General features: G+C 59.7%; 33 protein-coding genes. 20 read left to right on the top strand and 13 right to left on the bottom strand.

From position 1 onward, the window contains the following. Positions 1–134 precede the first annotated feature (134 nt). The 6 genes from ACW9IR_RS15485 (at position 135) to prpD (ending at position 9,018) form a co-directional block, all read left to right on the top strand. Positions 135–857 carry a GntR family transcriptional regulator gene (locus ACW9IR_RS15485; RefSeq protein WP_181429361.1) on the top strand — a complete coding sequence of 241 codons (723 nt, stop codon included), beginning with the start codon at positions 135–137 and terminating at the stop codon, positions 855–857. Further along, on the top strand, positions 854–1,744 hold the full coding sequence (gene prpB, locus ACW9IR_RS15480; protein WP_034152882.1) for a methylisocitrate lyase: 891 nt from the start codon (positions 854–856) through the stop codon (positions 1,742–1,744). The genes ACW9IR_RS15485 and prpB overlap by 4 nt, the downstream gene beginning before the upstream one ends. Positions 1,745–1,870: 126 nt before the next feature. Continuing rightward, the gene (gene prpC, locus ACW9IR_RS15475) at positions 1,871–2,998 is read left to right on the top strand and encodes a bifunctional 2-methylcitrate synthase/citrate synthase (RefSeq protein ID WP_457464018.1); all 1,128 of its coding nucleotides are present in this window, start codon (positions 1,871–1,873) and stop codon (positions 2,996–2,998) included. A 203-nt stretch (positions 2,999–3,201) separates the two neighbouring features. Beyond that, positions 3,202–5,796, top strand: a complete 2,595-nt coding sequence (acnD, locus tag ACW9IR_RS15470; RefSeq protein ID WP_457464016.1) for a Fe/S-dependent 2-methylisocitrate dehydratase AcnD — start codon at positions 3,202–3,204, stop codon at positions 5,794–5,796. 54 nt (positions 5,797–5,850) lie between these two features. After that, on the top strand, positions 5,851–7,041 hold the full coding sequence (gene prpF / locus ACW9IR_RS15465) for a 2-methylaconitate cis-trans isomerase PrpF (protein WP_110719769.1): 1,191 nt from the start codon (positions 5,851–5,853) through the stop codon (positions 7,039–7,041). A 492-nt stretch (positions 7,042–7,533) separates the two neighbouring features. Next, positions 7,534–9,018 (top strand): 2-methylcitrate dehydratase, encoded by a 1,485-nt coding sequence (gene prpD, locus ACW9IR_RS15460; RefSeq protein WP_457464014.1) that lies wholly within the window; start codon positions 7,534–7,536, stop codon positions 9,016–9,018. Positions 9,019–9,107: 89 nt separating this feature from the next. On the opposite strand, the gene ACW9IR_RS15455 is transcribed toward prpD, so the two are convergent. Next, the gene (locus ACW9IR_RS15455) at positions 9,108–10,022 is read right to left on the bottom strand and encodes a DMT family transporter (protein ID WP_457464020.1); all 915 of its coding nucleotides are present in this window, start codon (positions 10,020–10,022) and stop codon (positions 9,108–9,110) included. A gap of 114 nt (positions 10,023–10,136) precedes the next feature. On the opposite strand from ACW9IR_RS15455, the gene ACW9IR_RS15450 reads away from it, so the two are divergent. Continuing rightward, positions 10,137–11,546, top strand: coding sequence for an aminotransferase-like domain-containing protein (locus ACW9IR_RS15450; RefSeq protein WP_457464012.1), 1,410 nt, complete (start codon positions 10,137–10,139; stop codon positions 11,544–11,546). Between the two features lie 28 nt (positions 11,547–11,574). Here the strand turns inward: ACW9IR_RS15450 and ppsR are convergent, their stop codons facing one another. Then, positions 11,575–12,393 carry a posphoenolpyruvate synthetase regulatory kinase/phosphorylase PpsR gene (gene ppsR, locus ACW9IR_RS15445; RefSeq protein ID WP_007916411.1) on the bottom strand — a complete coding sequence of 273 codons (819 nt, stop codon included), beginning with the start codon at positions 12,391–12,393 and terminating at the stop codon, positions 11,575–11,577. A gap of 174 nt (positions 12,394–12,567) precedes the next feature. Between ppsR and ppsA the strand changes: the two genes are divergently transcribed. The 8 genes from ppsA (at position 12,568) to ACW9IR_RS15405 (ending at position 20,815) form a co-directional block, all read left to right on the top strand. Beyond that, entirely contained in the window at positions 12,568–14,943 is a 2,376-nt protein-coding gene (gene ppsA, locus ACW9IR_RS15440) for a phosphoenolpyruvate synthase (RefSeq protein WP_016985585.1), read from the top strand. A 185-nt stretch (positions 14,944–15,128) separates the two neighbouring features. After that, positions 15,129–16,118 carry an alpha/beta fold hydrolase gene (locus ACW9IR_RS15435; protein ID WP_102900781.1) on the top strand — a complete coding sequence of 330 codons (990 nt, stop codon included), beginning with the start codon at positions 15,129–15,131 and terminating at the stop codon, positions 16,116–16,118. 226 nt (positions 16,119–16,344) lie between these two features. Then, on the top strand, positions 16,345–16,836 hold the full coding sequence (gene rraA, locus ACW9IR_RS15430) for a ribonuclease E activity regulator RraA (RefSeq protein ID WP_034152872.1): 492 nt from the start codon (positions 16,345–16,347) through the stop codon (positions 16,834–16,836). Positions 16,837–16,857: 21 nt separating this feature from the next. Next, on the top strand, positions 16,858–17,853 hold the full coding sequence (locus tag ACW9IR_RS15425) for a zinc transporter ZntB (RefSeq protein WP_457464008.1): 996 nt from the start codon (positions 16,858–16,860) through the stop codon (positions 17,851–17,853). Between the two features lie 63 nt (positions 17,854–17,916). Continuing rightward, positions 17,917–18,165, top strand: a complete 249-nt coding sequence (locus tag ACW9IR_RS15420; RefSeq protein WP_102900778.1) for a CrfX protein — start codon at positions 17,917–17,919, stop codon at positions 18,163–18,165. 2 nt (positions 18,166–18,167) lie between these two features. Continuing rightward, entirely contained in the window at positions 18,168–18,992 is an 825-nt protein-coding gene (locus tag ACW9IR_RS15415; protein ID WP_007916401.1) for a mechanosensitive ion channel family protein, read from the top strand. Between the two features lie 90 nt (positions 18,993–19,082). Further along, entirely contained in the window at positions 19,083–19,673 is a 591-nt protein-coding gene (gene sigX / locus ACW9IR_RS15410; protein ID WP_011333251.1) for an RNA polymerase sigma factor SigX, read from the top strand. Between the two features lie 107 nt (positions 19,674–19,780). After that, positions 19,781–20,815, top strand: coding sequence for an OmpA family protein (locus tag ACW9IR_RS15405; RefSeq protein ID WP_016985589.1), 1,035 nt, complete (start codon positions 19,781–19,783; stop codon positions 20,813–20,815). Between the two features lie 90 nt (positions 20,816–20,905). Here the strand turns inward: ACW9IR_RS15405 and cobA are convergent, their stop codons facing one another. The 8 genes from cobA to ACW9IR_RS15365 all read right to left on the bottom strand — a co-directional run bounded on the left by cobA (position 20,906) and on the right by ACW9IR_RS15365 (position 32,818). Then, positions 20,906–21,649, bottom strand: coding sequence for a uroporphyrinogen-III C-methyltransferase (gene cobA, locus ACW9IR_RS15400; RefSeq protein WP_186613703.1), 744 nt, complete (start codon positions 21,647–21,649; stop codon positions 20,906–20,908). A 13-nt stretch (positions 21,650–21,662) separates the two neighbouring features. Next, positions 21,663–24,377: a nitrate reductase gene (locus tag ACW9IR_RS15395; RefSeq protein ID WP_457464005.1), complete on the bottom strand. Its 2,715-nt coding sequence runs from the start codon at positions 24,375–24,377 to the stop codon at positions 21,663–21,665. Next, the gene (nirD, locus tag ACW9IR_RS15390) at positions 24,377–24,694 is read right to left on the bottom strand and encodes a nitrite reductase small subunit NirD (RefSeq protein WP_102900776.1); all 318 of its coding nucleotides are present in this window, start codon (positions 24,692–24,694) and stop codon (positions 24,377–24,379) included. Before nirD ends, ACW9IR_RS15395 begins: the two co-directional genes overlap by 1 nt. After that, positions 24,691–27,144 (bottom strand): nitrite reductase large subunit NirB, encoded by a 2,454-nt coding sequence (gene nirB / locus ACW9IR_RS15385; protein WP_457464003.1) that lies wholly within the window; start codon positions 27,142–27,144, stop codon positions 24,691–24,693. Before nirB ends, nirD begins: the two co-directional genes overlap by 4 nt. A 414-nt stretch (positions 27,145–27,558) precedes the next feature. Then, the gene (locus ACW9IR_RS15380) at positions 27,559–29,229 is read right to left on the bottom strand and encodes a protein kinase domain-containing protein (protein WP_457464001.1); all 1,671 of its coding nucleotides are present in this window, start codon (positions 29,227–29,229) and stop codon (positions 27,559–27,561) included. Positions 29,230–29,236: 7 nt separating this feature from the next. Next, positions 29,237–30,448 carry a nitrate/nitrite transporter gene (locus ACW9IR_RS15375; RefSeq protein ID WP_102900773.1) on the bottom strand — a complete coding sequence of 404 codons (1,212 nt, stop codon included), beginning with the start codon at positions 30,446–30,448 and terminating at the stop codon, positions 29,237–29,239. 567 nt (positions 30,449–31,015) lie between these two features. Beyond that, positions 31,016–31,591 carry an ANTAR domain-containing response regulator gene (locus ACW9IR_RS15370; RefSeq protein ID WP_007916390.1) on the bottom strand — a complete coding sequence of 192 codons (576 nt, stop codon included), beginning with the start codon at positions 31,589–31,591 and terminating at the stop codon, positions 31,016–31,018. Positions 31,592–31,606: 15 nt separating this feature from the next. Continuing rightward, entirely contained in the window at positions 31,607–32,818 is a 1,212-nt protein-coding gene (locus ACW9IR_RS15365) for a CmpA/NrtA family ABC transporter substrate-binding protein (RefSeq protein WP_457463998.1), read from the bottom strand. Between the two features lie 223 nt (positions 32,819–33,041). Between ACW9IR_RS15365 and ACW9IR_RS15360 the strand changes: the two genes are divergently transcribed. Continuing rightward, positions 33,042–34,061: a quinone-dependent dihydroorotate dehydrogenase gene (locus tag ACW9IR_RS15360; RefSeq protein WP_457463996.1), complete on the top strand. Its 1,020-nt coding sequence runs from the start codon at positions 33,042–33,044 to the stop codon at positions 34,059–34,061. Between the two features lie 242 nt (positions 34,062–34,303). On the opposite strand, the gene rmf is transcribed toward ACW9IR_RS15360, so the two are convergent. Beyond that, positions 34,304–34,519: a ribosome modulation factor gene (rmf, locus tag ACW9IR_RS15355; RefSeq protein WP_003223300.1), complete on the bottom strand. Its 216-nt coding sequence runs from the start codon at positions 34,517–34,519 to the stop codon at positions 34,304–34,306. A 532-nt stretch (positions 34,520–35,051) separates the two neighbouring features. Between rmf and rlmKL the strand changes: the two genes are divergently transcribed. Next, positions 35,052–37,322: a bifunctional 23S rRNA (guanine(2069)-N(7))-methyltransferase RlmK/23S rRNA (guanine(2445)-N(2))-methyltransferase RlmL gene (gene rlmKL / locus ACW9IR_RS15350; RefSeq protein ID WP_457463994.1), complete on the top strand. Its 2,271-nt coding sequence runs from the start codon at positions 35,052–35,054 to the stop codon at positions 37,320–37,322. Positions 37,323–37,467: 145 nt separating this feature from the next. After that, positions 37,468–39,849 carry a sensor domain-containing diguanylate cyclase gene (locus ACW9IR_RS15345; protein WP_457463992.1) on the top strand — a complete coding sequence of 794 codons (2,382 nt, stop codon included), beginning with the start codon at positions 37,468–37,470 and terminating at the stop codon, positions 39,847–39,849. A gap of 118 nt (positions 39,850–39,967) precedes the next feature. Here the strand turns inward: ACW9IR_RS15345 and dacB are convergent, their stop codons facing one another. Then, on the bottom strand, positions 39,968–41,428 hold the full coding sequence (gene dacB, locus ACW9IR_RS15340) for a D-alanyl-D-alanine carboxypeptidase/D-alanyl-D-alanine endopeptidase (RefSeq protein WP_457463990.1): 1,461 nt from the start codon (positions 41,426–41,428) through the stop codon (positions 39,968–39,970). A 233-nt stretch (positions 41,429–41,661) separates the two neighbouring features. Here dacB and ACW9IR_RS15335 point away from each other — a divergent pair, with 233 nt between their 5' ends. Further along, a complete protein-coding gene (locus ACW9IR_RS15335) occupies positions 41,662–42,006 on the top strand; it encodes a YggL family protein (protein ID WP_007916365.1) in 345 nt (114 codons plus the stop codon). A gap of 255 nt (positions 42,007–42,261) precedes the next feature. On the opposite strand, the gene ACW9IR_RS15330 is transcribed toward ACW9IR_RS15335, so the two are convergent. Continuing rightward, entirely contained in the window at positions 42,262–43,452 is a 1,191-nt protein-coding gene (locus tag ACW9IR_RS15330) for a benzoate/H(+) symporter BenE family transporter (RefSeq protein WP_457463987.1), read from the bottom strand. A gap of 354 nt (positions 43,453–43,806) precedes the next feature. On the opposite strand from ACW9IR_RS15330, the gene ACW9IR_RS15325 reads away from it, so the two are divergent. Next, complete coding sequence (locus ACW9IR_RS15325) at positions 43,807–44,571, top strand: GntR family transcriptional regulator (RefSeq protein ID WP_007918375.1); 765 nt, start codon at positions 43,807–43,809, stop codon at positions 44,569–44,571. Positions 44,572–44,636 lie beyond the last annotated feature (65 nt).

The raw sequence follows: 44,636 nt of genomic DNA, 5'->3' as shown, positions 1-44,636 counted from the left end.
CTGTAGGAGCTGCCGAAGGCTGCGATCTTTTAAGGTTATTAGACGATTGTCGACAATACCTATTTATCCTTTGACTGATGCGGGCGAATTGGCTAGTTTTTGCCGCATTGGATTTAAAGGTGTCGACAATCATGCTGGATCAACTCGATCCCCCGGTCATCAACGGCGACGATTCCGAGACGCTTTCGGAAAACGTCTTCCGGCGCATTCAGGCGGCCATCGTCAAAGGCGAGATCGCCCCGGGCAGCAAGATCTCCGAGCCGGAGCTGGCGCGCACCTACGGCATCAGCCGCGGGCCATTGCGTGAGGCCATCCATCGGCTCGAAGGCCAGCGTCTGCTGGTGCGTGTACCGCACGTCGGTGCGCGGGTGGTCTCGCTCAGCCATGCCGAATTGCTCGAACTCTACGAAATCCGCGAATCCCTCGAAGGCATGGCCTGCCGTCTGGCGGCCGAACGCATGAGCGTCGAAGAAATCGACGAACTGCGCCGGGTGCTGGAAACCCACGAGCGCGATGCCGCGTTTCAGGCCGGCGTTGGCTACTACCAGCAGGAAGGCGATTTCGACTTTCACTACCGGATCATCCAGGGCAGCGGCAACCGTACGCTGACACAGATGCTCTGCGGCGAGCTGTATCAACTGGTGCGCATGTACCGCATCCAGTTTTCCACCACGCCGAACCGCCCGCGCCAGGCCTTTGCCGAACACCACCGTATTCTCGATGCCATCGCCGACCGTGACGGCGAACTCGCGGAATTGTTGATGCGCCGTCACATCGGCGCCTCGAAACGCAACATCGCCCGTCACTACCAGGACGGCGCCCACAATAAGACAGCCACTGAACGAGGTGAGTCATGAGTTCCAAGCACAGCACTCCAGGCCAGCGTTTCCGCGATGCGGTCGCCAGCGAGCATCCATTGCAGGTGGTCGGCGCGATCAACGCCAACCACGCGCTGCTGGCCAAGCGCGCCGGTTTCAAGGCGATCTACCTGTCCGGTGGCGGGGTGGCCGCAGGCTCGCTCGGCGTGCCGGATCTGGGCATCACCGGTCTGGATGACGTGTTGACCGACGTACGCCGCATCACTGACGTTTGCGATCTGCCGTTGCTGGTCGATGTCGACACCGGTTTCGGCTCGTCGGCGTTCAACGTCGCGCGCACGGTCAAGTCGATGATCAAGTTCGGCGCGGCGGCGATTCACATCGAGGATCAGGTTGGCGCCAAGCGCTGCGGCCACCGTCCGAATAAAGAGATCGTCAGCCAGCAGGAAATGGTCGACCGCATCAAAGCCGCCGTCGATGCCCGTACCGACGACAGCTTCGTGATCATGGCGCGTACCGATGCGCTGGCGGTGGAAGGTCTGGAATCGGCACTCGATCGCGCAGCGGCGTGCATCGAGGCTGGCGCCGACATGATCTTCCCGGAAGCCATCACTGAGCTGGAAATGTACAAGCTGTTCGCCAACCGCGTGAAGGCGCCGATCCTGGCCAACATCACCGAGTTCGGCGCGACGCCGCTGTACACCACCGAGCAACTGGCCGGCGCCGACGTGTCGCTGGTGCTCTATCCACTGTCGGCGTTCCGCGCGATGAACAAGGCTGCGGAAAACGTTTACACGGCGATCCGTCGCGACGGCACGCAGCAGAATGTCATCGACACCATGCAGACTCGCATGGAGCTTTACGATCGCATCGATTACCACACCTTCGAGCAGAAGCTCGATGCGTTGTTTGCCGCCAAGAAATAAAGATCAAAAGATCGCAGCCTGCGGCAGCTCCTACATGAACCGCATTCCCCTGTAGGAGCTGTCGAGTGCAACGAGGCTGCGATCTTTTCGCCACACTCCCTAACAAATTCAAGATTGGAGATAGAAATGGCCGAAGCAAAAGTACTCAGTGGCGCCGGGCTCCGTGGCCAGGTTGCCGGGCAGACCGCACTGTCCACCGTGGGCCAGGCCGGTGCCGGGCTGACCTATCGCGGCTACGACGTGCGCGAACTGGCAGCCGATGCACAATTTGAAGAAGTCGCGTACCTGCTGCTCTACGGCGAGCTGCCGACCCAGGCGCAACTCGACGAATACCAAGGCAAACTGAGCAAGCTGCGCGACCTGCCGCAAGCGCTCAAGGAAGTACTCGAACGCATCCCCGCCGACGCCCACCCGATGGACGTGATGCGCACCGGTTGCTCGTTCCTTGGCAATATCGAACCGGAGAAAGACTTCTCCGAGCAGCGTGACAAGACTGACCGCTTGTTGGCCGCGTTCCCGGCGATCATGTGCTACTGGTATCGCTTCAGCCACGACGGCAAGCGCATCAACTGCGTCAGCGACGAGCCGACCATCGGCGGCCACTTTCTGCACTTGCTGCACGACAAGAAGCCGAGCGAATTGCACGTCAAAGTGATGAACGTTTCGCTGATCCTCTACGCCGAGCACGAATTCAACGCCTCGACCTTCACCGCACGGGTTTGCGCCTCGACCCTGTCCGATCTGTATTCCTGCGTAACAGCCGCTATTGGTTCGCTGCGCGGCCCGTTGCACGGCGGCGCCAACGAAGCGGCGATGGAAATGATTGAGCGCTTCTCCTCGCCGGAAGAGGCGATCAAAGGCACCCTCGGCATGCTCGAGCGCAAGGACAAGATCATGGGTTTCGGCCACGCGATCTATAAGGACAGCGATCCGCGCAATGAGGTGATCAAGGGCTGGTCGAAAAAACTCGCGGATGAAGTCGGTGACAAGGTGTTGTTTCCGGTTTCCGAAGCCATCGACAAGACCATGTGGGAGCAGAAAAAACTGTTCCCTAACGCCGATTTCTACCATGCCTCGGCGTACCACTTCATGGGCATCCCGACCAAACTGTTCACGCCGATCTTCGTCTGCTCGCGCCTGACTGGCTGGGCTGCGCATGTGTTCGAGCAGCGCGCCAACAACCGCATCATCCGTCCAAGCGCCGAATATATCGGCGTTGAACAGCGCAAGTTCGTGCCAATCGAACGTCGCTGAATGGTGGGCTGACCCGATCCCGAAAGCCACCGCAAAACCCTGTAGGAGTGAGCCTGCTCGCGATGACGGACTGACATTCAACATTGATGTCGACTGATCTACCGCTATCGCGAGCAGGCTCACTCCTACAAGGGGCGTTGTGAATTTTTAGGTCGGTGTCTGGCCCCACCCTTTGAAACTACCGTGACCCGAGTCCTGACCCGATGAACACAGAATTCCGCAAAACCCTGCCCGGCAGCCCTCTGGATTATTTCGACGCCCGCGCGGCTGTCGAGGCGATTCAGCCCGGCAGTTACGACACTCTGCCGTACACCTCCCGCGTGCTGGCGGAAAACCTCGTGCGTCGCTGCGACCCGGCCACGCTCACCGATTCCCTCAAGCAACTGATCGAACGCAAACGCGACCTCGACTTCCCGTGGTTCCCGGCGCGTGTGGTCTGCCACGATATTCTCGGCCAGACCGCGCTGGTCGACCTCGCCGGCCTGCGCGATGCGATCGCCTTGCAGGGCGGTGACCCGGCGCAGGTCAACCCGGTGGTACCGACGCAGTTGATTGTCGACCACTCGCTGGCGGTGGAAGCGGGCGGTTTCGACAAGCAGGCGTTCGAGAAAAACCGCGCCATCGAAGACCGTCGCAACGAAGACCGTTTCCACTTCATCAACTGGACCAAAAAGGCCTTCAAGAACGTCGATGTGATCCCGCCGGGCAACGGCATCATGCACCAGATCAACCTGGAGAAAATGTCCCCGGTGATCCAGGTGCGTGAGGGCGTCGCGTTCCCCGACACCTGCGTCGGCACCGACAGCCACACCCCGCACGTCGATGCCTTGGGCGTGATCGCCATCGGCGTTGGCGGCCTCGAAGCCGAGAGCGTGATGCTCGGTCGCGCGTCGTGGATGCGTCTGCCGGAAAGCGTCGGCGTCGAACTGACCGGCAAGTTGCAACCGGGCATCACCGCCACCGACATGGTGCTGGCGCTGACCGAATACCTGCGCAAACAGAAAGTCGTCGGCGCCTGGCTGGAGTTCTTCGGCGAAGGCGCGGCGGCGCTGACCCTCGGCGACCGCGCGACCATCTCCAACATGGCCCCGGAATACGGCGCCACGGCGGCAATGTTCTACATCGACCAGCAGACCATCGATTACCTGAAACTCACCGGTCGCGAAGACCAGCAAGTGCAGTTGGTCGAGCAATACGCCAAGCTCACCGGCCTGTGGGCCGACAATCTGAAAGGCGCGCAATACGAGCGCGGTCTGACTTTCGATCTGTCCTCGGTGGTGCGCAACATGGCCGGCCCGAGCAACCCGCACGCCCGCGTCGCGGTGTCGGATCTGGCCGCTAAAGGCATTTCCGGCCAGTGGGATGACGTGCCGGGGCAAATGCCCGACGGCGCGGTGATCATCGCTGCCATCACCAGCTGCACCAACACCAGCAACCCGCGCAACGTCATTGCTGCCGGCCTGCTCGCACGCAATGCCAACAAGCTCGGCCTGACCCGCAAGCCGTGGGTGAAATCTTCGCTGGCGCCAGGTTCGAAAACCGTGGCGCTGTACCTCGACGAAGCAGGGTTGACCACGGAGCTGGAGCAGCTCGGTTTCGGTGTCGTCGCCTTCGCCTGCACCACGTGCAATGGCATGTCCGGCGCGCTCGATCCGCTGATCCAGCAAGAAATCATCGACCGCGATCTGTATGCCACCGCTGTGCTCTCGGGCAACCGCAACTTCGACGGCCGCATCCACCCGTACGCCAAGCAAGCGTTCCTCGCTTCGCCGCCACTGGTGGTCGCGTACGCCATCGCCGGTACCATCCGTTTCGATATCGAGAAGGACGTGTTGGGCGTGGTCGACGGCAAGGAAATTCGCCTGAAAGACATCTGGCCGAGCGACGAAGAGATCGACGCCGTGGTGAAGTCTTCGGTCAAGCCTGAGCAGTTCCGTCAGGTCTACATTCCGATGTTCGCCGTCCACGAAGACACCGGCCCGAAAGTCACGCCGCTGTACGACTGGCGTGAGATGAGCACTTACATCCGCCGTCCGCCGTACTGGGAAGGCGCGCTGGCCGGCGCCCGTCCGCTGAAGGGCATGCGCCCGCTGGCGGTGCTGCCGGACAACATCACCACCGATCACCTGTCGCCGTCCAACGCGATCATGCTCGACAGCGCCGCCGGCGAATACCTGGCGAAAATGGGCCTGCCGGAAGAGGACTTCAACTCTTACGCCACCCACCGTGGCGACCACTTGACCGCGCAGCGTGCAACATTTGCCAACCCGAAACTGTTCAATGAGATGGTCGTGGAAAACGGCAAGGTCAAACAGGGTTCGCTGGCGCGTGTCGAGCCGGAAGGCAAGGTCATGCGCATGTGGGAAGCCATCGAAACCTACATGGAACGCAAGCAGCCGCTGATCATCATTGCCGGCGCCGATTACGGTCAGGGTTCGTCCCGCGACTGGGCGGCGAAAGGCGTGCGTCTGGCCGGTGTCGAGGCGATTGCCGCAGAAGGTTTCGAACGCATTCACCGCACCAACCTGGTGGGCATGGGCGTGTTGCCGCTGGAGTTCAAGCCCGGCACGGACCGTCACACGTTGGCCATAGACGGCAGCGAAACCTACGACGTGATCGGCGAACGCAAGCCGCGTGCGGATCTGACGCTGGTGATTCACCGCAAGAACGGCGAGCGCGTTGAAGTGCCGGTGACTTGCCGTCTCGATACCGCTGAAGAAGTGTCGATCTACGAGGCTGGCGGCGTGTTGCAACGCTTTGCTCAGGACTTCCTTGAAGAGTCGGCGGTTGCCGTTTAAATCAACTGATGTGGGCAGGGGATTTCAAGTCCCGTGCCCTCGGTAAGGAGCATCATGGCTCACGCACCACAAATAAAAATTCCCGCCACCTACATGCGCGGCGGCACCAGCAAAGGCGTGTTCTTCAGCCTCAAGGATCTGCCCGAAGCGGCGCAGATTCCAGGCCCGGTTCGCGACGCTTTATTGCTGCGCGTGATTGGCAGTCCCGACCCGTACGACAAGCAGATCGACGGCATGGGCGGCGCGACTTCAAGCACCAGCAAAACCGTGATCCTGTCGAAAAGCATCAAGGCTGATCACGACGTCGATTACCTGTTCGGTCAGGTCTCGATAGACAAGCCCTTTGTGGACTGGAGCGGCAACTGTGGCAACCTTTCGGCAGCGGTCGGTTCGTTCGCCATCAGCAATGGCCTGGTCGAGGCCAGCCGTATCCCGCACAACGGTGTCGCGGTGGTGCGCGTGTGGCAGGCCAACATCGGCAAAACGATTATTGCCCACGTGCCAATCACCAACGGCGAAGTGCAGGAAACCGGTGATTTCGAACTCGACGGCGTGACCTTTCCGGCCGCTGAAGTGCAGGTTGAGTTCATGGATCCGGCGGCGGAAGAAGAGGGTGGCGGTGGTTCGATGTTTCCTACCGGCAACCTGATTGATGAGCTCGAAGTGCCGGGTGTTGGCACCTTCAAGGCGACCATGATCAACGCCGGTATCCCGACGATTTTCGTCAACGCCGAAGACATTGGTTACACCGGCACCGAGTTGCAGAGCGCGATCAACAGCGACCCGAAAGCGTTGCAGATGTTCGAGACGATTCGGGCTTATGGCGCGTTGCGCATGGGGCTGATATCGAATCTGGATGAAGCGGCCAAGCGGCAGCACACGCCGAAAGTTGCATTCGTTGCCAAGCCTGCGGATTACGTGGCCTCCAGTGGCAAAGCGGTTGACGCTGGTGACGTCGATTTGCTGGTGCGGGCGTTGTCGATGGGCAAGTTGCACCACGCGATGATGGGCACGGCGGCGGTGGCGATTGGTACCGCGGCAGCGATTTCCGGCACGTTGGTAAACCTTGCGGCCGGTGGTGTTGAGCGTAATGCCGTGCGTTTCGGGCATCCGTCCGGAACGTTGCGCGTTGGCGCTGAAGCCAGTCTGGAGAACGGTGAGTGGGTGGTGAAGAAAGCCATCATGAGCCGTAGCGCGCGTGTCCTGATGGAGGGTTACGTGCGCATTCCCGGAGATTCGTTCTGACCCAAGAGCTTTTACCCTCACCCCAGCCCTCTCCCGGAGGGAGAGGGGGCCGACCGAGGTGTCTGGAGATGTACATCGACCTGAAAGATCAAGGCGATTATGGATTCAGCTGGCTGATCGAGGTGTCTGGGGTTGTACATCGACCTGAAAGATCGAGTCGATTATGGATTCAAGGGGCCGACCGAGGTGTCTGGGGTTGTACATCGACCTGAAAGATCGAGTCGATTATGGATTCAGGGGCCGACCGAAGTGTTTGAGATTGTGAGTTGACCAGATCGATTATGGATTCAATGTAGATCGCTCACGTCGGTGCACCTCTACAGCATCCCCCAATCAGTCCCCTCTCCCTCGGGAGAGGGCTAGGGTGAGGGGCCCACCCACTGAAGAAACCCAAAACAAGCAGGCACCCCAGACCTGCAATCAACCCGACCAAACCCGCCAAGCCCTGAGGAAGACCGCACCCACTCATCATTCCCGCACAGGAGAACCGCAATGAGCGCCAACGTCGACCTGAACAACCGCCCCGACTACGATCATGTCCTGCAGGACATCGCCGATTACGTCCTCACCTTCAAAGTCACCTCCGCCGAAGCCCTCGACACCGCCCGCAACTGCCTGATGGACACGCTAGGCTGCGGTCTGCTGGCGTTGCGCTTTCCCGAATGCACCAAGCATCTGGGCCCGTTCGTCGAAGGGACCGTGGTTCCTTACGGTGCGCGGGTCCCCGGCACCAGCTATCGCCTCGACCCGGTCAAAGCCGCGTGGGACATCGGCTGCATCGTCCGCTGGCTCGACTACAACGACACTTGGCTCGCCGCCGAATGGGGCCATCCCTCGGACAACCTCGGCGGAATTCTTGCGGTGGCTGATCACCTCTCGCAAAAACGTCTGGCCAACGGTGAGTCACCGCTGACCATTCGCGATGTGCTCGAAGCGATGATCATGGCCCACGAGATTCAAGGCGTGATTGCCCTGGAAAACTCCTTCAATCGCGTAGGGCTTGATCACGTCATCCTGGTGAAAGTCGCCTCGACCGCCGTTACCGCCAAACTGATGGGCGCCAATCGCGAGCAATTGTTGTCGGCGCTTTCCCATGCGTTCGCCGATGGTCAGGCGCTGCGCACCTATCGTCATGCGCCGAATGCCGGCTCTAGAAAGTCCTGGGCGGCGGGGGATGCGTCGAGTCGGGGCGTGCGTCTGGCCGACATCGCCATGCGCGGCGAGATGGGCATTCCCGGCGTGCTGACTGCCAAACAGTGGGGCTTTTATGACGTCCTGTTCAGCCACATCAACAGCGATCTGGCATTGAAACCCGAGGACAAACGCGCCTTCAGTTTTTCGAGGCCGTTCGGCAGTTACGTGATGGAAAACGTGCTGTTCAAGATCAGCTTCCCCGCCGAATTCCATGCGCAAACCGCCTGTGAAGCGGCGGTAACCTTGCACCCGCAGGTGCGCAATCGTCTGCATGAAATCGACCGGATTGTCATCACCACTCACGAATCGGCGATCCGCATCATTTCCAAAATTGGGCCGCTGGCCAATGCCGCCGACCGCGACCACTGTATCCAGTACATGACCGCCGTGCCGCTGGCGTTCGGCAATCTGGTCGCCGAGCAGTACGAGGACGATTTCCATCGGGCGCATCCGGTCATCGATGTACTGCGCGAGAAAATGCTTATCGTCGAAGATCCGCGTTTCACTCGCGAATATCTGGAGGCCGACAAACGCTCGATCGCCAATGCCGTGCAGGTGTTTTTCAAGGACGGCAGCAGCACCGAAAACGTCGTTGTGGAATACCCGATCGGTCATCGTCGCCGCCGTGTCGAGGGCATTCCGTTGCTGGAGGACAAGTTCAAAGCCAACCTGGCCACGCGTTTTACCGGCCAGCGCAGCAGCGAGATCTGCGCGTTGTGCAAGGATCAGGCGCTGCTTGAAGCCACCCCGGTGAACCGTTTCGTCGACCTATTTGTGATCTGACGAAAAACCTGTAGGAGCTGCCGCAGACTGCGATCTTTTGACTTTGATTATAAAAAACAAGATCAAAAGATCGCAGCCTGCGGCAGCTCCTACACGGACCGCGTACGCCATTTTTCGATGGGCAACTTGGTGATCGCAAAACCGCTCAACAAAATCGCCGAATAGATCATCAGCTCCCGGGACAGGGTTTGCCCCTCGTACCAGGCGCCGATGATCACGGCGAACACCGGGAAAATGATAAACACGAACGACAGAATGATCGGGCTCAAGCGTTTAAGCAGTAAAAAGTAAACGATGAATCCGCCGACCGAGGCCACCAGTCCCAGATACAGCAGGGCGCCCCACGAGCGGGCGCTGACGTCACTGAACACCGGTGTCTCAACGCGCAGTCCGACAATAAATAACATCAGCCCGGCGATACCGATCGGCAGCGTGTTGTAGGTGATCACACTGATCGCGCTGCCGTGTTTTTTCGTCACCACGTAGCACAGCGCGTGCATCACCGCTGCACAGAGAATCGCCAGCACCCCCAGCCATTCCGCCTGATCGAGATGCAGACCCTGACTGCGAATAATCATGAACAGACTGCCAAAGCCGATGGCGATACCGAGCATCTGCGACGGGTAGATTCTCTCGCGCAGAAACAGCGCGGAAAACAGCAGGATAAACACCGGCATGCAACTGAACAGCAGCGCTGTCAGGCCTGACGAGACGTGCATTTCGCCGTAGTTGAGCAGGTAGTAGGGCAGGCTGAAATACGACAGCGTGACGAACACAAAGAACCCGCGACTTTGCCGGGGAAATAACAGTGGTTCCTTGCGCAAGAGTGCGAAGCTGAGGAACAGCGGAAAGGCAATCAGAAAGCGCAACCCGGCGGCCGTCAGCGGCGGCACGCTTTCCACGGCAATCTTGATTCCCAGCCACGTCGTGCCCCAGCTCAGACAGACGATCAGAAATAGCGTGCTGGTGAGCAATCCGGCGAGCCAGGGTTTGCTGATATTCATCGGTGTGCTGATAGCGGTCGACATGTGGCGTGCTCCGAACGGTGGAATTGACCTGATCGCGGAAACGGTCTATTTCTGATTGAACCTGTTTTCAGCACGCTATTCGGGGCGAGAATGACTGTCAAAGTAAGTATTGCCATGGTGTCAATCATCCGCGACGGCCTCGCCAATGGCGTCGGCGTGAAGTACAAACGCTTGGCCGATGCGGTCGCACAGGCCATCGACGAAGGTGTGATCGATGCGGGATGCAAGTTGCCGCCGCACCGATTGCTGGCCGACAGCCTGGGCGTGACCATTGGCACCATCAGCCGGGCCTACGGTGAACTGGAGCGTGTCGGATTGGTGGTTGCTCGCGTAGGAGATGGCACCTACGTTTGTCAGCGCGGGATGGAGCGGCCGCAGGACAAAGGCTTTCGCAATGTCAGCGATGAGCCGTCAGGCTGTTTCGATATGAGTCGCAACCAGCCGATTCCGGCGCAGGAAGCAGCGTTCATGAGCCAGAGCCTGCAGGAGCTGGCCAGCGATCCGCGGGTGCTGCAGCAGTTGACCGGGTACACCGCCGAAGCGGGGCTGGCACGGCACCGATTGGCCGGGGCGGTCTGGCTGCAGCACGAAGCGTTCGTGCCGCACGCCGATCAGGTGTTGTGCGTCAACGGCGGTCAGCATGGTTTGTTGTGCGCGCTGATGGGCTTGCTCAAGGCCGGCGACACGGTGGTGACTGAGCATTTGTCCTACCCCGGATTGATCGGCGTCGCACGCCAGCTCGGGATAAAACTCATTGGCGCGGCGATGGATGACGAAGGACTTGTGCCGTTGGCACTGGAGGAAATCTGCCGTCAGCATCGTGTTTCAGCGCTGTATTGCACCCCGACGATCCAGAATCCTACGGCCGCCGTGATGTTGATCCCACGGCGCGAGGCGATTGCCGATATCTGCCGCCAGCACAATTTGCTGATTATCGAAGACGAAGCCCACGCCGTGCTGGACCGTCAGCGTCCGTTGCCGCTGAGTTACTTTGCGCCTGAGCGCTCGGTGTTGATCGGCAGTTTGAGCAAGGCTGTTTCCGCCGGATTGCGCGTCGGTTATCTGCACGCGCCGCAAGCGTTGATCGGGCGTTTGAGTGCCGCCATTCGCGCAACGTGCTGGATGGCCAATCCGTTATCGATGGAAGTGGCCAGTCTGTGGATTGAAAGCGGCATGGCCGAGCGCTTGCTGGACGAACAGATCAGCGAGATCGCTCGGCGCAAAGCGCTGGTGGCGCCTGTTCTGCAGGGTTTGAATTACAAGACTCACCCTTACAGCCCGCATTTCTGGGTCGAGGTGCCTGAGTTGTGGCGGGCGTCGCAGATTGCGGCGGAGTTGAAGGAGAACAACTATCTGGTGGCCACCGCCGAGGCGTTTGCGGTCGGGCATGCAGCGGTGCCGCAGTTTATTCGGGTGAGTGTGTGTAATGCGGTGGGGGATGATCAGTTGTTGCTGGCAGGCTTTGAAGCTCTGGCCAAGGCATTAACAGATACCGTGTAATCGTTCTTCTCGAGCAGGCAATACAGACCTATTTGAACCGCCGCTCCACACCTTTCTCCACCAGAATCTTCGCCGAAATCTCTTCCACCGAAAAGTGCGTGGAGTTGATGTTCGGGATGTTCTCGCGGCGAAACAGATTCTCCACCTCACGCACTTCGAATTCGCACTGGGCGTAGCTCGAATAGCGGCTGTTGGGCTTGCGTTCGTTGCGGATCGCGGTGAGGCGGTCCGGGTCGATGGTCAGGCCGAACAGCTTGTGCTGATGGGCGCGCAGGGCCGTCGGCAGGGTCAGGCGCTCCATGTCGTCTTCGGTCAGCGGATAGTTGGCCGCGCGGATGCCGAACTGCATGGCCATGTACAGACACGTCGGCGTTTTGCCGCATCGCGACACGCCCACTAGTATCAAATCGGCTTTGTCGTAATAGTGCGTGCGCGCGCCGTCGTCGTTGTCGAGGGCGAAGTTCACCGCCTCGATGCGCTCCATGTAATTGGAGTTGTGCCCGATCGAATGGGACTTGCCGACGGTGTAGGAAGAATGCTCGGTCAGTTCCTGCTCCAGCGGGGCGAGGAAGGTCGAGAAAATGTCGATCATGAAACCATTGGACGTTGCGAGAATCTCACGGATGTCCTGATTGACGATGGTGTCGAAGATAATCGGGCGAAAGCCGTCGGTTTCAGCGGCTTTGTTGATTTGTTGTACCATGGCTCGCGCTTTATCCACGCTGTCGATGTACGGTCGCGTGAATTTGCTGAAGGTAATGTTTTCGAACTGCGCCAGGAGGCTTTGACCCAGGGTTTCGGCAGTGATGCCGGTGCCATCGGAGATGAAGAAAGCAGATCGTTTCATTTGCACCTTGGGCCTTAAGCTAGTCATCAATCTTGGATATGATAGGCGCGATTTGCCGGCCGCCAATGGCCAGCATTCTCACTTATTTTCCAGGTCCAGGCCATACAACCGGCCAAGGCTCCCCCGGGCCGCCGGTTTCTGAGCTTTTCCAACACAGTTAGTGGAGAGATCACCTTGGTAGAGTACGTAGTTTCCCTCGATAAGCTCGGCAAACACGATGTTGAGCATGTGGGGGGCAAGAACGCATCCCTGGGCGAGATGATCAGTAACCTGGCAGGCGCCGGTGTTTCGGTCCCCGGCGGCTTCGCCACGACGGCTCAGGCTTATCGTGATTTCCTCGAACTGAGCGGCCTCAACGACCAGATCCACGCGGCCCTCGATGCGCTCGACGTCGACGACGTCAACGCCCTGGCCAAAACCGGCGCACAGATCCGTCAATGGATCATGGAAGCCGAATTCCCTGAAAAACTGAATGCCGAAATCCGCACCGCGTTCGCCGCGCTGTCGGCCGGCAACCCTGACGTGGCCGTGGCTGTGCGTTCTTCCGCCACCGCCGAAGACTTGCCGGACGCCTCGTTCGCCGGTCAGCAGGAAACCTTCCTGAACATCCGTGGTGTGGAAAACGTTATCCGCGCCGCCAAAGAGGTATTCGCTTCGCTGTTCAACGACCGTGCGATTTCCTACCGCGTGCACCAGGGCTTTGACCACAAACTGGTCGCCCTGTCGGCTGGCGTGCAGCGCATGGTGCGTTCGGAAACCGGCACCGCCGGCGTGATGTTCACCCTCGATACCGAATCGGGTTTCCGTGACGTGGTGTTCATCACCGGCGCCTACGGTCTGGGCGAAACCGTCGTACAAGGCGCGGTCAACCCGGATGAGTTCTACGTGCACAAGGGCACGCTGGAGGCCGGTCGTCCGGCGATCCTGCGTCGCAACCTGGGCAGCAAAGCGATCAAGATGATCTACGGCGACGAGGCCAAGGCCGGTCGTTCGGTCAAGACCATCGATGTCGACAAGGCTGATCGTGCGCGTTTCTGCCTGTCCGACGCTGAAGTCAGCGAGCTGGCCAAGCAAGCGATGATCATCGAGAAACACTACGGCTGCCCGATGGACATCGAGTGGGCCAAGGACGGTGACGACGGTAAGCTGTACATCGTGCAGGCGCGTCCGGAAACCGTGAAAAGCCGCACCCAGGCCAACGTCATGGAACGTTACCTGCTGAAAGAAACCGGCACTGTGCTGGTGGAAGGTCGTGCGATTGGCCAGCGCATCGGCGCCGGCAAAGTGCGCATCATCAAGGACGTCTCCGAGATGGACAAAGTCCAGCCGGGCGACGTACTCGTTTCCGACATGACCGACCCGGACTGGGAACCGGTGATGAAGCGCGCCAGCGCCATCGTTACCAACCGTGGCGGGCGTACCTGCCACGCGGCGATCATCGCTCGCGAGCTGGGCATCCCGGCAGTGGTCGGTTGCGGTAACGCCACCCAACTGCTGAAGGATGGTCAGGGCGTGACCGTGTCCTGCGCTGAAGGCGACACCGGTTACATCTTCGAAGGCGAACTGGGCTTCGACATCAAGAAGAACTCCGTCGACGCCATGCCGGAGCTGCCGTTCAAGATCATGATGAACGTCGGCAACCCGGATCGTGCCTTCGACTTCGCGCAACTGCCGAACGCCGGTGTCGGCCTGGCCCGTCTGGAATTCATCATCAACCGCATGATCGGTGTCCACCCGAAAGCGCTGTTGAACTACGACGGTCTGCCACAGGAAATCAAGGACAGTGTCGACAAGCGTATTGCCGGTTACAACGACCCGGTCGACTTCTACGTCGACAAACTGGTCGAAGGCATCAGCACCCTGGCTGCCGCGTTCACGCCGAAAAAAGTCATCGTGCGCCTGTCGGACTTCAAGTCCAACGAATACGCCAACCTGATTGGCGGCAAGCTCTACGAGCCGGAAGAAGAAAACCCGATGCTGGGCTTCCGTGGCGCTTCGCGTTACATCAGCGAATCGTTCCGTGACTGCTTCGAACTCGAATGCCGCGCGCTGAAACGTGTGCGCAACGAGATGGGCCTGACCAACGTTGAAATCATGGTGCCGTTCGTCCGTACCCTCGGCGAAGCCAGCCAGGTTGTCGATCTGCTCGCCGAAAATGGCTTGAAGCGCGGCGAAAACGGTCTGCGCGTGATCATGATGTGCGAGCTGCCATCCAACGCGATCCTTGCTGAAGAATTCCTCGAATTCTTCGACGGCTTCTCGATCGGCTCCAACGACCTGACGCAGCTGACCCTGGGTCTGGACCGCGATTCCGGTATCATCGCGCACCTGTTCGACGAGCGTAATCCGGCGGTCAAGAAGCTTCTGGCCAACGCGATTGCCGCGTGCAACAAGGCCGGCAAGTACATCGGCATCTGCGGTCAGGGTCCATCCGACCACCCGGATCTGGCCAAGTGGCTGATGGAGCAGGGCATCGAAAGCGTGTCGCTGAACCCGGATACCGTGCTGGAAACCTGGTTCTTCCTCGCCGAAGGCCAAGCCCCGGCTTAATGAGTATGTGAACGGCCCGCTTCCCCTGTGGGAGCGAGCCTGCTCGCGATGACGGAGCAATATCCGCCATGGATATTGGCTGACACACCGCTTTCGCGAGCAGGCTCACTCCCACAAGGGCAGGGCTTTGAGATTCAAGTAGGGCGGGCTCTTGTAGATGCCGCCCTTTTTTGTGCAAGAGCATTATGCAAAGCAGCAGTGACCTATTTCCTGTCGCCCTGATCAGCGCCGAACGGCGTGGTGATCTGAGCGAAGACGTGTATCGCCTGAAACCCGGCAACAGCCCCGACTGGTCCGTGGAAATCGCTGTGACCCGGTTGGGCATGGCCGATGACTCGGCGCCTCGCGGTGTGCCGGTCATTTTGCTGCACGGCAGTTTTTCCAATCGGCGCTTCTGGTTCTCACCCAAAGGCCTGGGCTTGGGCGCGTATCTGACGCGACTGGGTTTCGACGTGTGGATTCCGGAGATGCGCGGCCACGGCCTGTCACAGCGCAATGAGGAATACCGACGCAACCGTGTCGCCGACTATGCGCGATACGATCTGCCGGCGATTGCCGCGTTCGTGCGTGAGCAGAGCGGGCAGATTCCGCACTGGATCGGCCATTCGTTGGGCGGCATCACCTTGGCGGCGGCGCTCGGTGGCGAATACCTTGGCGAACCGGCAGTGGCTTCGGCGGCGTTTTTCGGCACCCAGGTCAGCCGTACTTACTGGCCGCTGAAAATTCCGCCGGTGGAGTGGAGCGGGCGCTTCATTCTCAAGCGCTTCGCACAGCTGTCGGGTTCGCGCCTCAAGCGTGGCCCGGAAGATGAGCCGATCGGTCTGGCGCTGGAAAGCATGCGCTGGTACGGCTTGTTCGGCCGTTTTGGCGACAAGGACAAGGATTGGTGGGCGGGTCTGGCCGATGTTCAGGTGCCGGTGCTGGCAGTGAGCGCAGCGGGCGATCATCAGGATCCGGCCTGGGCCTGTCGCAAACTGTTCGAGCAGATCGGCTCGGCGCACAAGCAATTCATCAATCTGGGCCGCGAGCAGGGCTTCAACGATAATTTCGGTCATGTCGAGATGTTGGTGAGCAAAGCGGCGCAGACTGAGGTATGGCCATTGGTGGCGCGCTGGTTGAACGATCAGCAGACGCCGTTGCTGGGCGAGAAGCCGGATCTGGCCGCTGCGGTCTGAGAGGGCGGCCCTGAAAAGGGCATTTCGTTCAGGTTGGCTTGCGGCTAAGATATGACGAATTGTGCGGTTCTGGTCATATTCGGTGGCAGTTTAGCGATTACGTTTCAGCGTTTGTTCAGGTTCATTCAGCCAACATTCAATGAGCTAAGGTAAACAGCGACCACCGGAGATCGTCTCAAAAGAATGCGTCATCCTTGATCGTCTTCCTTGTTACAGGAGTTTTTCGATGAACCATTACCTTACGCCTGACCTGTGCGACGCCTATCCGGAGCTGGTGCAGGTGCTGGAACCGATGTTCAGCAATTTCGGCGGCCGTGATTCGTTCGGTGGCGAAATCGTGACCATCAAATGCTTCGAAGACAACTCGCTGGTCAAGGAACAGGCTGAACTCAAGGGCAACGGCAAGGTGCTGGTGGTCGATGGCGGCGGTTCTCTGCGTCGCGCGCTGCTGGGCGACATGATTGCCGAGAAAGCCGCCAAGAACGGTTGGGAAGGGCTGGTGATCTACGGCTGCATCCGTGACGTCGATGTAATCGCCCAGACCGATCTGGGCGTGCAGGCGCTGGCCAGCCATCCGATGAAAACCGAAAAACGTGGTATCGGCGACCTCAACGTCCCGGTGACGTTCGCCGGTGTGACGTTCCACCCGGGCCAGTACATTTATGCGGACAACAACGGCGTGATCGTTTCGCCGAGTCCGCTGAAGATGCCTGAATAAGTTTTCGACAAAGGGATGCGGATGTTCGAGGAAGAAAACGCGCAATGGGGGCTGGTGCATGCCCTGGTGCTGGACGGAAAAGGTGGTGCGCGTTCGATAGCCCGGACTGAACTCGACGATTTGCAGTTGCAGGCCCATGAAAGCCTGTGGCTGCATTGGGATCGCAGCCATCCGCAGACCCAGACCTGGCTGCGCAAATCCAGCGGTCTCAACGAATTCACCTGCGACTTGTTGCTGGAAGAGAACACGCGGCCGCGCCTGTTGCCGCTGCCGGATGCCGAGCTGTTGCTGTTTTTACGCGGGGTCAATCTCAATCCAGGCGCCGAGCCGGAAGACATGGTCTCGGTGCGGATTTTCGCTTCGGCCCAACGGGTGATTTCCCTGCGTTTGCGCCCATTGCGCGCCACCGATGAACTGTTGGTGCAATTGGCGGACGGCAAGGGCCCGAAAACCTCTTCTGAGCTCATCCTTTATCTGGCGCAATTCCTCACCAACAAGGTGCAGGATCTGGTCACTTGCCTCTCGGAAATCGCCGATGAGGAAGAAGAAAAGATGGATGCCGACGAACGGTATACCCCTGAGCATGGCGCCATTTTGCACATCCGTCGCAGAGCTGCCGGGCTGAAGCGTTTTCTTGCGCCGCAGCGGGATATTTTCGGACAACTCACGCGGATAAAACTGCCTTGGTTTGTCGATGACGATGCCGATTACTGGAACGAATTGAACAACAGCCTGACCCGCTATCTCGAAGAGCTCGAATTGACCCGGGAGCGCGTGGCGCTTGTGCTGGAGGCCGAAGACCGGCGGTTGAGCGAGCGCATGAATCGCACGATGTACCGCTTCGGCATCATCACCTGCATCTTTTTGCCGATGAGTTTTATCACCGGTCTGCTGGGCATCAACGTCGGTGGAATTCCATTTGCCAGCAGCCCTTATGGTTTCCTGATCGCCTGCTTGACGGTGCTCGCCCTGGCCTTCGGTCAGTGGTGGTTATTCCGTCGTTTGCGCTGGGTCTGAAGATGGCGCATGTGACCCGACCAAATCTGCCCGCGTCTTTCACAGACATCACGAGAGGTGCGTATGCACGATCCGTTTGAACAGTCTTTGCGCGACATGCTCAACGCTTCGCCGTCCAGCCGCGACGACGATGCCTGTCTGGACCGCGTACTCAAAACCGCCAACCGCCAGGTCGGCGCCGGTGATCTGTTCAGCCTGCTGGGCCGCTGGCTGCCCGCGCTGATGATCGCCCTGAATAACGGATCGGCCCATGTCTCGCCGGTTTCCCGTCTTCGTAAACCTACCGCTCGCACTGCTGATAAGGCTGATTGAATATGGAACTCGACCTCTGGACTCAGAGCCTCGTCACTGCAATGACTGCGTTGTGGACCAAAGTAGCCAACTTCATCCCGAACCTGTTCGGCGCACTGGTCGTGCTGCTGTTGGGTTTCGTTGTGGCCAAGCTGCTCGATACCTTGCTCTCCAAGCTGCTCGCCAAACTGGGTCTCGATCGCTTGATGGGTGGCACCGGCCTGACTAAATTAATGTCGCGTGCTGGACTGCAAGTTCCGATCTCGACCTTGATCGGCAAAATCGTCTACTGGTTCGTTCTGCTGATTTTTCTGGTTTCGGCAGCAGAATCCCTTGGCCTTGAGCGAGTTTCAGCTACGCTGGATATGTTGGCGCTCTATTTGCCGAAAGTATTCGGCGCGGCGCTGGTGTTGCTGGTAGGTGTTTTGCTCGCGCAATTGGCCAACGGGCTGGTGCGCGGGGCGGCAGAAGGCGTTGGCCTGGACTACGCTTCGGGGCTTGGGCGAATTGCTCAGGGGCTGGTTATCATCATCAGCATCTCGGTCGCGATCAGTCAGCTTGAAGTCAAGACTGACCTGCTGAACCATGTGATCGTCATCGTTTTGATTACCGTTGGTCTGGCCGTTGCGCTGGCCATGGGTTTGGGAAGCCGGGAAATTGCCGGTCAGATTCTTGCGGGAATCTATGTGCGTGAGTTGTATCAGGTTGGGCAACAAGTGCGTGTTGGCGAGGTCGAAGGGCAGATCGAGGAGATCGGCACGGTGAAAACCACATTGCTGACCGATGAGGGTGAGCTAGTCTCTCTTTCCAATCGGATCCTGCTGGAACAGCATGTGAGTAGCCGCTAATCCGGCAAACCCTGCTAATGTATGCCGCCGCGAAATGCCAGCTGATGCTGGTTGCGGTGGACATTGACCTGACTGTCGGCACGACTTGTTTTGAATAAAGCCCAAACGCTATCCACGCGCTACGACCCCCGCGAGCTCTCTGATGAGGAGTTGGTCGCGCGCTCGCACACCGAGCTTTTTCACGTAACGCGCGCTTATGAAGAACTGATGCGGCGTTACCAGCGAACATTATTTAACGTTTGTGCGAGATATCTTGGGAACGATCGCGACGCAGACGATGTCTGTCAGGAAGTCATGTTGAAGGTGCTGTATGGCCTGAAGAACTTCGAGGGGAAATCGAAGTTCAAAACGTGGCTCTACAGCATCACGTACAACGAATGTATTACGCAGTATCGGAAGGAACGGCGAAAGCGTCGCTTGATGGACGCATTGAGTCTTGACCCCCTCGAGGAAGCGTCCGAAGAAAAGGCGCCGAAACCCGAGGAGAAGGGCGGACTTGATCGCTGGCTGGTGTATGTGAACCCGATCGACCGCGAAATTCTGGTGCTACGATTTGTCGCAGAGCTGGAGTTTCAGGAGATCGCAGACATCATGCACATGGGTTTGAGTGCGACAAAAATGCGTTACAAACGTGCTCTAGATAAATTGCGTGAGAAATTTGCAGGCATTGCTGAAACTTAGTTCAGCGCAAATATCTCTTACGTGTAGGCAAGTTCTGATAGACTTGCCGCCGAGTTGTCCCCCGGTTTGCGGGACTGCTTCACAATCACCAGATGGGGATTTAACGGATGAAACTGAAAAACACCTTGGGCTTGGCCATTGGTTCTCTGATTGCCGCCACTTCGTTCGGCGCTCTGGCACAAGGCCAAGGCGCAGTTGAAATCGAAGGCTTCGCAAAGAAAGAACAATTCGACAGCGCTCGTAACTTCAAGAACAACGGCAACCTGTTCGGCGGTTCGATCGGTTACTTCCTGACCGACGACGTTGAACTGCGTCTGGGCTACGACGAAGTGCACAACGTGCGTTCCGACGACGGTCGTAACATCAAGGGCGCGAACACCGCTCTGGACGCTCTGTACCACTTCAACAACCCAGGCGACATGCTGCGTCCGTACGTATCGGCTGGTTTCTCCGATCAGAGCATCGGTCAGAACGGTTCCGGCGGTCGTGACCGCTCCACCTTCGCCAACCTGGGCGCTGGTGCCAAGCTGTACTTCACCGAGAACTTCTACGCCCGTGCCGGCGTTGAAGCTCAGTACAACATCGACCAGGGCGACACCGAGTGGGCTCCTAGCGTCGGTATCGGTGTGAACTTCGGTGGCGGTTCCAAGCCTGCTGCTGCTCCAGTTCCAGCACCAGCTGAAGTCTGCTCCGACAGCGACAACGATGGCGTTTGCGACAACGTTGATAAGTGCCCGGACACCCCAGCCAACGTAACTGTTGACGCTGACGGCTGCCCAGCAGTTGCTGAAGTTGTTCGTGTTGAGCTGGACGTTAAGTTCGACTTCGACAAGTCGGTTGTGAAGCCAAACAGCTACGGCGACATCAAGAACCTGGCTGACTTCATGAAGCAGTACCCATCCACCACCACTACTGTTGAAGGTCACACTGACTCCGTCGGTCCTGACGCTTACAACCAGAAACTGTCCGAGCGTCGTGCAAACGCCGTTAAGCAAGTTCTGACCAACCAGTACGGTGTTGAATCGTCCCGCGTTCAGTCTGTTGGCTACGGCGAATCCCGCCCAGTTGCTGACAACAAAACTGAAGCTGGCCGCGCTGTTAACCGTCGCGTAGAAGCGCAGGTTGAAGCTCAAGCTAAGTAATTAGCTGCCGCTCTGAGAAAAGCCCGGCTTAGGCCGGGCTTTTCTTTGTCTGCGATTTGAGTTTCAAACGTTGAAAAAGTCAGGTTGTTTCTACATCGAGGCCACACGCGTCTCGCTGGCTTGCTCCGCATTACCAGCCACCGCGCCGATCACCAGTATCGCAGGGCTCTTCAATTTGAATCTGTAGGCCGCTTCGCTCATTGCCGTCAGATCACTCCGGCATTCGCGCTGCTCCGGCAACGAGGCATTCTCGATCATCGCCACCGGCGTATCCGCGGCCATCCCGCCCGCCAACAACTGATCGCGAATCTCGCCCAGCTTGGCCACACCCATATAAATCACCAGCGTTGTGCCACTTTGCGCCAGTGCCTGCCAGTTCAACTGGCTGTCGTCCTGAGTATGCGCCGTCACCAGCGTCACACCTCGCGCTACACCCCGTAACGTCAGCGGAATATCGCACTGCGTCGCCCCAGCCAGTCCGGCGGTAATGCCATTGACCAGTTCCACCTCAACCCCACGCTCACGCAGCCACTGCGCCTCTTCGCCCCCTCGGCCGAAAATGCACGGATCACCACCCTTGAGCCGCACCACACACTTGCCGTGGCGGGCATAGCGCAGCATCAGCCGATGGATAAACGCCTGCGGTGTCGAACGACAACCGCCGCGTTTACCCACGGCAATGATGCGCGCGCCGGGGCAGTGTTCCAGCACCGCATCGTTGACCAGATCGTCGATCAGCACCACATCGGCCTCGCGCAATGCGCGCACCGCTTTGAGGGTCAGCAGCTCCGGATCGCCGGGGCCCGCGCCTACCAGCCAGACTTTTGCATTCATGCTGCTTTCCTCATCAGATGATGGCGACCGGCTGCAACTCGGCAGCCAGCAAACGCTTTATTTCCGGGACACACGAGCCGCATTGCGTGCCGCAGCCCAAATTGTTTTTCAAACCTTGCAGATCCAGCCCTTGGCGAATGCCGGCGCAGACCGCGTTGAGACTGACGTTCTTGCAGTTGCACAGGGTTTTATCCGCGCTGGCCTGTACACCGACGCTGCCCGGTGGTGCGCTCATCGGCGCCAGTAACCAGCGCCGCAGTTGTTCGTCGGCGCGGCCCTCCAGCCACAAGCCTTGCAACCAATGCTGCGCGAGGGTTTCGCCGGCCAGGCGAATCGCGGTGATACGACCGTTTTCAATACGCACGCGCTTGCCAATGGCCCGGCGAGGATCGTCATAGGCCAAAACCGGGCCGTCGATCAGTGACAGGCATCGGTCGATTTCACTGAGCAATTGCGCATCCGGCGCCTCGCTGCTCGCAGCGCGTATCAGCAGCGCCGATCGCTCACGTCCGACAAGGCTGATACTTACGTAGGAAAATGCCTCACAGAGCGGTCGTAGCGTCTCGAAATGCCGTTGAACATCGCCCTCGATCAAGGCGAATAATTGCCAGGGCAGATTGACCGGTTCCACACGGACGCCGCTGTGCTTGAGTTCCGGTTGTTTCGACAGCGGATCAGAGGCCGGCAGAGTCAGGCTGTTTACCCCGCCCTTGAGAAAGCGGTCGCCCCAGTGCATCGGCAGAAATGCTTGCCCCGGACGTACGCTGTCATCACTACCGACCGCAACAATTACCGCGCCCCGACGACTTTTCAGATTGACCAGATCGCCCGGCTGCAAACGGTGCCGGCGCATTTCGTCTGGATGCAGACTCAACACCGCTTCGCTGACATGCCCGAACAATTGCGCCGCCGTGCCGGTGCGGCTCATACCGTGCCATTGATCACGCAGGCGGCCAGTGATCAACGTCAGCGGAAAGCGTGCATCACGCTGTTCTTTGGCGGCGCGGTAAGGTTCGGCAATGAAATGAGCGCGGCCAGTGGACGTAGGAAAAATACCGTCCTCGTAGAGTCGGGGTGTTCCTTCTCGGGCGCCGACAGGGAAGGGCCACTGCTGCGGCCCGATCTCGTCGATCAGCGCGTGACTGATCCCGGACAAGTCCAGGTCGCGGCCGCGGGTTAGCCCTTTGAATTCATCGAACAACTGCGCAGGTTGGGTGAACGCAAACAGGCTCGGTTCAACGGGACGCAGATGTTTCTCCAGGCGTTGTGCGAAATCTACCGTAATCGCCCAATCCGGCCGCGCCTCACCCGGTGGGAGGATGGCTTTGCGTACGTGGGAAATGCGTCGCTCGGAGTTGGTTGCCGAGCCTTCCTTCTCGCCCCAACTGGCAGCAGGCAGCAGTAGATCTGCGAACGCAGCGGTTTCGGTGGTGCGAAAAGCCTCCTGCAACACCACAAACGGGCAAGCTTCCAGTGCCGCGCGCACCGAGTTCTGATCCGGCATCGATTGCGCAGGGTTGGTGCAGGCAATCCACAACGCCTTGATCTTGCCGCTGCGCACTTGCTCGAACAGTTCGATGGCGCTGAGACCAGTGCTTTCCGGCAGTTGATCCACACCCCAATAAGCCGCCACTTCGGCGCGGTGTTCAGGGTTGGCCGCGTCACGATGACCCGGCAACAGATTCGACAAACTACCGGTTTCGCGTCCGCCCATGGCATTCGGCTGACCGGTGAGAGAGAAAGGTCCTGCCCCCGGGCGACCGATTTGCCCGGTGGCCAAGTGCAGATTGATCAGCGCACTGTTTTTCGCGCTGCCAGCCGTGGACTGGTTCAAGCCCATGCACCACAGCGACAGAAAACTCGGCGAAGTGCCGACCCATTCGGCGCACTGCTGCAATTGCTCGACGCTGATGCCGCATAACTGCGAAACCATTTGTGGGGTGTAATCACGCACCAGACTTTTCAGTTCGGCGAGGCCATCGGTGTGCGCCTTGACGAAGTCGCGATCAATCCAGTCTTCCCACAACAACAGATGCAAAATCCCATGGAACAAGGCGACGTCGGTGCCGGGCAGAATCGCCAGGTGCAAATCGGCAAGGTCGCAGGTGTCGGTGCGCCGTGGATCAATGACGATGACTTTCATCTGCGGGCGGCGAGATTTTGCTTCTTCCAGCCGACGAAAAAGTACCGGATGGGCGTAGGCCATGTTACTGCCGACAATCATTACGCAATCGCTGAGTTCCAGGTCCTCATAGCTGCACGGCGGGGCGTCGGCGCCGAGGCTGCGCTTGTAGCCGACCACCGCCGAGGACATGCACAGGCGTGAATTGCTGTCGATGTTGTTGGTGCCGACCAGTGCCCGCGCGAGTTTGTTGAAGGCGTAGTAGTCCTCGGTCAGCAACTGTCCGGAGATATAGAACGCCACGCTATCCGGGCCGTGTTCGGCGATGGTTTCGGCGAACACGTTGGCGGCATGTTCCAGCGCAGTGTCCCAATCTGTGCGGCTGCGCGCCAGGCCCTTGCCCAGACGCAGTTCCGGGTACAGCGCGCGGGCCGCGAGGTCGCCGGTCAGGTGCAGGGTCGAGCCCTTGCTGCACAGTTTGCCGAAGTTGGCCGGATGCGCCGGATCGCCGCTGACGCCGAGGATGCGCTCGCCGTCATGCTCGATCAGCACGCCGCAGCCGACCCCGCAATAACAGCAGGTCGAGGCGGTCGTCTGGCGGTTCATCAGACCGCGTCCCGCAGAGCCAACTGCACCCGACCGTTTTCGACCCGCGCCGGGTGATGGTGCGCGCAACCGATGTCAGGCGCCTGCGCTTCGCCAGATTCGAGATCGATTTGCCAGTTGTGTAGCGGGCAGGCCACACGTTTGCCGTAGATCAGTCCTTGCGACAGTGGCCCGCCCTTGTGCGGGCAGCGGTCGTCGAGGGCGAAAACCTCATCGTCGCTTGTACGAAAAATCGCGATGTCACCTTTTGGTCCGGCAATGATCCGCGAGCCGAGGGCGTTGATCTCTTCGAGAGCACAGATATCCAGCCAGTTCATGCTGGCACCTCCAGGTTTTTCAAAGGGATCACATCGAATTCTTTCTTCAGTTGCGGCTGCGCCAAGCGTTCTTTCCACGGATCCTGTTCGAACGACAGGGAGAATTGCAGGCGCTCGTTCAAGGCTTTGCGGCGCTCGGGATCTTCCAGCACGGCTTTCTTGATGTGTTCCATGCCGACCCGTTGCAGGTAGTGCACGGTGCGTTCCAGGTAGAAGGCTTCTTCCCGATACAACTGCAGGAAGGCGCCGTTGTATTCGCGCACCTCTTCGGCGGTTTTCAGCTTGACGAAGAATTCGGCGACTTCGGTTTTGATCCCGCCGTTGCCGCCGATGTACATCTCCCAACCGGAGTCGACACCGATAATTCCTACGTCTTTTATCCCTGCTTCCGAGCAGTTACGTGGGCATCCGGAGACGGCCAGTTTCACTTTGTGCGGCGACCACATGTTGAACAGGTCGTGCTCAAGCTCAATGCCCAGTTGCGTCGAGTTCTGCGTGCCGAAGCGGCAGAACTCGCTGCCGACGCAGGTTTTCACCGTGCGGATGGATTTGCCGTAAGCGTGGCCGGACGGCATGTCGAGGTCTTTCCAGACGCCGGGCAAGTCCTGCTTCTTGATGCCGAGCAAGTCGATGCGCTGACCGCCGGTGACTTTGACCATCGGCACGTTGTACTTGTCGGCCACGTCGGCAATCCGCCGCAGTTCCGACGGGTTGGTCACGCCGCCCCACATGCGTGGCACCACCGAATACGTGCCGTCCTTCTGGATGTTGGCGTGCGCGCGTTCGTTGATCAGGCGCGATTGCGGATCGTCCTTGGCTTCGCCGGGCCAAGTGGAAATCAGGTAATAGTTGAGGGCCGGGCGGCACGTTGCGCAGCCGTTCGGCGTGCGCCAGTTGAGGTAGCTCATGGTGCCGGCGATGGTCAGCAGATGCTGTTCGCGAATGGCTTGGCGGATCTGGCCGTGATTGAGGTCGCTGCAACCGCAGATGGCTTTTTCGCTTTTCGGTTTGACGTCGGCCGCGCCGCCCACGGTGTTGATCAGGATCTGCTCGACCAGCCCGGCGCAGGAGCCGCAGGAGCTGGCAGCCTTGGTGTGTTTCTTTACTTCATCGACGCTGAACAGGCCGTGTTCCTGAATGGCTTTGACGATGGTGCCTTTGCACACGCCGTTGCAGCCGCAGACTTCGGCGGTGTCGGCCATGACCATGGCTTTGTCCTGGCCCTGATGTCCTACGTCGCCCAAAGCGTTTTCGCCAAACATCAGGTGATCGCGGATCTCGCCGATGGCGTGATTCTCACGAATCTGCCGGAAATACCAACCGCCATCTGCCGTATCGCCGTACAGACAGGCGCCGACCAGCACGTCATCCTTGATCACCAGTTTTTTGTACACGCCGCCGATCGGATCGGAGAGGGTGATGGTCTCGGTGCCTTCGCCGCCCATGAAGTCGCCAGCGGAAAACAGGTCGATGCCGGTAACTTTCAATTTGGTCGACGTCACTGAGCCCTGATAACGGGCGAAGCCCAATTGTGCGAGGTGGTTGGCGCACACCTTGGCCTGTTCGAACAATGGCGCGACCAGACCGTAGGCAATGCCGCGATGGCTGGCGCATTCGCCGATGGCATAAATGCGCGGGTCGTAGGTTTGCAGGGTGTCATTGACCAGAATCCCGCGATTGCACGGGATGCCGGCCTTTTCCGCCAATTCGGTGTTAGGGCGAATGCCGGCGGCCATTACCACCAGATCAGCGGGGATGATGTCGCCATTCTTGAATTGCACCGAGCCGACCCGGCCATTGCCGGCGTCGTGCAAGGCCTGGGTCTGTTCGCACAGACGGAAGTGCAGCCCGCGGGATTCGAGCGCCGTTTGCAGCAGTTGGCCGCTGGTTTTGTCCAGTTGCCGTTCCAGCAGCCATTCGCCGATGTGCACTACAGTGACGTGCATGCCGCGCAGCATCAGGCCGTTGGCGGCTTCGAGACCGAGCAGACCACCGCCGATAACGACCGCGTGTTTGTGGGTTTTCGCGGTGTCGATCATCGCTTGGGTGTCGGCGATGTCGCGATAACCGATCACGCCCTGCAGGGTGTTGCCGGGGATCGGCAGAATGAACGGCGTCGAGCCGGTGGCGATCAGCAGACGGTCGTATTCGGCTTCGGTGCCGTCCTCGGCGATCACGCGGCGTTTGACCCGGTCGATCTCCACCACTTTGCGGTTGAGCAGCAACTTGATGTTGTTTTCCAGGTACCAGTCGAGGTCGTTGAGCACGATCTCCTCGAAGGTCTGCTCGCCGGCCAGTACTGGCGAGAGCAGGATGCGGTTGTAGTTGGTGTGCGGTTCGGCGCCGAAGACGGTGATGTCGTACAGCTCGTTGCTCAGCTTGAGCAGTTCTTCGAGGGTGCGGACCCCGGCCATGCCATTGCCGATCATCACCAGTTTGAGTTTTTTCATCAGGTTCTCCGGGGAGCTGCGGCTGGCCTCTTGTGGGCAGTCAGGCCTTGCTCGAGAAATTTTGCGCAAACAAAAAAAGGCGTCCCGCTAGTTGCCTAGCGAGGACGCCTTTGTCCTGGTCCCGTTCTCTCGGGAAGCGCAGCCTTCGTCGTTGAAGGTTGGGCTTTATGTGTGTGTTGAGAGGGGTAATGCAGTGGTTGTGCCAAGTGGGGACGGTGGCGGGTTTATTGGGGTTTGGCAGTTATTAAGGGTGATTTTTTGCACTGAATCGAGTCGGGGTGCTCGTTCGTGGGGCGCTCAGGTAGATGGATTTGTGGTGATTGGGCTGACGTCATCGCGAGCAGGCTCACTCCTACAGGGGAACGCATTTCAAATTGTAGGAGTGAGCCTGCTCGCGATGGCCGCGACGCGGTGTCAGCCATGAAACAACAAAACCAGCAGCACCAGATTTCCCAACAGAGCCACCAACGCCATCGTCCGCCACACCTTCAAAGGCTCACGCTCCATTAACGGTCTGGGCCGCACACTCAAACTCCGACGCTCGCCCTGTTCCAGCACCAACAACCACTCTTCAGCCGTTTCAAACCGTTGCTGCGGATCAGCCGCCACCCCACGCTCCAGACTCTGCGCCAACCATTCCGGCAGATCAGGCCGATAGCGACTGGCGCTCACCGGCAGACCAAAGCGCGGTCGCTGAAACGCTTCGATCTCGCCATAGGGAAAATGCCCCGTGAGCAAGAAATACAGGGTCACACCGACCGCATACAAATCCTGCGGCACACTTGGCGGATCACCGCGAAACGCTTCCGGGGCGATATAGCTGGGCGTTCCCGGCAGCGTTGACGGCGCGTCTTCGGACAAGCCTGGGCAGTACGCCAGACCAAAATCCAGCAGACGCAATTCGCCGTCGTCGCCCACGTGCAGGTTTTCCGGTTTGATGTCCCGGTGCAGAATCTGCCGCCGATGCAGCAGTCCGACCGCGCGCAACAGGCGCTCGGCGATGTCCTGCCACTGTGCCAACGGCAACGGGCCTGACTGCTGAAACAGCTGCGCCAGCGTCGTCCCCGAATATTCCCGCATCACATAGTACAAATGCTGACGCTGCTGGCAGGTATGGACTTCAGGAAAGTGGCGACCGGCTACGCGTTTCAGAAACCATTCTTCGGACAACAGTGCTTGCCCGGCGTAGGAATCATCGGCGGAACGCGTAGGCAGGGTTTTCATAAGCCACGTCTGACCTTGTCCATCAAGCACCCGATACAGCAGCGATTGCTGGCTCTGAGCGACAACGTCCAGCACTTGCCAGCCTTCGAACGACTGACAGGGTTTCAACGGTGGCGGCAGGGGCCATTGCTGCAGATGAATCAGCGCATCGCCGATACTGGCCTCACCCAAAGCATCCACCCGCACCAGCAAAGCACTGGCATTGTCCTGACTCCCCGCCAGATGCGCGGCGTTGACCAGCGTCTGCGCGGCGCTGTGCAGATCCGGCTGATCACGCAGAATCGCCGCAATGGCGGTATCGCCGAGTGTCGACCAGACACCGTCACTGAGCAAAACAAAGCACTCGCCGTCGCGCAGTTCACCATCAAGGAAGTCCAGCACCAGATGCTGATCCAGCCCCAATGCACGCTTGAGCACATGCTGCATGCCCGGCTGATCCCAGACATGATCCTCCGAGATCCGCTGCAAATTATCGCCGTGCCAGCGATACACCCGACAATCGCCGACGTGGGCGAGGGTAAAACGCCGACCGCGCATGACCAAAGCACTGACCGTGGTGAGCAACGGTTGCCCACCACCGTTGGCCTGCAACCAGCGGTTTTGCGCGAGCAGCAGGCGATCCAGTGCCTGCGTCACGCTCCAGGTTTCCGGCGTGGCGTAGTAGTCGAGCGCCAAGGCCTGCAAGGTCGAACGCGCAGCGAGGCCGCCATCGGCGCATTGGCTGACGCCGTCGGCGATGGCGAACAGATAACCTTTGCTCGCCGCCAGCGCCGGAGCGGGCGTGACCAGGCGCAAGGCGTCCTGATTCTCCGCACGCGGGCCGGTGGCGCTGGCTTCGGCAAAACTCAGTTGCAGGGCCATCGATGCTTCAGACCCGCGCCGCCGTCACTGCCGCGGAACCCCAAGTGGTTCTCCAGCGACGCTTGACGCCGTGCAGGCCAAACCACGCCAACACGCCAAGGCTGGCGAACAACCATAGGGCCAGTTGATAACTGCCGGTGCTCTGTTTGATCGCGCCCATGCCGGCGGCCAAGGCAAAACCGCCGATGCCGCCGGCCATGCCGATCAAACCGGTCATCACGCCGATCTCCAGACGAAAACGCTGCGGCACCAGTTGGAACACCGCGCCGTTGCCTGCCCCTAGACCGAGCATGGTGCAGACGAAAAGTGCCAGCGCGGCGTAGGAACTTGGCAAGTTGAAACCGACCGCGGCGATGCACACGGCAGCGACGGTGTACATCGCCAGCAATGTGCGAATGCCACCGAAGCGATCCGCCAGCGCGCCACCCAGCGGTCGCATCAAACTGCCGCCGAACACGCAGGCTGCGGTGTAGTAACCGGCCGTCACCGGGCTCAAGCCGTACTGATCGTTGAAGTAGCCGGGCAGGGCGCTGGCCAGACCGATGAAGCCGCCGAAGGTGACGCTGTAGAAAAACATGAACCACCAACTGTCGCGGTCGCCCAAGGCTTTGAAGTAGTCGGTCATGGCTTTGGCTTTCGGCCGCTCAGGGGCGTTTTTTGCCAGCCAGGCGAACAGCACCAGGGTCAGGATCAGCGGGATCAGGGCGAAACCGAAGACATTGCTCCAGCCGAACGCGGCGGCGAGTACCGGCGCGAGCAGCGCGGCGAACACGGTGCCGGAGTTGCCCGCACCGGCAATGCCCATGGCTTTGCCCTGATGCTGTGGCGGATACCATTGCGAGGCCAAGGGCAGGGCGACGGCGAACGAGGCGCCGGCCATGCCGAGAAACAGGCCGAGGATCAGCGCCTGCTCGTAGCTATGAATGCCGATTTTCCAGGCACCGAACAGTGCGCAGATGACAATGACCTGGCCGATCAGCCCGGCGGTTTTCGGCGACAGTCGATCGGCGAGCATGCCCATCACAAAACGCAGCACCGCGCCCGCGAGGATCGGCGTGGCGACGACGAGGCCGCGTTGTTGCGTGGTCAGCTGCAGGTCGGCGGCGATTTGCACCGCCAACGGGCCGAGCAGGTACCAGACCATGAAGCTTAGGTCGAAATAGAGGAAGGCCGCGAACAGGGTCGGGGTGTGGCCGGATTTCCAGAAGCTTGAATTCATCGCGCACCTCAGCTGAAAAGAGTCTCGAAAGGAGTCATGCAACAGCAGGTGGGGCGCCGCCACGGCCGCACCACCGGCCCCGAGCTGTGGGGCCAAAACGCAAAAACGCCGCTACCTGATGCGCCGAAGGGGCGAACGGGGTGAGCGACGTCTTTGTCGTGGGTGGGGCAACCGCCGTTGGTTACCTGTGCGTTTTACTTAGCGAGATTTGTGCCAACAGCCGGAAAGTCAAAAGCCCCTCACCCTAGCCCTCTCCCAGAGGGAGAGGGGACTGATTGGGGGATGCTCGCGAAGTACGCCGACCTGTGATTTCTGCTGTGAATCCATAATCGACTCGGTCTTTCAGGTCGATGTTTGATGTCGGACAGCTCGGTCGGTCCCCTCTCCCAGAGGGAGAGGGGACTGATTGGGGGATGCTCGAGAAGTACGCCGACCTGTGATTTTCTGCTGTGAATCCATAATCGACTCGGTCTTTCAGGTCGATGTTTGACGCCAGACACCTAGGTCGGTCCCCTCTCCCTCTGGGAGAGGGCTAGGGTGAGGGGCTTTTCAAGCGCTCAGAGCATTTCAGCCAAGCAACTCACTCATGGCAATAATCTGCTCCGCCACCTGAATCAGCTTCTGCTGCCGGCTCATCGCCTGGCGCCGCATCAGCGTGTACGCCTCTTCCTCGTTGCAATCCTTCATCTTCATCAACAATCCCTTGGCCAGCTCAATACGCTTGCGCTCAGCCAATTGCTGATCTCGCGCTTGCAACTGCGCGCGTAAGGCCTGATCACTCTCGAATCGTGCCATCGCCACATCGAGGATCGGCTGCAGACGCTGTGCGTGAATGCCTTCAACGATGTAGGCACTGACCCCGGACTTGATCGCCTGGCGCATCACCCCCGGATCATGTTCATCGGTAAACATCACGATTGGCCGTGGCTGGTCGCGGCTGACCAGCACGACTTGCTCCATGACATCGCGGCTCGGTGACTCGGTATCGATCAGGATCACGTCCGGGCGCACCGTTTCGACGCGCGCGGGCAGGTCGATGGTCAGGCCGGACTCGTCGATCACCTCGAAACCGGCCTCGGTCAACGCAGCCTTCAGGCGCCCGACTTTTTTCGCTGTGTCGTTGATCAGCAGAATGCGCAACATATTCGCGGTCTCCTGTCAGCGGCGGGCGAGAAGGGGAACGTCGTCGTTCATCGCGTGCAGCTTGAAGCTGCGCGCGTAAGCGGCAGGGTCGCTGCCGTCCCAGATTTTGCCGTCGAGCAACTGGCTGCTGCGCATGTCGGTGCCCCACGCCGCCACGCCGACAGCGGTCGCGGCATCGCGATACAGATCGAGTTGCTGAACCTGACGGGCGACGGCGAGGTAGTCCGGGTCTTCGCGCAGCAAGCCCCAGCGGCGGAACTGGGTCATGAACCACATACCGTCCGACAGATACGGAAGATTCACCTCGCCGTTGCCGTGAAAGCGCAGCGCGTGCGGATCCTGCCAGCGGTTGCCGAGGCCATCGGCATAATCACCGAGAAAACGCGGTTCTATGCACGAAAGCGGCGCGTCCAGATATTCCGGCGCGCTGAGCAACTGCGCGGTGCTGCGACGATTTTCCGGGCTTTCTTCGATAAAGCGGCTGGCTTCAAGGATCGCCATCACCAGCGCGCGCGCCGTGTTCGGGTATTGCTCGACAAATTCGCGAGTGCAGCCGAGGACTTTTTCCGGGTGATCGGGCCAGATGGTCTGGCTGGTGGCCAGGGTAAAACCCAGATTCTGCTGCACCGCGCTAGCCGCCCAAGGCTCGCCAACGCAAAAACCGTCGATACGTCCGGCTTGCAGGTGCGCAACCATTTGCGGCGGCGGCACCACCACGCTGTCGACATCCTGCAACGGATGAATGCCCTGACTCGCCAGCCAGTAATACAGCCACATCGCATGAGTGCCAGTGGGAAAAGTCTGGGCGAAGGTGAGTTTTGCGCGGCTTTGGTGCACATGCCGGTCCAGTGCTTCAGGACTGCTCACGCCGAGGTTTTGCAGGCCGTGGGACAGGTTGAGACTTTGACCGTTCTGATTTAGCCCCATCAGCACCGCCATGTCGGTCGACGCCACGCCGCCAATGCCCAGGTGCACGGCGTAGATCAGACCGTACAGACTGTGGGCGGCATCCAGTTCGCCGCTGACCAGTTTGTCGCGAAGGTTGGCCCAAGAGCTTTGGCGCTTGAGATTCAGGGTCAGCCCGTAAGGCTGGGCAAAGCCCTGTGTGGCAGCAACGACAACCGATGCGCAGTCGCTCAACGCCATGAAACCGAGGTTGATTGCAGTCTTTTCCGGGGCATCGCTGCCATTGACCCAGGCCAGTGGCCCTACCGAAGGTTCATTCATACACCGCCACCTCGAAAAAAAGCGCCGCCGCGGACTTTGCGCAGGCAAAACCCGGGACGACGCCATTGTCCTTGCCCGCCTGCCGTCATTGGCCTGCGCGCTGATATTCAAGGAGGGTGCAAGGCATATGCCAGTGCCAGTGATTTGCGCGTGCGCCTCGCGCCGCAGGTCGATGCCCGGCTATAATCGCCGCCTCTTTTCGCCGCCCGAGTCATCGCCGCCCATGTATTCCCTGGCCCGTCAGCTGTTGTTCAAACTTTCCCCGGAAACCTCCCACGATCTGGCGCTGGATCTGATCGGCGCGGGTGGGCGTTTGGGCCTCAACGGCTTGCTGTGCAAGGCGCCGGCGAAGAAACCGGTGACGGTCATGGGCCTGGAGTTTCCGAACCCGGTGGGTCTGGCGGCCGGCCTGGACAAGAACGGCGCGGCCATCGATGGCTTCGCGCAACTGGGTTTCGGTTTTGTCGAAATCGGCACCGTGACTCCGCGCCCGCAGCCGGGCAACCCGAAACCACGGATCTTCCGCCTGCCGGAAGCCGAGGCGATCATCAACCGCATGGGTTTCAACAACCTCGGTGTGGATAACCTGCTGGCGCGCGTGGCAGCGGCGAAATACAAAGGCGTGCTGGGCATCAACATCGGCAAGAACTTCGATACGCCGGTCGAGCGCGCGGTCGACGATTACCTGATCTGCCTCGACAAGGTTTACGCCCACGCCAGCTATGTGACGGTCAACGTCAGCTCGCCGAACACCCCGGGCCTGCGCAGCCTGCAGTTCGGCGATTCGCTCAAGCAATTGCTCGCGGATCTGGCCACACGACGCGCCGAACTGGCGTTGCGTCATGGCAAACATGTGCCGCTGGCGATCAAGATCGCGCCGGACATGACCGACGAAGAGACCGCGCAGGTGGCTCAAGCGTTGATCGAAACCGGCATGGACGCGGTGATCGCGACCAACACCACGCTGAGCCGTGTCGGCGTCGAAGGCATGGAGCATGGCGACGAGGCGGGTGGTCTGTCGGGCGCGCCAGTGCGGGAGAAGAGTACCAATACCGTGAAGGTGCTGGCCGGCGAGTTGGCTGGGCGGTTGCCGATCATTGCGGCGGGCGGGATTACTGAAGGCAAGCATGCGGCCGAGAAGATTCTGGCCGGTGCGAGCCTGGTGCAGATCTACTCCGGCTTCATCTATAAGGGCCCGGCGCTGATTCGTGAGTCGGTAGACGCAATCGCCGCCCTGCGCTGATCCCCCCTGTAGGAGTGAGCCTGCTCGCGATAGCGCTAGTTCAGTAAACATCTTCAGTGACTGATACACCGCTATCGCGAGCAGGCTCACTCCTACAGGTTTTGTGTATGGCACAGATAATGTGACAGGCATAAAAAAGGGCTCCTCGAAGGAGCCCCTGGGCCGCAGCCCGCCGTCCGGGAAGGACGTGCATGGTAAGTCGTTACAAATTCAGATTGTCGTGTCGGAATTAATGCCCTGTGTCAGCCGACGGCGTGAAGTTCGTTGAGTCTGTGGATTCCCGCAGTGCCGGTCATACCGTCCCAGTTGTCGCCGCGTCCTTCTCGCCAGCCGTTAATCCAGGCTTGGCGTACCGACGGTAGAGTAAATGGACAAAGCTCACGGGATTTGCCACCAACGCCATATTGATATCCGCGCAAAAATGCTCTTTCCAACGGATCACGCTTAAGTCTTCTCATAGGGTGTTTCCCTCACTTGTTGACTGTTTTGTATCGCGTCGACCTCAACTGAGGTCTGGCAGAAAAAACCTGCCATGGTGCGGCTCGCTGCCGGCGTGGCGAGCCAAGGTGTTGACGCCGTTGCGACGTCAACCTGTGCTCAGTTCTAACCAATGAGTCACATCGAGGGAATGATCGTTTTGTCATAAGGACGTAACGAAATTAGTGCTACAGCCATAAGTAACGACGGGTTTCATGCACGGTTTTTCAGCAAACCCCGGTATGATCGGCCCCGCGCTGGATGATGGGGTTAATTCTTTAGTGAGAATGACCCACGTTTGCGCTGGGGTATAAAGCGACGAAGGGTCGTTTTAAGACTTTTTGTTGCATCAACTTTTTTATCTGTCCCGGCATCTAAGCTCTTTTAACCCGAGCAGCGGGGATGGAACGGCACACCTTCGTGCCACGCGGGCGTTCTTTTAGAAAAGCGCCTGATTGAAAACCGGATCGGCAATGCGTTGCCGATTCACTAGCCAAAGGCTCTGGAAATACCATGTCCGACCGTTTCGAACTCTTCCTCACTTGCCCTAAAGGCCTTGAAGGCCTGCTCATCGAGGAAGCCGTCGGGCTTGGCCTTGAAGAAGCGCGCGAGCACACTTCCGCCGTGCGTGGCATGGCGACCATGGAAACCGCTTATCGCCTGTGCCTCTGGTCGCGTCTGGCCAACCGCGTGCTGCTGGTGCTCAAGCGTTTCCCGATGAAAGACGCTGAAGACCTCTACCACGGCGTGCTCGACATCGAGTGGCAGGATCACATGCTCAGCGACGGCACCCTGGCCGTCGAATTCAGCGGCCACGGCTCAGGCATCGACAACACTCACTTCGGCGCTTTGAAAGTCAAAGACGCCATCGTCGACAAACTGCGCACGCCGCAGGGCGACCGTCCGTCGATCGACAAGCTCAACCCGGACCTGCGCATTCACCTGCGTCTGGATCGTGGCGAAGCGATTCTCTCCCTCGACCTTTCCGGCCACAGCCTGCACCAGCGCGGTTACCGTCTGCAGCAAGGTGCGGCACCGCTGAAGGAAAACCTCGCGGCGGCGATCCTGATCCGTTCCGGCTGGCCGCGCATTGCCGCTGAAGGCGGCGCGCTGGCTGACCCGATGTGCGGTGTCGGTACGTTCCTCGTCGAAGCCGGCATGATTGCCGCCGACATGGCGCCGAACCTGCGTCGTGAGCAGTGGGGCTTTACCGCATGGCTCGGCCACGTCCCGGCGCTGTGGAAAAAACTCCATGAAGAGGCCGTCGAGCGTGCCGCTGCCGGTCTGGCCAAGCCACCGCTGTGGATTCGCGGTTACGAAGCCGACCCTCGTCTGATTCAACCGGGCCGCAACAACGTTGAGCGTGCGGGCCTGAGCGAGTGGATCAAGATCTACCAGGGCGAAGTCGCGACCTTCGAGCCGCGTCCGGACCAGAACCAGAAAGGTCTGGTGATCTGCAACCCACCGTACGGCGAGCGTCTCGGTGATGAAGCCAGCCTGTTGTACCTCTACCAGAACCTCGGCGAGCGTCTGCGTCAGGCCTGCCTGAACTGGGAAGCGGCGGTGTTCACTGGTGCGCCGGATCTGGGCAAGCGCATGGGCATTCGCAGCCATAAACAGTATTCGTTCTGGAACGGCGCGTTGCCGTGCAAGCTGCTGTTGATCAAAGTGCTGCCGGATCAGTTCGTCACGGGCGAGCGTCGCACTCCGGAACAGCGTCAGGCCGAGCGTGAGCAAGCGGCTTACGACCAGACCCCGGACGAGCCGCAAGAACGCAAGTTCAACAAGAACGGCAACCCGATCAAACCGATGCCAGCCCCGGCACCGGTGATCGAGCAACCGCGCTTGAGCGAAGGCGGGCAGATGTTTGCCAACCGCCTGCAAAAGAACCTCAAGGCCATGGGCAAGTGGGTCAAGCGCGAAGGCATCGATTGCTACCGCGTCTACGATGCCGACATGCCTGAGTATGCGATGGCGATCGACCTGTATCACGACTGGGTGCACGTCCAGGAATACGCCGCGCCAAAATCCATCGATCCGGAAAAAGCCTCGGCGCGCATGTTTGACGCCCTGGCAGCGATTCCGCAGGCACTGAACGTCGACAAGAGCCGCGTGGTGGTCAAACGCCGCGAGCGCCAGAGCGGCACCAAGCAGTACGAGCGTCAGGCTGCGCAAGGCAAGTTCAATGAAGTCAGCGAGGGCGGCGTGAAGTTGCTGGTCAACCTCACCGACTACCTCGACACCGGCCTGTTCCTCGATCACCGGCCGATGCGCATGCGTATTCAGAAAGAGGCCGCCGGCAAGCGCTTCCTCAATCTGTTCTGCTACACCGCGACGGCCAGCGTACACGCGGCCAAGGGCGGCGCGCGCAGCACCACCAGCGTCGACCTGTCGAAAACCTACCTCGACTGGGCACGCCGCAACCTGTCGCTGAACGGTTACTCGGACAAGAACCGTCTGGAGCAGGGCGATGTGATGGCGTGGCTGGAAAGCAGCCGTGACGAGTACGACCTGATCTTCATTGATCCACCGACGTTCTCCAACTCCAAGCGCATGGAAGGCATCTTCGACGTGCAACGTGATCAGGTGCAGTTGATTGACCTGGCCATGGCCCGTCTGGCGCCGGGTGGTGTGCTGTATTTCTCCAACAACTTCCGCAAGTTCCAGTTGGAAGAAAACCTCGCCGAGCGTTACGCGGTCGAGGAAATCAGCGCGCAGACCATTGATCCGGATTTCGCCCGTAACACCAAGATCCACCGCGCCTGGAAAATCACGGCTCGTTGACGCTTTACCGGGTTGGATCCACAGAGCCTTGATTTTTAAAGGCTCCGCGGATCTGCCCGCGCTAGCTAAATTAGTGGCTAATAGCTATAACTCACACACGGTCAATGGGGTTTTCCCGTAAATGCTGGCGTAGTGAGTTGTCTTTATGTCGTTGCACCCCGTGCGCCCAAAGATTCTGGGTTTTATCAGCGAAGACGTCTCGGCCTGGCTGGTCGCGCTGCTGGTATTGCTCGCCGGTGGGATTCTCACGGGGCTGCTCGCCTGGGCCACCCTCAATCAGTTTCAGCAACAGACCCGTCAGCGTTTTCAGCTGCTGGCCAACGAACGTTACAGCCGCATCGAAGAACGTTTTCAGGACCAGGAGCAACGCCTCGACGGCCTGCGCCGCTTCTTCGCTAACTCTGAATCGGTGTCCCGCACCGAATTCGATGGTTACACCCAACCCTTATTGATGCGTACACAGGCCTATTCGTTTGCCCTCAAGGTCAAGGGTGGCGAGCGCGCGGTATTCGAGCAGCGCGTGCGTGACGAAGGCCTGAGTAACTTCACCCTGCGTGAACTGAATGCCCAAGGCGAGCTGCAACTGGCTGGCGTGCGCGATGAATACGTGCCGGTGCTCTACAGCCAGACGCAAAGTCGGCTCGGCTCACCGTTGGGTTATGACCTGCTCGCGCAACCTTTGCGCCGTGACACCCTGCAACGTGCCGACAAGCTTGCCGGTCTGGCGGTGTCGCAACCGATGCATCTGGTCAGTATCGAGCCGTCCTATGCGCGAGGTGTACTGCTCGTCGCGCCTGTGAGCCGCAATGGCGAGCGCCAATCGTTTGGCTACGTGATGGCGGTGATCAGCATGCGCCAGTTGCTGGCCGACGGTTTGCCGGACGCTTTCCATGACTATCTGTCGGTGCGCATTCTCGACATGTCGACCAATGATCAGCACGAGGTGTTGTTCGAATCGACCAATGAACCGGCGCCGAGCGACCTGACGGCCACGCGCCTGGTGCGCATGGCCGATCATGATTATCAGGTCGATATCCTGCCGAGCGAGGCCTTCGTTCAGGGCAATCATTCGTCGGTCGGCAGCGTGCTCATTCTGGGCGGTTTGCTCAGTATGCTGCTCAGCGCCTTGCTCTATGTGTTGGTCAGTCAGCGCCAGCGCGCCTTGCGCATGGTCGAGTTGCGCACGCAGGAGTTGCATGCCAGCGAACAGGAGCTGCGTGGCACCCACGGGCAGTTGCGCGGCGTGCTGAATGCCGCAACGCAGGTGGCGATCATCGCCACCGACCTGCGCGGGGTGATCAACACCTTCAACCCCGGCGCCGAGCAAATGCTCGGTTACAGCAGCGCCGATGTCGTCGGCCACATGACTCTGGAAAACCTGCACCTGCCCCGCGAGCTGACGGCCCGTGCTGCCGAATTGAGTGCACGCTACGGCAAAAGCATCCCGACCTGCCACGCGATGCTGGTCGAGGGCGGCGAAGTCGGCGGTCACGAGGCCCGCGAGTGGACGCTGGTGCGCAGCGATGGCAGCCATATTCCGGTGAACATGCTCGCCACCCCGGTGCTCGATGAGCAGGGTTTGTGGGTCGGGCATCTGGCGATCTGCATCGACATCACCGAGCGCAAGCGCGTGCACGAGGTGCTGGCGGCGCGGGACGTGTTGCTGAAGAAACTCAGCGCGCATGTGCCCGGCGGCATCTATCAGTTCAAGATGGAATTCGATGGGCGCTTCAGCGTGATCTACGCCAGCGACGGTATCCGCGAGATCTACGAGCTGGAGCCGGACGTGCTGCTGTTCAACGCCGAGGCGATCTTCACACGCATTCATCCACAGGACGTTACCCGCGTGCGCTCTTCGATTCGCGCCTCGGCCGACAGCCTCAGCCCGTGGCGCGAGGAATACCGTGTGCAGTTGCCCGAGCGCGGTCTACGCTGGGTACGCGGCGAGGCGACGCCGGAAGAGCTGCCGGGCGGTGGGGTGCTATGGCACGGCTATATCTCGGACATTTCCGACCTGAAACGCGTGGAAGAAGAACTGCGCGCATTGTCGGTGACCGACTCGTTGACTGGCATCCACAACCGCCGCTACTTCCAGGAACGCCTGACCACGGAAATGGCCCGGGTCGAGCGCGGCGGCGGTGAGTTGTCGGTGATCATGCTCGACATCGACCACTTCAAACGCATCAACGATCAGTATGGCCACGCCGTCGGTGACCGAGTGCTGCAAGCGGTGTGCGAACGCATTGGCCATCGCCTGCGGCGCACCGATGTGTTCTGTCGCTTGGGTGGCGAGGAATTCATGGTGCTGTGCCCGGACATCGACGGCGAGCACGCGTACATGCTGGCGATCGAGCTGTGGCAAGGCTTGCGCAGTGCGCCGGTGGATGTGGTCGGCGTGGTCACGGCGAGTTTCGGGATCGCCAGTTGGCGACCGGGGGAGGGCGCGGATGCACTGCTGTTGCGGGCGGATTCGGGTGTGTATATGGCAAAGCAGCGCGGGCGCGATCGGGTCGAGCAGATGAGCTAGGGTCTTGCGCAAAACCTTGTAGGAGTGAGCCTGCTCGCGATTGCGGTATGTCAGTCACCTCGATGTATCGGGACTGACGCTATCGCGAGCAGGCTCACTCCTACAGGAGCCGCGGTGATCAGAGGACCGAAGCGGTCTGCGGCAGTTTTGGCTGCTTGTACAGGTCCAGCAGCACCTGATCCAGCACCGACGACGCCCCGAACGGCGCTTTGTCGTTGAGGATCGCCACCACTGCCCAAGTGTTGCCATTCACATCACGGCTGAAACCGGCAATCGCCCGCACAGTGTTCAACGTACCTGTCTTGACGTGCGCCTCACCGCGCATCGCCGTGGTTTTCAGACGTTTACGCATGGTGCCGTCGGTGCCGGCAATCGGCAGCGAGCTGATGTACTCGGCGGCATACGGGCTGTGCCAGGCGGCTTGCAGCATGCTCGCCATTTCACGGGCGCTGACCCGTTCGGCACGGGACAGGCCGGAGCCGTTCTCCATCACCAGGTGTGGCGCAGTGATGCCTTTCTTCGCCAGCCACTGGCGCACTACGCGCTGCGCAGCCTTGGAGTCGTCCCCGTCGGCGTCGTTGCGGAAGCGTTGGCCAAGGCTGAGGAACAGCTGCTGGGCCATGGTGTTATTACTGTATTTGTTGATGTCGCGGATGATTTCCGCCAGATCCGGCGAGTAGGCACGCGCGAGCAGTTTGGCGTTGCCCGGTGTCGAGGCCAGACGATCCTTGCCCTGAATGCTGCCACCCAGCTCTTTCCAGATCGCGCGCACGGCGCCGGCTGTGTAGGTCGCGTGGTCGAGCAGCGACAGATAAGTCTGCGAGCTGCAGCCTTCGCCCAACTGGCCGGCGACGGTCACGGTCATGCTGCCATCGGGTTGCGCCACCGGGTTGTAGCGCACGCCGCCGGTGCATTGCTTGGAGGGCAGCGCTTTGACGGTGTTTTCGATGTGGATGCTGGCAATCGGCGGTTCGACCGAGATCAGCACGCGGCCACCGTCATTACGGGCGACAAAACGCAGGGCCTTGAGGTTGACCAGCAGTGAGTCGGGCTTGACCAGGAACGGCTTGTTCTCGTCATTGCCGTCATCGTTGAATTCCGGCAGCACCGGTTGCACGAAGAAGTTGCGGTCGAGGATCAGGTCACCGGTGATCTGGGTCACGCCGTTGGCGCGCAGGTCGCGCATCAGCAGCCAGAGTTTTTCCATGTTCAGCTTCGGATCGCCGCCACCCTTGAGGTAGAGATTGCCGTTGAGGATGCCGCCACTGAGGTCGCCGTCGGTGTAGAACTCGGTCTTCCACTGGTGATTAGGGCCGAGCATTTCCAGCGCCGCGTAGGTGGTCACCAGCTTCATGGTCGAGGCCGGGTTGACCGACACGTCGGCGTTGAACACGGTCGGCGTGCCCGGGCCGTCGAGCGGCACCATCACCAGCGACAGGGCGCTGGGCTGCAGTTTACTGGCCTTGAGGGCTTTTTCGACGTTGGGGGTGAGGGCGGTGTTGATGGTGGCAGCAGAAACAGGCAGGGCCAGCGGCAGAAGAAGGCCGGCGAGAAGCAGAGGACGCAACGATTTGATCATATGAAATAAAACCCTACAGTCGAGGGGAAAATAACGAGGACATGGATGAAAAAGCCCTCAGCGGTCATGAAAGTGTCGGCATTATGCCCCAAGGTGTTACCGCTTGTGCCTTGTCCGGGTGGACCAATACGTTATTTTTTTACAGGCGGTCGGCTACAGGGGCCAGAGAGTCGGGCAATCGGCGGCTTAAACTGGTAAAGTGCCCGCCGTTAATACTTAAGAGGATTGTTCCAATGGCGACTAACCGTTCCCAGCGTCTGCGCAAAAAACTGTGCGTTGATGAATTTCAAGAGCTGGGTTTCGAGCTGAACCTGGACTTCAAAGAAGACTTGTCCGAAGAAGCCATTGACGCTTTCCTCGAAGCCTTCATCAAAGAAGCCATGGAAGCCAATGGTCTGGGTTATGTTGGCGGCGACGACTTCGGTCTGGTTTGCCTGCAGAAGCGTGGCTCGGTCAACGAAGAGCAGCGTGCTGCCGTTGAAGCCTGGCTGAAAACCCGCTCCGAGCTGACCAAGTATGAAGTCAGCCCGTTGCTGGACGTTTGGTATCCGGAAAAGCCGATCAACGCGGCTAAGTGATACTGAAAAAAACGGCGACCTGAGGGTCGCCGTTTTTTTCGTCTGGGGTTTGGGTGTTCGGTTTGGGGTTTGTGGTGAGTCTGCCCCTCATCGGAACGCCGCCCGCCCAGCCCTCTCCCCCTGGAGAGGGAGCCGACTTGTGGGCTTTTCAAAGCCTGAGTTCAACTCGGTATCCCACGTCGGCGTATGTCTTCCAAGCACCTCGGTCAGTCCCCTCTCCCTCCGGGAGAGGGCTAGGGTGAGGGGCTTTTGACCTTAAGCTTTACGCCAATTCAAAATCACCAGCGTCAAAACCCCCGCAACAATCCCCCAAAACGCCGAACCAATGGAAAACAACGTCAGCCCCGACGCCGTGACCATAAAGGTGATCAACGCCGCTTCCCGTTCCTTCACCTCGTTCATGGCAATGCTTAAACCATTGATGATCGAACCAAACAGCGCCAGCGCGGCAATCGAAAGCACCAGTTCCTTGGGCAACGCCGCGAACAACGCCGCCAGCGTGGCGCCGAACACGCCGGCAATGCCATAGAAAATCCCGCACCACACGGCAGCCGTGTAGCGCTTGTTGCGATCCTCATGGGCGTGCGGCCCGGTGCAGATCGCCGCGCTGATCGCCGCTAGGTTAATACCGTGGGAGCCGAACGGCGCCAGCAACAATGAAGCGATGCCGGTGGTAGTGATCAGCGGCGAAGCCGGGACGTTGTAGCCGTCGGCGCGCAGGACGGCGATGCCGGGCATGTTCTGCGAAGTCATCGCGACCACGAACAATGGAATGCCGATGCTGATGGTCGCCGCCAGCGAGAAGTGCGGCGTGGTCCACACCGGCGTCGCCACTTCCAGATGAAAACCGCTGAAATCCAGCAATCCCATGAAGCCCGACAGCGCGGTGCCGATCAGCAGTGCGGCGAGCACGGCATAACGCGGCGACAGGCGTTTGACTACTAAATAGGTGAAGAACATGCCCAACACCAGCCCGGTACGGTGCTGCGCGGCGACAAAGATTTCGCTGCCGATCTTGAACAGAATCCCCGCCAGCAATGCCGCCGCCAAGGAGGCCGGGATCTTTTTCACCAGCCGTTCGAAGCTGCCGGTCAGCCCGCAGATCGTCACCAGCACTGCGCAGGTGATGTAGGCGCCGATGGCCTCGCCGTAACTGACACCGCCCAGACTGGTGATCAGCAACGCCGCGCCGGGCGTCGACCAGGCGATGGTGATCGGCGTGCGATAACGCAGCGACAAGCCGATCGAACACACCGCCATGCCGATCGAGATCGCCCAGATCCACGAAGAAATCTGCCCGCTGGTCAGACCTGCCGCTTGCCCGGCCTGGAACATCAGCACCAGTGAGCTGGTGTAGCCGGTCATCATCGCGATGAAACCGGCGACGATGGCTGAAGGCGAAGTGTCGGCCAGTGGGCGCAGTTGAGTGTGCGTGGCGTCGTTCATGACGGCGGTGTTCCTTATACCAATGGAGATGTCCGCCATGACGCAGACCCTTGTAGGAGCTGCCGAAGGCTGCGATCTGTTGATCTTGCTTCTTAAAATCAAAGTCAAAAGATCGCAGCCTTCGGCAGCTCCTACAGGGGAGGCGGTGTTCTGGCGGCGGATTCTGCGATCAAGCCTAAACTCAATCGTAACGGATCGTTGCAATACAGCCGAAGTCACAAACAGCCGTACAGTCGTGTTGCCACCTTCCATTGTGTACAATCGCGCTGTTTTTTACGCGATACTTGCCAGCGACCTACTGTGCCGTATTACAGTCACGGTCTATTCGCCGCAGTTCTCCCGACTCGAGTGCCCATGAACGAACAGTTGCAACCCCTCAAGAAACAACCGCGAGCAGGCAAAGCCGGCCGCAGCGGAACCCAGGACGATATTGTCTACGCGCATATCTTCGAGGCCATCCTCGAACAGCGTCTGGCGCCCGGCACAAAATTGAGCGAAGAAGCGCTGGGGGAAATCTTCGGGGTCAGCCGCACCATCATTCGCCGCGCGCTCTCGCGTCTGGCCCATGAAGGCGTGGTGCTGTTGCGGCCGAACCGTGGCGCCGTGGTCGCCAGTCCGAGTGTGGAAGAGGCGCGACAGGTGTTTCTCGCCCGTCGTCTGGTGGAGCGTGCGATCACTGAGCTGGCGGTGCAACACGCGACGGCCGAGCAGATCGCCGAGTTGCGGCAGATGGTCAACGATGAGCGCGACAGCTTCTCCCGTGGCGATCGCGGCGCCGGCATTCGTCTGTCGGGCGAATTCCACCTGAAACTGGCGGAAGCGGCGATGAACGCCCCGTTGATCAGCTTCCAGCGCAGTCTGGTTTCGCAGACGTCGTTGATCATCGCCCAGTATGAAAGCGGCAACCGTTCGCACTGTTCGTACGACGAACACACCCAGTTGATCGACGCGATCGAGAAGCGCGACGGTGAGTTGGCGGTGAATCTGATGATGCATCACATGGATCACATCGACAGCAAGCTCAACCTCGACGAGGAAGGCGCGTCGGATGATCTGCATGCGGTGTTCTCGCATTTGTTGCAGACCAAGAAGCCTGGGCGTCCTGCAGCCAAGCTCTAAGCTGATACCGAGTCGACCCCTTCGCGAGCAAGCTCGCTCCCACATTTGAAATGCATTCCCATGTG

The organism is Pseudomonas sp. SDT291_1_S447, from assembly GCF_054070155.1.
The sequence above is the reverse complement of the archived record's forward strand: the minus strand, read 5'-3'. Positions and strand labels throughout refer to the sequence as shown.

Bases quoted from the DNA above. Each gene is read 5' to 3' on its own strand.
- dacB (WP_457463990.1), bottom strand. From the start codon at position 41,428: ATGATCAAATCGTTGCGTCCTCTGCTTCTCGCCGGCCTTCTTCTGCCG.
- ACW9IR_RS15325 (WP_007918375.1), top strand. From the start codon at position 43,807: ATGAACGAACAGTTGCAACCCCTCAAGAAACAACCGCGAGCAGGCAAA.
- rlmKL (WP_457463994.1), top strand. From the start codon at position 35,052: ATGTCCGACCGTTTCGAACTCTTCCTCACTTGCCCTAAAGGCCTTGAA.
- ppsR (WP_007916411.1), bottom strand. From the start codon at position 12,393: ATGAAACGATCTGCTTTCTTCATCTCCGATGGCACCGGCATCACTGCC.
- ACW9IR_RS15335 (WP_007916365.1), top strand. From the start codon at position 41,662: ATGGCGACTAACCGTTCCCAGCGTCTGCGCAAAAAACTGTGCGTTGAT.
- cobA (WP_186613703.1), bottom strand. From the start codon at position 21,649: ATGAATGCAAAAGTCTGGCTGGTAGGCGCGGGCCCCGGCGATCCGGAG.
- prpF (WP_110719769.1), top strand. From the start codon at position 5,851: ATGGCTCACGCACCACAAATAAAAATTCCCGCCACCTACATGCGCGGC.
- ACW9IR_RS15360 (WP_457463996.1), top strand. From the start codon at position 33,042: ATGTATTCCCTGGCCCGTCAGCTGTTGTTCAAACTTTCCCCGGAAACC.
- prpC (WP_457464018.1), top strand. From the start codon at position 1,871: ATGGCCGAAGCAAAAGTACTCAGTGGCGCCGGGCTCCGTGGCCAGGTT.
- ACW9IR_RS15330 (WP_457463987.1), bottom strand. From the start codon at position 43,452: ATGAACGACGCCACGCACACTCAACTGCGCCCACTGGCCGACACTTCG.
- prpD (WP_457464014.1), top strand. From the start codon at position 7,534: ATGAGCGCCAACGTCGACCTGAACAACCGCCCCGACTACGATCATGTC.
- ACW9IR_RS15370 (WP_007916390.1), bottom strand. From the start codon at position 31,591: ATGTTGCGCATTCTGCTGATCAACGACACAGCGAAAAAAGTCGGGCGC.
- nirB (WP_457464003.1), bottom strand. From the start codon at position 27,144: ATGAAAAAACTCAAACTGGTGATGATCGGCAATGGCATGGCCGGGGTC.
- prpB (WP_034152882.1), top strand. From the start codon at position 854: ATGAGTTCCAAGCACAGCACTCCAGGCCAGCGTTTCCGCGATGCGGTC.
- rraA (WP_034152872.1), top strand. From the start codon at position 16,345: ATGAACCATTACCTTACGCCTGACCTGTGCGACGCCTATCCGGAGCTG.
- ACW9IR_RS15380 (WP_457464001.1), bottom strand. From the start codon at position 29,229: ATGGCCCTGCAACTGAGTTTTGCCGAAGCCAGCGCCACCGGCCCGCGT.
- ACW9IR_RS15395 (WP_457464005.1), bottom strand. From the start codon at position 24,377: ATGAACCGCCAGACGACCGCCTCGACCTGCTGTTATTGCGGGGTCGGC.
- ACW9IR_RS15405 (WP_016985589.1), top strand. From the start codon at position 19,781: ATGAAACTGAAAAACACCTTGGGCTTGGCCATTGGTTCTCTGATTGCC.
- rmf (WP_003223300.1), bottom strand. From the start codon at position 34,519: ATGAGAAGACTTAAGCGTGATCCGTTGGAAAGAGCATTTTTGCGCGGA.
- nirD (WP_102900776.1), bottom strand. From the start codon at position 24,694: ATGAACTGGCTGGATATCTGTGCTCTCGAAGAGATCAACGCCCTCGGC.
- ACW9IR_RS15375 (WP_102900773.1), bottom strand. From the start codon at position 30,448: ATGAATTCAAGCTTCTGGAAATCCGGCCACACCCCGACCCTGTTCGCG.
- acnD (WP_457464016.1), top strand. From the start codon at position 3,202: ATGAACACAGAATTCCGCAAAACCCTGCCCGGCAGCCCTCTGGATTAT.
- ACW9IR_RS15415 (WP_007916401.1), top strand. From the start codon at position 18,168: ATGGAACTCGACCTCTGGACTCAGAGCCTCGTCACTGCAATGACTGCG.
- ACW9IR_RS15365 (WP_457463998.1), bottom strand. From the start codon at position 32,818: ATGAATGAACCTTCGGTAGGGCCACTGGCCTGGGTCAATGGCAGCGAT.
- ACW9IR_RS15435 (WP_102900781.1), top strand. From the start codon at position 15,129: ATGCAAAGCAGCAGTGACCTATTTCCTGTCGCCCTGATCAGCGCCGAA.
- ACW9IR_RS15345 (WP_457463992.1), top strand. From the start codon at position 37,468: ATGTCGTTGCACCCCGTGCGCCCAAAGATTCTGGGTTTTATCAGCGAA.
- ACW9IR_RS15425 (WP_457464008.1), top strand. From the start codon at position 16,858: ATGTTCGAGGAAGAAAACGCGCAATGGGGGCTGGTGCATGCCCTGGTG.
- ACW9IR_RS15450 (WP_457464012.1), top strand. From the start codon at position 10,137: ATGACTGTCAAAGTAAGTATTGCCATGGTGTCAATCATCCGCGACGGC.
- ACW9IR_RS15455 (WP_457464020.1), bottom strand. From the start codon at position 10,022: ATGAATATCAGCAAACCCTGGCTCGCCGGATTGCTCACCAGCACGCTA.
- ACW9IR_RS15420 (WP_102900778.1), top strand. From the start codon at position 17,917: ATGCACGATCCGTTTGAACAGTCTTTGCGCGACATGCTCAACGCTTCG.